41 protein-coding genes and 4 pseudogenes are annotated in these 45488 nt (G+C 37.0%); 20 read left to right on the forward strand and 25 right to left on the reverse strand.

Annotation, left to right across the window (positions count from 1 at the left end; translation table 11 throughout):
• Positions 1 to 423 precede the first annotated feature (423 nt).
• Complete coding sequence (locus ACFSAV_RS05870) at positions 424 to 1059, forward strand: TfoX/Sxy family DNA transformation protein (RefSeq protein ID WP_101776362.1); 636 nt, start codon at positions 424 to 426, stop codon at positions 1057 to 1059.
• Between the two features lie 77 nt (positions 1060 to 1136).
• Here the strand turns inward: ACFSAV_RS05870 and tnpA are convergent.
• The 11 genes and pseudogenes from tnpA to yrfG all read right to left on the reverse strand — a co-directional run bounded on the left by tnpA (position 1137) and on the right by yrfG (position 11234).
• Positions 1137 to 1576 (reverse strand): annotated as a pseudogene (gene tnpA / locus ACFSAV_RS05875) (IS200/IS605 family transposase).
• 167 nt (positions 1577 to 1743) lie between these two features.
• Positions 1744 to 2328 carry a Fe-S biogenesis protein NfuA gene (gene nfuA / locus ACFSAV_RS05880; protein WP_379097337.1) on the reverse strand — a complete coding sequence of 195 codons (585 nt, stop codon included), beginning with the start codon at positions 2326 to 2328 and terminating at the stop codon, positions 1744 to 1746.
• Between the two features lie 97 nt (positions 2329 to 2425).
• Positions 2426 to 3112, reverse strand: coding sequence for an amidophosphoribosyltransferase (locus ACFSAV_RS05885; RefSeq protein ID WP_379097340.1), 687 nt, complete (start codon positions 3110 to 3112; stop codon positions 2426 to 2428).
• 110 nt (positions 3113 to 3222) lie between these two features.
• A complete protein-coding gene (locus ACFSAV_RS05890) occupies positions 3223 to 4035 on the reverse strand; it encodes a Cof-type HAD-IIB family hydrolase (protein ID WP_379097343.1) in 813 nt (270 codons plus the stop codon).
• A gap of 147 nt (positions 4036 to 4182) precedes the next feature.
• Positions 4183 to 5637 carry a decarboxylating NADP(+)-dependent phosphogluconate dehydrogenase gene (gene gnd / locus ACFSAV_RS05895; protein ID WP_379097345.1) on the reverse strand — a complete coding sequence of 485 codons (1455 nt, stop codon included), beginning with the start codon at positions 5635 to 5637 and terminating at the stop codon, positions 4183 to 4185.
• A gap of 254 nt (positions 5638 to 5891) precedes the next feature.
• A complete protein-coding gene (pgl, locus tag ACFSAV_RS05900) occupies positions 5892 to 6590 on the reverse strand; it encodes a 6-phosphogluconolactonase (protein ID WP_101776367.1) in 699 nt (232 codons plus the stop codon).
• 61 nt (positions 6591 to 6651) lie between these two features.
• Entirely contained in the window at positions 6652 to 8142 is a 1491-nt protein-coding gene (gene zwf / locus ACFSAV_RS05905; RefSeq protein WP_379097349.1) for a glucose-6-phosphate dehydrogenase, read from the reverse strand.
• Between the two features lie 72 nt (positions 8143 to 8214).
• On the reverse strand, positions 8215 to 9039 hold the full coding sequence (gene cysQ / locus ACFSAV_RS05910; RefSeq protein WP_379097352.1) for a 3'(2'),5'-bisphosphate nucleotidase CysQ: 825 nt from the start codon (positions 9037 to 9039) through the stop codon (positions 8215 to 8217).
• Between the two features lie 154 nt (positions 9040 to 9193).
• Positions 9194 to 10060 carry an Hsp33 family molecular chaperone HslO gene (hslO, locus tag ACFSAV_RS05915; RefSeq protein WP_379097355.1) on the reverse strand — a complete coding sequence of 289 codons (867 nt, stop codon included), beginning with the start codon at positions 10058 to 10060 and terminating at the stop codon, positions 9194 to 9196.
• Positions 10061 to 10154: 94 nt separating this feature from the next.
• Positions 10155 to 10568 (reverse strand): ribosome-associated heat shock protein Hsp15, encoded by a 414-nt coding sequence (hslR, locus tag ACFSAV_RS05920; protein ID WP_379097358.1) that lies wholly within the window; start codon positions 10566 to 10568, stop codon positions 10155 to 10157.
• Between the two features lie 9 nt (positions 10569 to 10577).
• Positions 10578 to 11234 (reverse strand): GMP/IMP nucleotidase, encoded by a 657-nt coding sequence (gene yrfG / locus ACFSAV_RS05925; protein ID WP_379097361.1) that lies wholly within the window; start codon positions 11232 to 11234, stop codon positions 10578 to 10580.
• Between the two features lie 88 nt (positions 11235 to 11322).
• Here yrfG and nudE point away from each other — a divergent pair, with 88 nt between their 5' ends.
• The 3 genes from nudE (at position 11323) to pckA (ending at position 14572) form a co-directional block, all read left to right on the forward strand.
• Positions 11323 to 11880, forward strand: a complete 558-nt coding sequence (nudE, locus tag ACFSAV_RS05930; RefSeq protein WP_379097364.1) for an ADP compounds hydrolase NudE — start codon at positions 11323 to 11325, stop codon at positions 11878 to 11880.
• A 174-nt stretch (positions 11881 to 12054) separates the two neighbouring features.
• Positions 12055 to 12768, forward strand: a complete 714-nt coding sequence (locus ACFSAV_RS05935) for an outer membrane beta-barrel protein (RefSeq protein WP_379097367.1) — start codon at positions 12055 to 12057, stop codon at positions 12766 to 12768.
• A gap of 187 nt (positions 12769 to 12955) precedes the next feature.
• The gene (gene pckA / locus ACFSAV_RS05940) at positions 12956 to 14572 is read left to right on the forward strand and encodes a phosphoenolpyruvate carboxykinase (ATP) (RefSeq protein WP_101776375.1); all 1617 of its coding nucleotides are present in this window, start codon (positions 12956 to 12958) and stop codon (positions 14570 to 14572) included.
• Between the two features lie 170 nt (positions 14573 to 14742).
• On the opposite strand, the gene ACFSAV_RS05945 is transcribed toward pckA, so the two are convergent.
• Positions 14743 to 16188 carry an NAD-dependent succinate-semialdehyde dehydrogenase gene (locus ACFSAV_RS05945; RefSeq protein WP_379097370.1) on the reverse strand — a complete coding sequence of 482 codons (1446 nt, stop codon included), beginning with the start codon at positions 16186 to 16188 and terminating at the stop codon, positions 14743 to 14745.
• 190 nt (positions 16189 to 16378) lie between these two features.
• Between ACFSAV_RS05945 and hpaC the strand changes: the two genes are divergently transcribed.
• Positions 16379 to 16888: a 4-hydroxyphenylacetate 3-monooxygenase, reductase component gene (gene hpaC, locus ACFSAV_RS05950; protein ID WP_379097373.1), complete on the forward strand. Its 510-nt coding sequence runs from the start codon at positions 16379 to 16381 to the stop codon at positions 16886 to 16888.
• 102 nt (positions 16889 to 16990) lie between these two features.
• Here hpaC and ftsX read toward each other — a convergent pair whose 3' ends face one another.
• The 3 genes from ftsX to ftsY form a co-directional block, all read right to left on the reverse strand.
• Positions 16991 to 17926, reverse strand: a complete 936-nt coding sequence (gene ftsX / locus ACFSAV_RS05955; RefSeq protein ID WP_379097376.1) for a permease-like cell division protein FtsX — start codon at positions 17924 to 17926, stop codon at positions 16991 to 16993.
• Positions 17927 to 17937: 11 nt separating this feature from the next.
• Positions 17938 to 18588 (reverse strand): cell division ATP-binding protein FtsE, encoded by a 651-nt coding sequence (gene ftsE / locus ACFSAV_RS05960; protein WP_379097379.1) that lies wholly within the window; start codon positions 18586 to 18588, stop codon positions 17938 to 17940.
• 75 nt (positions 18589 to 18663) lie between these two features.
• Positions 18664 to 20094 carry a signal recognition particle-docking protein FtsY gene (ftsY, locus tag ACFSAV_RS05965; RefSeq protein ID WP_379097382.1) on the reverse strand — a complete coding sequence of 477 codons (1431 nt, stop codon included), beginning with the start codon at positions 20092 to 20094 and terminating at the stop codon, positions 18664 to 18666.
• Between the two features lie 184 nt (positions 20095 to 20278).
• Between ftsY and ACFSAV_RS05970 the strand changes: the two genes are divergently transcribed.
• The 9 genes from ACFSAV_RS05970 to ACFSAV_RS06010 all read left to right on the forward strand — a co-directional run bounded on the left by ACFSAV_RS05970 (position 20279) and on the right by ACFSAV_RS06010 (position 30193).
• Complete coding sequence (locus tag ACFSAV_RS05970) at positions 20279 to 21271, forward strand: hypothetical protein (RefSeq protein ID WP_379097385.1); 993 nt, start codon at positions 20279 to 20281, stop codon at positions 21269 to 21271.
• A 273-nt stretch (positions 21272 to 21544) separates the two neighbouring features.
• Positions 21545 to 22525, forward strand: coding sequence for a hypothetical protein (locus ACFSAV_RS05975; protein WP_379097387.1), 981 nt, complete (start codon positions 21545 to 21547; stop codon positions 22523 to 22525).
• Between the two features lie 209 nt (positions 22526 to 22734).
• Entirely contained in the window at positions 22735 to 23100 is a 366-nt protein-coding gene (locus ACFSAV_RS05980) for a hypothetical protein (protein ID WP_379097390.1), read from the forward strand.
• Positions 23036 to 23665, forward strand: coding sequence for a hypothetical protein (locus tag ACFSAV_RS05985; RefSeq protein ID WP_379097393.1), 630 nt, complete (start codon positions 23036 to 23038; stop codon positions 23663 to 23665). Before ACFSAV_RS05980 ends, ACFSAV_RS05985 begins: the two co-directional genes overlap by 65 nt.
• A 216-nt stretch (positions 23666 to 23881) precedes the next feature.
• Positions 23882 to 24799: a hypothetical protein gene (locus ACFSAV_RS05990; RefSeq protein ID WP_379097396.1), complete on the forward strand. Its 918-nt coding sequence runs from the start codon at positions 23882 to 23884 to the stop codon at positions 24797 to 24799.
• Between the two features lie 313 nt (positions 24800 to 25112).
• Positions 25113 to 26096, forward strand: coding sequence for a hypothetical protein (locus ACFSAV_RS05995; protein WP_379097399.1), 984 nt, complete (start codon positions 25113 to 25115; stop codon positions 26094 to 26096).
• Positions 26097 to 26822: 726 nt separating this feature from the next.
• Complete coding sequence (locus tag ACFSAV_RS06000) at positions 26823 to 28013, forward strand: hypothetical protein (RefSeq protein ID WP_379097402.1); 1191 nt, start codon at positions 26823 to 26825, stop codon at positions 28011 to 28013.
• A 54-nt stretch (positions 28014 to 28067) separates the two neighbouring features.
• Positions 28068 to 28670 carry a 16S rRNA (guanine(966)-N(2))-methyltransferase RsmD gene (gene rsmD, locus ACFSAV_RS06005; protein WP_379097405.1) on the forward strand — a complete coding sequence of 201 codons (603 nt, stop codon included), beginning with the start codon at positions 28068 to 28070 and terminating at the stop codon, positions 28668 to 28670.
• Between the two features lie 11 nt (positions 28671 to 28681).
• Positions 28682 to 30193 (forward strand): surface lipoprotein assembly modifier, encoded by a 1512-nt coding sequence (locus ACFSAV_RS06010; RefSeq protein WP_379097408.1) that lies wholly within the window; start codon positions 28682 to 28684, stop codon positions 30191 to 30193.
• A 121-nt stretch (positions 30194 to 30314) separates the two neighbouring features.
• On the opposite strand, the pseudogene ACFSAV_RS06015 reads toward ACFSAV_RS06010, so the two are convergent.
• Positions 30315 to 30548, reverse strand: a pseudogene (locus tag ACFSAV_RS06015) (HigA family addiction module antitoxin); the annotation flags it as partial.
• 238 nt (positions 30549 to 30786) lie between these two features.
• Between ACFSAV_RS06015 and trmL the strand changes: the two are divergent.
• Complete coding sequence (gene trmL, locus ACFSAV_RS06020; RefSeq protein ID WP_101776384.1) at positions 30787 to 31263, forward strand: tRNA (uridine(34)/cytosine(34)/5-carboxymethylaminomethyluridine(34)-2'-O)-methyltransferase TrmL; 477 nt, start codon at positions 30787 to 30789, stop codon at positions 31261 to 31263.
• Positions 31264 to 31321: 58 nt separating this feature from the next.
• Here the strand turns inward: trmL and ACFSAV_RS06025 are convergent, their stop codons facing one another.
• Complete coding sequence (locus ACFSAV_RS06025) at positions 31322 to 32191, reverse strand: VirK/YbjX family protein (RefSeq protein ID WP_379097411.1); 870 nt, start codon at positions 32189 to 32191, stop codon at positions 31322 to 31324.
• 110 nt (positions 32192 to 32301) lie between these two features.
• On the opposite strand from ACFSAV_RS06025, the gene yihA reads away from it, so the two are divergent.
• On the forward strand, positions 32302 to 32919 hold the full coding sequence (yihA, locus tag ACFSAV_RS06030; protein ID WP_379097414.1) for a ribosome biogenesis GTP-binding protein YihA/YsxC: 618 nt from the start codon (positions 32302 to 32304) through the stop codon (positions 32917 to 32919).
• Positions 32920 to 33027: 108 nt separating this feature from the next.
• The gene (locus tag ACFSAV_RS06035) at positions 33028 to 34560 is read left to right on the forward strand and encodes a YifB family Mg chelatase-like AAA ATPase (protein WP_379097417.1); all 1533 of its coding nucleotides are present in this window, start codon (positions 33028 to 33030) and stop codon (positions 34558 to 34560) included.
• A 90-nt stretch (positions 34561 to 34650) separates the two neighbouring features.
• Here ACFSAV_RS06035 and ACFSAV_RS06040 read toward each other — a convergent pair whose 3' ends face one another.
• Both ACFSAV_RS06040 and envC read right to left on the reverse strand, forming a co-directional pair.
• Entirely contained in the window at positions 34651 to 35490 is an 840-nt protein-coding gene (locus ACFSAV_RS06040; protein ID WP_379097420.1) for a divergent polysaccharide deacetylase family protein, read from the reverse strand.
• Positions 35487 to 36716, reverse strand: coding sequence for a murein hydrolase activator EnvC (gene envC, locus ACFSAV_RS06045; RefSeq protein ID WP_379097423.1), 1230 nt, complete (start codon positions 36714 to 36716; stop codon positions 35487 to 35489). Before envC ends, ACFSAV_RS06040 begins: the two co-directional genes overlap by 4 nt.
• A gap of 183 nt (positions 36717 to 36899) precedes the next feature.
• Between envC and ACFSAV_RS06050 the strand changes: the two genes are divergently transcribed.
• On the forward strand, positions 36900 to 37583 hold the full coding sequence (locus tag ACFSAV_RS06050; RefSeq protein WP_046339903.1) for a 2,3-diphosphoglycerate-dependent phosphoglycerate mutase: 684 nt from the start codon (positions 36900 to 36902) through the stop codon (positions 37581 to 37583).
• A gap of 96 nt (positions 37584 to 37679) precedes the next feature.
• Here the strand turns inward: ACFSAV_RS06050 and carB are convergent, their stop codons facing one another.
• The 6 genes and pseudogenes from carB to carA all read right to left on the reverse strand — a co-directional run bounded on the left by carB (position 37680) and on the right by carA (position 43781).
• Positions 37680 to 40895, reverse strand: a complete 3216-nt coding sequence (gene carB, locus ACFSAV_RS06055) for a carbamoyl-phosphate synthase large subunit (RefSeq protein WP_379097426.1) — start codon at positions 40893 to 40895, stop codon at positions 37680 to 37682.
• 170 nt (positions 40896 to 41065) lie between these two features.
• A pseudogene (locus ACFSAV_RS06060) lies at positions 41066 to 41395 on the reverse strand (DJ-1/PfpI family protein); the annotation flags it as partial.
• 18 nt (positions 41396 to 41413) lie between these two features.
• A complete protein-coding gene (locus ACFSAV_RS06065) occupies positions 41414 to 41662 on the reverse strand; it encodes a type 1 glutamine amidotransferase family protein (protein WP_379097429.1) in 249 nt (82 codons plus the stop codon).
• Between the two features lie 55 nt (positions 41663 to 41717).
• Positions 41718 to 42170 carry a hypothetical protein gene (locus tag ACFSAV_RS06070; RefSeq protein WP_101776392.1) on the reverse strand — a complete coding sequence of 151 codons (453 nt, stop codon included), beginning with the start codon at positions 42168 to 42170 and terminating at the stop codon, positions 41718 to 41720.
• A gap of 91 nt (positions 42171 to 42261) precedes the next feature.
• Positions 42262 to 42519: pseudogene (locus ACFSAV_RS06075) on the reverse strand (PhzF family phenazine biosynthesis protein); the annotation flags it as partial.
• Positions 42520 to 42644: 125 nt separating this feature from the next.
• On the reverse strand, positions 42645 to 43781 hold the full coding sequence (gene carA, locus ACFSAV_RS06080; RefSeq protein WP_379097433.1) for a glutamine-hydrolyzing carbamoyl-phosphate synthase small subunit: 1137 nt from the start codon (positions 43779 to 43781) through the stop codon (positions 42645 to 42647).
• A gap of 346 nt (positions 43782 to 44127) precedes the next feature.
• Between carA and ACFSAV_RS06085 the strand changes: the two genes are divergently transcribed.
• Both ACFSAV_RS06085 and ACFSAV_RS06090 read left to right on the forward strand, forming a co-directional pair.
• Complete coding sequence (locus ACFSAV_RS06085) at positions 44128 to 44868, forward strand: MlaA family lipoprotein (RefSeq protein WP_379097436.1); 741 nt, start codon at positions 44128 to 44130, stop codon at positions 44866 to 44868.
• 12 nt (positions 44869 to 44880) lie between these two features.
• Positions 44881 to 45375: a YfbU family protein gene (locus ACFSAV_RS06090; protein ID WP_101776395.1), complete on the forward strand. Its 495-nt coding sequence runs from the start codon at positions 44881 to 44883 to the stop codon at positions 45373 to 45375.
• The last annotated feature ends 113 nt before the right edge of the window (positions 45376 to 45488 follow it).

Consider the following 45488-nt stretch of genomic DNA (forward strand, 5'->3'; position numbering starts at 1 on the left):
CTTTATAAAACCACTTGTCATGCCTGACTTGCGGACGTGCATTATAGGCATTTATTTATCTCAAGCAAGTCCTTTTTTACTAAATAACCTCAAATTAAATTTAATTGCTATTTTTTTAGACAATATAATTAAATCTTTATTATGTGTTCAATAAGCCTAATCTATTTAACAGTGGTATAAGCAACATCAATATTCTTTCGACTTAATTAACTAATTAACCACAACTCATTAATTACAAATGCTCAAACCTTGTCCAAAAACCAATAAAAATTTACTATTTTTTCGATCTAAATCACAAAATTTTCAATAATTTATAATATTTTTTCTAAATAAAATGAAGATATGTTATAACTTGCCGCGCTCGAGGTTATGAGCTTATAAACACGCAATTGTCAGTAGTATAACTATAAGGAAGAGTTAATTATGACGAAAACAGAAAAAGAAACATTAAAAATTCGGGAAACCTTAAGCGAGCTTATTGGAGAAGTCACCGCAAAAAGCCTCTTTGCGAGTTATGGATTATTCCACCAGAAAATAATGTTTGGTTTATATCAAAATAACGTGTTCTATTTGAAGGCTGAAGGGAAACTAGCCTTATTTTTAGAATCAAAGGGAGCGGCTAGTTACCTTGCCAAACAACCTCCTTCAACACTCAATATTTCTAGTTATTACCGTCTTCCAAAAGAAATCACTTCAAACAAAGATCTCTATAAACAAATTCTAGAACAATCCCTTCAACAAATTAGGAGTCAAAAACTAGCTGAAGCGCTAGCAAAGAAAAACCGTATTAAAGAACTCCCTAATCTTTCTATTAAACACGAAAGAATGCTAGAAAAAGTAGCCGTTTATAATGTTGATATGTTTCAAACATTAGGCGCTAAAAATGCCTATATTCGGCTCAAAAAGAAAGGAATTACTGCAGATATCGGCATATTTTGGGCATTCTATGCAGCATTAGAAAATAAAAATATTAATTTAATTACAGCAACAGAAAAACAAAATGTATTAGCTCGCTTAAATTTAGCTTTGGCAGAAGCAGGGTTAAGGCAAGTGAAGTAAAAATCCACCTTTATACAAGGAGGCTAATTGACGCCCCATAGGGGCGTTTCTAAATTCTGACTCTCAGAATCTGAATTTTACATAGCAGATAATTTTAGCTGCTTATCTTCCAATTCGTGTTTCTCTTGATATTTCACATATCTCCTTAATCATTTCTGCATTAACACCTACGGTCTCTATGCAGTCATTTCTCGCCCCAAAATGCTTACCACACAATTTATATTTTCTTAAATACGGAAATTTATTGAACAATCTTATACACATTCTACCTTTTAAATGCCTTATTACTTTCGAGACCGACAATTTTGGCGGGATTTTTACTAACAAGTTAGCATGATCTACTTGGACGTTCAATTCTACTATTTCTATTTTTAATTGCTCACATAATATCCTTAGCTGAACATAGACGTCTCTATCTACTTTATCTTTATAAAATCCTGAAACGACATTTCAGTGTTCAAACTAAATGATATTGACAATGCCAAATGACATGCGATGATTTCTTAAGTCGACTCATAGTTTGTCTTTATGTTGGTTATAGGGATAGCTTTCGAAGGATTTTCGATGAGTCGGTTTATTTAGACAAAGTCTTTAAAGACGATAGCCACTTTCATAAAAGGTAGCTTTTAGTTAACAATAAAAATACGGGCTGTTTAATATAAACAGCCCGTATTGATTTTAAGATTAATAATAAGAATGCTCACCACGTTGATGTTCAGTGATATCTTTAGCACCTTTTAATTCATTTGGGAATAAACTTAATAATTGTTTCTCGATACCATCTTTTAACGTGACATCGACCATCGAGCAACCGTTACAACCACCACCAAATTGTAAAATAGCATAACCATCATCTGTAATTTCAATTAAAGTGATACGTCCACCATGGCTTGCAAGCTGAGGATTGATTTGCGTTTGAATAACATATTCAACACGTTCAATTAAGGGGGCGTCATCTGCTACTTTACGCATTTTTGCATTTGGTGCTTTTAAAGTTAATTGTGCCCCCAGCTCTTCTGTCACATAATCAATTTCAGCATCTTCTAAAAAAGGCAAACTAATTTCATCAATAAATGCAGAAAATGAAGCATATTTCATTTCCGTATCTGTTGCTTCTACTGCATTTGGTGGGCAATAAGAAACACCACATTCCGCATTTGGCGAACCTGGGTTAACGACGAAAATTCGAATATTGGTTCCTTCCTCTTGCTGATCAAGTAAGCGACGAAAATGCGCTTGGGCAGCTTCAGAAATCATAATTTGTTGCATAAATTATCCTAAAAAATGTGAATACTTGAGTAAGATTGTCAAGAATGATACTCCTAGATTGTTTTTTTTTCCACCTTTTACAGCAATAAATCTTTACTTACGTTTTTGCAAGTCCCCAGACTTGGATCTGCTCAATACCCGCTTGGCGTAAGACCTTAACAATCTCATTTAATGTTGAACCTGTCGTAATCACATCATCAAGTAGAGCAACGGATTTATAAGCATGCTGTTGATATTTAGGATTAATCCGAAAAGCATTACGTAAGTTTTTACGACGTTCGTTAGCACTTAACCCACGCTGAGTATGAGTATGTTTTACACGTTGTAATAAATATTCGTCACAAGGAATTTGTAACCAGTTAGCGATACACCGAGCCATTAAACTAGATTGATTATAACCACGTTGCCAATGACGAAAACGATATAAAGGCACAGGCAAGATCACTTCTGGTAAAACAAGCGCATGTGTTCGTCGTGCATCATGCACTGCGAGTAATAAAAGGCGCGCTAAAGTGCGGTCTAAAAAGAACGCATTTTGAAATTTGAAACGGTGAATTAAAGACGATAGGAGATCAACATAACGCCCAATAATTACTATGCGATCCCAACTCGTCTTATCGTGTAAACAGTGACCACAATATAAGGCATTCTGCGTTAACTCCATGCCACAATGTCCACAATAAGCAAAACGTCTAATTTGTTTATTACAACGACAACACAATCCATGCTGTGCAATCGCTAATTTTTGTTGACAATGAACACAGCGAAAACTAAGCCAATTCATGTTATTCCCTTATTTTAATGTATGTCATGTATTCAAGATTAAAATAAAGGAAAATTTGATGCAGGATTAACTGACTTTTTTACGAATAGGATCGCAAAACTAAATTTTATTTAATCAATCAGTCTTGCTGCTTTTAAGAAAGAATAGATACCCTCTTCTTCAATATGTAATGTCACATGATCTGCGGCAACTTTGACTTGTTGATGAGCATTCCCCATTGCAACACCCACACCAGCCATAGTGAGCATTTCAATATCATTCAGACCATCACCAAAAGCCATAACATTTTGCATAGTAAAACCCAAATGCTGAATAGCAGTCGCAATACCACTCGCTTTTGAAATATGCTCATCGAATAAATCAACAGAATGCTCATGCCAACGAACTGCCTGCAAACCTTTTAGCACACCAGAACGATTAACTAATTCATCTTCAGGCTGATCATAAAAAGCTAGGATTTGGAAAACATCATGCTGTTTAAAATAATCTTTATTGACATAATAATATCCTTTTAAAGGATCTAATGCACTACGGACTTTATCTGTAATTGCAGAAACACAAGTATCTGTTGGTGAAATTTGCGCATATTCAATTTGATGTTGGGTAAAAAAATTGGCTAGTTGTTGAATCTTTTGTTTTGAAAGTGGATTCCTTTCTAAGGTTGTGCCTTGATAGCTTACATATTGACCATTCATCGTCACGAATAAATCCATTTGTGTTTGCTGAATTAATTGTTTAATTTTAGGTGGGAAATTGCTTGGTGTGCGTCCAGTTGCAATAGCGGGGATAATCCCATTTGCTTTTAATTTTTGAATAGCTGAAACCGTCGTTTCAGGTAAATAATCTTTATCTTTTACTAATAAGGTTTCATCAATATCAAAAAATACGATTTTAATTTGCTCACGATAATTAGGAATTGTCATAACAGACCTTTCATTGAGATTTAATGGTGCACAGATTGTAGCACTATTTTGTCTATTTCAGCGAAAATAACATCAATTTTGACCGCACTTTTAATCAAAAAGCCACTGGCTGAAATCAACAAGTGGCTTTTTATAAAGTAGTGTTAACTAAACATCATAAGTCGTTGATGCTGTATCACCGCCACGACCAGTCCAATTAGTGTGGAAAAATTCACCACGTGGTTTATCAGTACGCTCATAAGTATGCGCACCAAAATAATCACGTTGTGCTTGTAACAGGTTCGCTGGTAAACGCGCACTAGTGTAGCTATCTAAGAAAGTGATCGCTGATGCCATACAAGGCATTGGAATGCCAACTTCAATTGATTTTGCCACTACTTGACGCCATTCGCCTAAACTATCCTCTAAAATACCTTTAAAGTAAGCATCTGAACCTAAGAAAATTAAATCTGGATCTGCCTCATAAGCATCTCGAATATTACCTAAGAAACGGCTGCGAATGATACAACCTTCACGCCATAAGAGTGCAGTATTACCATAGTTAATATTCCAACCAAAATTTTCCGACGCTTCACGGATTAGCATGAAACCTTGTGCATAAGAAATAATTTTAGACGCTAACAAAGCCTTGCGTACTGCTTCAATCCATCCTTTCTTATTACCTTCGACTTTACCCACTGTTTTATTAAATAATTGAGAAGCTTCTACACGTTGATCTTTAAATGAAGACACGCAACGAGCAAACACGGATTCGGTGATTAATGTTAATGGAATACCAAAATCTAATGCATTGATACCTGTCCATTTACCTGTCCCTTTCTGACCCGCCGTATCTAAAATTTTGTCTACTAAACGTGTACCATCTTCATCTTTATAGCCTAAGATATCTGCAGTAATATCAATTAAATAACTATCTAATTCTGTGTTACGCCATTCATTGAAGGTTGCTTGCAGCTCATCATCGGATAACCCAACACCTTCTTTTAAGAATTGATATGCTTCGCAAATCAATTGCATATCACCATATTCAATACCATTGTGTACCATTTTTACAAAATGACCTGCACCATCACGTCCAACCCAATCGCAGCAAGCTTCACCTTTATCAGTTTTCGCCGAAATTGCTTGTAAAATAGGTTTAACATGTTCCCATGCTGACTCATCACCACCTGGCATAATAGAAGGTCCGAAACGTGCGCCTTCTTCACCACCAGATACACCCGTACCAATAAAGCGAATCCCTTTTTCACGTAAATATGCCACACGGCGATTGGTGTCTGGGTAGTTGGTATTGCCACCATCAATGATGATATCACCTGCTTCTAAATGTGGTAATAATGCGTCAATGAACTGATCTACTACATCACCTGCACGTACCATCAGCATAACTTTGCGTGGTTTTTCCAATTTGCTCGCTAAGTCTTCCAACGAGTAAGCGCCAATAATATTGGTCCCTTTCGCCGCACCTTGTAAAAACTCGTCTACCTTTGATGTGGTACGGTTGTATGCTACCACTTTAAAACCATGGTCATTCATATTCAGAATTAAATTCTGCCCCATTACCGCTAAACCGATAACGCCGATGTCGCCTTTTACTGACATATTTTGCTCCTGTGTTAACTTTTATTCATTGTTATAGATATGTATGCGTCTAAATTTGCTGAAACAGACAATTCAGTCTAATTCTTTCAATTTATTATTCCAATCACCCATATCTTTACATGTTGCTCTATATTCTATTTAAAATACATTGAGTATTCGTGCCAATTATCAGGAACTCATGACATTTCTTACTCAGCTCCCGCACGACTTCTTATGTGCTCTTATTCAAAACTTTTCAAAAACTGACCGCACTTTTACAACAACTGTGCCGCATCCTTATCCAAATACCACTCCGTCACCCCATTTTTCGCTTTAATCTTGGCGGCTGGGTAAGGTAAATCTTTAGCATCTGTAGTCTGAATTTCTTTCAGAATTTCTGCCTTGCTGCTGCCTGTCACCAAGTAAGTCACACGTTTTGCTTGTTCAATGAGTTTTGCCGTTTTTGAAATACGCAGTTGCCCCGTTTCTGGATGTTGTGCAATAACCGCCAAATTTGGATCATCAAAATTGGTTTGCTGTGGAAATAAGGAGGCGGTGTGTCCATCTGTTCCCATACCTAAAATAATCCAATCAAAAACTTGCTCTGGAACGACCGTACTTAACTCTTGCACAAAGCGTTTAAGTTCTGTTTCTACGGGTGCTTCACCACGAATGCGGTGAATGTTTTGTGCTGGAATTTGAATATGATCGAACAATAACTTTTGTACTTCACCATAATTACTTTCTGGATCAGTTGGCACCACCATACGATCATCGCCCCACCAAAAATGTAAATTTTGCCACTGAATTTCGTTGTTATAAGGCGCTTGTGCTAAAGTTTTGAACAATAATTTTGGTGTCGAACCCCCAGATAACGAAATATGCACAGGACGACCTTCAAGACTGTACGCTAAAAATTCTTGTGCAATGTTTTCCACTGCATGTTGGGCATTATCAAAAATAACGGTATTCATGTTGTATCCTAAGTAGTTTTGATTTATCCCCTCTCAATGAGAAAGGGGGATTATTCAACAATTACACTTTCTTTTTCATTAATCCGCTTGGTTTACGCCAAACCCGACCTGTTTTAGCTATTAATTTATCGGCTTCTGTCGGTCCCCAAGTGCCGGATTCATACTCATACAAACGTCCATTTTTCGCTTTGTATTCCAAAATTGGCTCCACAAATTTCCAGCACGCATGTACTGCGTCAGTACGTGCAAATAAGGTCGCATCACCTTTCATTGAATCTAATAATAAGCGCTCATAAGCGGTTAATAAACTTGGCGAAGCAAGATCAGCATAACGGAAATCCATCGACACTTCTTTTGCCTCAAAGCCTGCACCTGGCTTTTTCAAGCCGAAACGCATAGAAATCCCTTCATCTGGCTGGATACGAATAATCAGTTTATTTTCTGGCGCTTTTTGGCTAAAGACAGGGTGCGGCGTCGTTTTAAAATGAATCACAATTTCTGTCACTCGTGCAGGTAAACGTTTACCAGTACGCACATAGAATGGTACGCCAGCCCAACGCCAGTTATCAATTTCACAACGCACGGCCATATAGGTTTCGGTATTTGAATCAGCAGGTACACCTCTTTCCTGCAAATAACCTTTGACTTCCTCGCCGCCTACAATACCAGCAGCATATTGTCCTAACACCAAGTTATTTTTGAGATCATCATCACTTAATGGATGTAAACAGTGTAATACTTTCGCGACTTCATCACGCATTGAATCGGCGTTGATAATCGCAGGTGGCTCCATCGCAACCATCGCAAGGACTTGTAATAAATGATTTTGGAACATATCACGCATTGCACCAGAACCATCATAATAACCACCGCGCTCTTCTACCCCAATGGATTCTGCGCCAGTGATTTCAATATAATCAATAAAATTACGATTCCACAGTGGCTCAAATAACCCATTTGAAAAACGCAGTACAAGCAAGTTTTGTACTGTTTCTTTCCCAAGATAATGGTCAATACGATAAATTTGGTGCTCATCAAAGAAACGGTGAATTTGGATATCCAACTCTTTTGCTGTACGAATATCATAACCAAATGGTTTTTCGACAATGAGACGCTTCCAACCAAATTCTTCGGTATTTAAACCATGTGCGGCTAAACATTCTGGAATAATGCCATATAAACTTGGTGGCGTAGATAAATAATACAGTGTATTACCACAAGTTTGATATTTATCATGTAATTCATCTAAACGTGGAATTAATTTGCCATAGTCTGCGGCATCTGAAGTATTAATGGACTGATAATAAAGGTGTTGGCAGAATTGCTCTAACGTTTCACCATTCGCGCCTTCGCTTTTCATTAACGCTTGGCGCATTTTTTCACGGAAACTTTCGTCATCTAAATCCGTTCTTGCCACACCTAATACTGAGAAATGTTCAGTCAAACGACCGATTTTATATAAGTTATACAGTGCGGGAATGAGCTTACGATAAGTTAAATCCCCTGATGCACCAAAAATAACGATACAATTGTTATCTGCTTCGATTTTCATTTTTATCCTGAAATTGTTTTGTTAAAAAATTGATCTAATATGTAACATATTATAACAAATTACCAATAGCTCTTATGTACTAAATTGGAAGATTTTATGCCAATCAAATGTTGAATTTGCCACCATCACAAAATTGGGATTAGTAAAATGCGCTTTTTGATTATAAGTTAACGGTTGGAAGTCAAAATCAAATACTTGTCCACCGATCTCCGCCAATAAAGCTTCTGCTGGTGCAGTATCCCATTCGCCCGTCGAACCAAAGCGTACATAGCAATCACAAGTACCATCCGCGACTAAACCACTTTTTAAGCCACATGAGCCATAAATCAAAAATTCATATTGATAATTTGGATTCAAAATCGACCGCACTTTTTGTTGCGCCCCTATCGAACCAACACCAATTTTAATCACACGATCGTGTGGTACTAATTGTGCTGCCAGCGGCTTGATTTCACTGCCGACTTTTTTATAAGCGCCAACCCCCTGCATCCCATAATAAGTAGTATTCAACATCGGCACATGAATAATCCCCAATACTGGGCGCGTATCTTGTACTAATGTAATCAGTACTGCAAAATGATCCGTGCGATTAATAAATTGTTGAGTACCATCAAGGGGATCGATTAACCAATACTCTTGCCATTGTGAACGCACCTCAAACGGTACCTTACAATTCTCTTCTGACAAAATAGGTACATCTGGCGTTAATGCAGTGAGCTGTTCAATTAAAAATTGGCTCAAAAATAAATCCGCCGCAGTCACTGGCGTATCATCTAATTTTGTCTGCACATCTAACAAATTTTGTCCAACATCATGATAAAATGCAGTTAAATACTTTCCGGCTTGTTCAGCAATCTGTCGTGTTTTTTCTAATAATTGAGGGGAAAGTGTCAACATAAAACATTCCTTTTGATGAGTAATAAATCCTCTGAGCAAGTACTGCTTAACTCATGACTTAAAAATAGAAAAACAGGCTATCAAATATCTTGATAGCCTGCAACTTAATCAATACTGAATGGACTTGTTTTCTCCTTAGAAGATTCCGTTCAGTTTAATTCATCACTTTTAACTGATTAATCGCGTCTTTATTAAACACATAATGGGTACCACAGCATTCACATTGCATATCAATTGCACCATTATGTTCTGCTAATACTTCATCCAGCTCTTCACCAGAAATCAATAACAACGCGGCACCAGAACGTTCTTGTGAGCAACCACAAAAAAAGCTGACTGGTTGTGCTGGAAAAAGTTCAACAGTTTCTTCGTGGTATAAGCGATACAATAATTCTTCTGCACTTAAACCAAATAGTTCTTCCTCTTTGATAGTTGCCGTTAAGGTTGCAAGGTGGTCAAAATCTTGTGGTGAACCAGAACCATCGGGCATAATCTGTAACAACATCCCTGCAGCAACGGGCTGCCCAGCATATTCACCAGTACGAATAAATAGCTGTGTTTGTAATTGTTCTGAACGTACGAAGTAATCTTCTAAACATTCTGTAATCGTTGGCTTATCCAGCGCAATCACGCCTTGATAGCGTTCTCCCTCTGTCGGTGCAATCGTGATGACTAACACGCCGTTACCGACTAATTGCACCAAACTCATTTCATCATCAACTTCAGCTTGTAAGCGAGCCAACGCGCGTATTTGCTGCTTATCATTACCATTAACTAAAGCTAATTTTAATGGACCATCGCCCTGTACCTGAACAGTAATATCCCCTTTAAATTTTAACGTTGCCGTTAATAAACTGGTCGCTACCATCATTTCACCCAATAAATTTTGGATCACTTGTGGATATTGATGCGTATTCAATGTATCAGTGAACGTTTGATTTAAACGAACCCATTCGCCACGTACTGCGCGATGTTGGAATAAATAGCGATAAAGTTTGTCATTGTCAGTTTGATATGTCATTGGATTTCCTTTTTAACCCGCTTACGATAAACGAGTTATTAATATGTGTATAAGCTTATTTGCTCAGGTATCTATATAGTATTGATTGACACAATTACAAGTGATCTTGCTGTTTAAACTTCAACAAGTCACGACGTTCTTTCTTATTTGGGCGGCGATCAGGATGGGGCATAGTCAATGTATTAATTTTGCGCGCAATTGCCATTTTGGCGCGTTGTTCCACACTTTTTTCCGTTTCTTTATACAGCAACTGTGCTTCTGGCGCACCACGACGTTGACTGGAAAGTGCGATGACTTCTACCTCTTTTTCTTCATTCCCTTGACGTAACTTAATGATCCCACCTACTTCAACACTCTTATTGGGTTTAGTGCGCTGCCCATTATAGTGTACCTTACCACCATCAATCATTTCTTTTGCAATCGTGCGGGTTTTGTAAAAACGCGCTGCCCAGAGCCACTTATCCAAACGTACATCTTCTTGCTCTTGCTGTTTCTTCTCTTTTGCCATATTGCCCTGTTACTCCACTAAAGTGCGGTAGTTTTTTACCGAAAAATGTCGCTCAAACTGTTTATGTGGCAAGGTACTATCTGGATTTTCCACTCCAATCGTATAAGCGATCCCAAACTGTTTGGCACTGTCTAATACCTGTTCAGTATCATCAATAAATAGCGTACGAGTTGGGTCAAAATAGTGCTGTTGTTGTAACTTCTGCCATAAGGTTTGTTCAATTTTAGGTGCACCAAATTGATGACTAGACAGTAGCAGATCAAAGTGCGGTGCAAAATTGCAAAATTTTAACTTCATTTCTAAACTAAATGAGTTACTGTCCGTTAATAACATCACTTGTTTGTTCATCCGTCGTAACGCTTGCAAAAAGGGCGCTACATCAGAACGCACTTTTAATGTCGGTCCATGAGATTGATATAACTCGCGTAATGGCAAACTTAATTGATCAGCCCAAAAATCTAAACAATACCAATCTTTACTATGTTCAATCGCATCATAACGCTGTTTCAACGATTGGCGACTTTGTTCAGCACAAATCCCCCATTTTTCGGCATAAGCCTGCGGCACAAGCTGTTTCCAAAAGTAATGATCAAAATAAAGATCAATCAAGGTCCCATCTAAATCTAAAATCACGGTTTCAATTTGTTGCCAATTCATCGCTAACATCATGCTGCCTTTTCTTTTTGTCACAAGCGGTTTATGGTATCGTTATTCCCTAATTTTGTAAAATTGAGCCGCTTTGCATGAGGTAAATATGCCCCAAAAACCCCAAATTCTGGCAATTTCTGTTGCCGCTAAATCACGTCTTTTTGAAATTCAAGCTGTAGATCTTAAATTTGCCAATGGTGTTCAGCGCACTTATGAACGTTTTAAACCAAGTAGCCAATGTGCTGTGATGGTATTACCCATAGAGCAAGATACGCTATTAATGGTGCGTGAATATGCAGTAGGTACCGAGCGCTACGAACTCGGTTTTCCGAAAGGCTTAATGGATCCCAATGAAACCCCTGAACAAAGCGCTAACCGTGAATTAAAAGAAGAAATTGGTTTAGGGGCAAAACAGCTTATCCATTTACGCACGGTGAATACCTCACCAAGCCATATGAACAACCCAATGCATATCTTTGTCGCTTATGATTTTTACCCTTGTAAATTGGAAGGTGACGAACCCGAACCGCTAGAATTAGTCCGTGTCCCACTCAACCAACTTGAACAATTATTACAAAATCCTGATTTTTGTGAAGCACGTAACCTGGTCGCATTATATTGCTTACGAGACTTTCTCAAAAAATATAATGTTGCAAAAATTTAATATATTGATCTTATTAAAAATAATGAAAACCTCTTATTTTTCAAAATCAAAGTAATTGCAAATCAGATCTTATTTCAAATCAAAATAGTATTAAAAAACACGCTTTAATAGATTGTTTTTCTAACAATCATAAGTATAATTTTCAGCCGGTTATATACAAAAATGGAGTTTAAAATGAAAAAAATCATGTTAGGAATGCTTGTATTCGCAACAAGTAATGCAATGGCATTAGCTAATAATTTGAATTTATATGGTAAGGTTGGGGCTGATTTTGTTTCTAAATTTGAATCAATTTCACCGAGTATTTATCTATTTAGTGCACCATCAAAAAATACTGTCTCACCAAACCTCTTTTTAGAACTGACTTATAATGTTACGCCCGAAATTGAATTTGGTGTGGGATCAGGCTATATCCGCCGTAAATCATATAATTATGTGCAATATGGAAAAACGCCTCAAAATTTTTCCGGACAAATTCATGAGTTGGATATAAAAGAGTATTCTAAAGTGAACAGATATTCATCTATTCCTCTCTATTTAATCGGAAAGTACAATTTTAATATCCAACCTAATCTTGCTTTTTATATAAAAGGTGATTTAGGTTATTCCTTTAATAAACTCAAAGCCACTACTCACCACTATAAGACAGATGTTGATATATTAGGTAATGGACAATATAGTAAAGACGCGAATAGCTACATGCAAACTTCTGTTACAAATGGACATTATTATGGTATTGGAATTGGTACTGAATACAAAAATCTATTAGCTGAAATAGCTTATCACCATACCTCAGCGAGATTAAAATACCATACGTTTGCACTCAGACTTCAAAACGTTTCTTATGATAATGATGCTGTTCGTTTTTCTATAGGTTATAAATTCTAATCATCTTGTTCTAACGCAAAAACCGTTCTGTAATAGAACGGTTTTTTCTTTGATATAAATCATAGAATAATAAAAATTTTCAGTAATTTTTCAAAATTTTGATCAACCTAACAGTTTTTAGGTAGAAAGTTGATTAGAATGTTTCCATTATTTTTTAACTTTAAAACTTAACTCTATGAGGTGATGTATGACAGACTTAAACAAAGTAATCAGCGAACTTGGTGCACTTGGTATCCATGACGTAAAAGAAATTGTTTATAACCCAACTTATGAGCAACTTTTTGAGGAAGAAACCAAACCAGGTTTAGAAGGTTACGAAAAAGGTATCGTAACGCAATCAGGTGCAGTTGCGGTTGATACAGGTATCTTTACTGGTCGTTCGCCAAAAGATAAATATATCGTGCTTGATGATAAAACTAAAGATACAGTTTGGTGGACAAGCGATGCGGCGAAAAACGATAACAAACCAATGACACAAGACACTTGGACAAGCTTAAAAGGTTTAGTAACAGAACAGCTTTCTGGCAAACGTCTATTTGTTATCGACGCCTTCTGTGGTGCAAACGCAGACACACGTTTATCAGTACGTATCGTGACAGAAGTTGCATGGCAAGCCCACTTCGTGAAAAACATGTTCATTCGCCCAACTGAAGCAGAATTAGTCGGCTTCAAACCAGATTTCGTAGTAATGAATGGTTCAAAAGTTACTAACCCGAACTGGAAAGAGCAAGGCTTAAATTCTGAAAACTTCGTTGCATTCAACTTAACTGAAGGTATTCAATTAATCGGTGGTACTTGGTACGGCGGTGAAATGAAAAAAGGTATGTTCTCAATGATGAACTACTTCTTACCATTAAAAGGCATCGCATCAATGCACTGTTCAGCCAACGTGGGTGAAAAAGGCGATGTCGCTGTCTTCTTCGGTTTATCAGGTACAGGTAAAACCACACTTTCAACGGATCCAAAACGTCAATTAATCGGTGACGATGAGCATGGTTGGGACGATGATGGCGTATTCAACTATGAAGGTGGTTGCTATGCGAAAACAATTAAACTTTCGCCAGAAAACGAACCAGATATCTATAAAGCCATCAAACGTGATGCCTTATTAGAAAACGTAGTGGTACGTGCAGATGGTTCTGTTGATTATGATGACGGTTCAAAAACAGAAAATACTCGTGTTTCTTACCCAATCTATCATATCGATAATATCGTCACACCAGTATCAAAAGCAGGTCATGCGAAAAAAGTGATTTTCTTAACTGCTGACGCATTCGGCGTATTACCACCAGTGTCTAAGTTGACACCAGAACAAACCAAATACTACTTCTTATCTGGTTTCACAGCGAAATTAGCAGGTACTGAGCGTGGTATCACAGAACCAACACCAACTTTCTCAGCGTGTTTTGGTGCAGCATTCTTATCACTTCACCCAACACAATATGCTGAAGTGTTAGTAAAACGTATGGAAGCGGCAGGTGCTGAAGCCTACTTAGTGAACACAGGTTGGAACGGTACAGGTAAACGTATTTCAATCAAAGATACTCGCGGTATCATCGATGCTATCTTAGATGGTTCAATCGAAAAAGCAGAAATGGGTAAATTACCAATCTTTGATTTAGCGATCCCAACTGCATTACCAGGTGTTGACCCTGCTATCTTAGATCCACGTGATACTTATGCAGATAAAGCACAATGGCAAGCAAAAGCAGAAGATCTCGCAGGTCGTTTCGTGAAAAACTTCGAAAAATACACCACTAACGATGAAGGTAAAGCATTAGTGGCAGCAGGTCCAAAAGCGTAATCAAACGCCTTAATATTTAAATGACTAAACAGCTCGGTGTAAATCGAGCTGTTTTTTTGTATTAAAACTTTCTAAAAAGTGACCGCACTTGAGTTAAAAGTGCGGTCACTTTTTTCAATATTTTCTCACAAACAAGCCCTCACTTGTTCTTTCTAACTGTCACAGTTCAATCACACCTTCAAACAAAGGTACTTCATCTCCAAAAATTCTTCAATACCGTAGCGTGAACCTTCACGTCCTAGACCCGACTCTTTTACCCCGCCAAAAGGGGCCATTTCGTTGCTAATTAAGCCTTCGTTAATACCCACAATGCCGTATTCTAAGGCTTCGGCAACACGCCAGATACGAGAAAGATCTTGGGTGTAAACGTAAGAAGCTAACCCAAACTCAGTGTCATTTGCCATGTTTATCACTTGTTCTTCTGTGTCAAATTTGAATATAGGTGCCAACGGAGCGAAGGTTTCATCTTTTGCCACCAACATAGATTGCGTGACATCACGTAATACCGTTGGCTCAAAGAAGGTACCACCTAAAGCATGTGTTTTACCACCGATCACTAAACTTGCGCCTTTCGTAGTAGCATCAGCAATGTGTTGTTGAATTTTTTTGACCGCACTTTCACTGATCAAAGGTCCAATGTTCACGCCTGCTTCATTTGCACTACCCACTTTAAAAGCCGCTACTTTAGTACTGAATTTTTCGATAAAGCGTTCGTAAATACCAGTTTGCACATAAATATGATTAGTACATACACAGGTTTGTCCACTATTACGGAATTTTGAAGCCAAAATCCCTTCAATCGCGTTATCAAGATCAGCATCATCAAATACAAGAGATGGCGCATTACCACCCAATTCAAGTGAAAGTTTTTTCACGGTACTTGCCGATTGTGCCATTAAGATTTTGCCCACTCGAGTTGAACCTGTGAAGGTCACTTTACGTACAATAGGATTTTCAGTGAGCTCTTTACCCACCTCAATCGCATTAGTTGAGGTAATTACATTAAACAATCCAGCTGGAATACCCGCTTGATGTGCTAATTCCGCTAAGGCTAAGGCAGACAGGGGTGTTTCCTGTGCAGGTTTTAACACAATGGCGCAACCTGCTGCAAAGGCAGGAGCCGCTTTGCGGGTAATCATCGCATTCGGGAAGTTCCAAGGCGTAATCGCAGCTACTACGCCAATCCCTTGTTTAATCACTAATAAGCGATGATTTTCTTTATCTTGTGGCAACACATCACCGTAAATCCGTTTTGCCTCCTCCGCAAACCATTCGATAAAACTGGCACCATATAAAATCTCGCCACGACTTTCAGTGATCGGTTTACCTTGTTCTAAACTGAGCAATTGGGCTAGCTCCTCGTGATTCTCAATGACTAAGTCGTACCAGCGTCGCAATACACTTGCACGCTCTTTAGGTGTCACTTTTTGCCACTGTTTTTGTGCTTTTGCCGCACATTCAATCGCATACTTTGTCTCGCTTACCGTTAAGTCAGGTAACTCACAAATCACCTCATTTGTTGCAGGATTGGTGACGGGAAACGTGCTGTTATTTTTCGCCTCCACATATTCGCCATTAATATAAGCTTTAGTTTTAAGTAGAGAAAATTGTTGCATAATGCCTCCCAACAAGCAGTTCATTACCGTAACCTGTTTATGGTCTTGGACAACATTATACATTTTAACAAGTGGAATGACCTCTTCTCATTGCGCTTTTCTTACTATTGCCTAACTCAATACGCTATAATTTTGCTAAGGATGTTTACAAAATCGACTCATTAAGCATCAAAAATTAAGGAAAATTACTATGCTTACTCTTACGCCAATTCAACAAAATTTCCGTAATTCCATGGCAAAACTAGCTGCTGGAGTGAATATCATCACCACTAACGGCGCAGCTGGAAAATGTGGAATCACTGCAACTGCGGTGTGTTCGGTGACAGATACACCACCCACTGTGATGATCTGTATTAATAAAAACAGTGAAATGAATCCTGTTTTTCAAGCCAATAAACGCCTTTGTATCAATGTGCTCAATGCTGAACAAATTGAATTAGCGCAGCATTTTGCTGGCTTTAAAGATAGTGATATGGATGAGCGTTTTGAATGGGATGTGTGGCAACGCAAAGAGGATCCAAACGCGCCACCAAGTTTAAACAATGCATTAGCGAACTTAACAGGTACCATTGTTGATATCCGTGATATTGGCACGCATTCTATGTTCTTAGTGGAACTAGAGGATATTCAAGTTAGTGAAAAAGGACAAGCATTAGTCTATTTTTCACGCTATTTCCATCAAGTAGGCGACAAAGAATAGCCTACTTGTCTGAATAAAAAAGCGACGATGCAATGATCTCAACATGTCGCTAAAACCAACCGCACTTAATGCTGCTATCTAACTAAAGTGCTGTCACTTTTTTTAATTTTTTCGTTCTAACATATTGATATGACGCGTTGCAGCAATCCAAGCACCGACATACCCTACTAATGTACAAATAATGAGCAAGAACAAAAATTCTGCCAAATTAACGCCGTTTAATTCAAAGGTGACAGCAAAAATATCAGTGACATATTTAACAGCATTCGTGAAATAACCAATCACTACGCTACTAAATAAGCAGGCAAATACCCCGCCTAACACTGCGTAAATCATGCCTGTATAAAGAAATGGACGTAAAATAAATTGATCTGTCGCACCTAATAATTTCATCACTTCAATATTAGTTTGGCTGCTGTAAACGTCAGAACGAATACTATTACCAATCACTAAAAATACAGCTAACGTCATCAATACAGCACAAAAAATAGCAACATGTGCAGCTAACCAAGTCAATGCCGTTAATTTTTCTAGCCAATCATTATCTAAACGTACTTCCTGCACGCCTTTGATCTTGTCTAAATTTTGGCGCAGCTCATTACGCTTTTGTGACTGGTTATATTCTTGCGACGGCTTAATGATCACTACCGCAGGTAACGGATTATCATCTAATATATCCAATTCATTATTAAAGCCAGACCAATCACGAAACGCATTTAAACTTTCTTGGCGCGAAATGTAATTTAATGACTCAACACCTGTTTGCTGACGAATTTTTTCTACCACTAAATTAGCATCTTCTTCAGTTAAGGTCTTATGTAAGTAAACTGTTAACTCACTTTCAGGATAAAATTGAGTTGTTGCTTGATGAATATTTTTCCACAATAAATAACTTACTGTAGGAATAGTTAAAGACACACTAATCACTAAAATAGTCAATAACGTACCAAAACGACGTTTAAGCAAATCTGCCCATACTGCACGCAACACATAATGTATTTGCACCCAAAATGGTGCTTGAACACGACGAGAACTCATCACGACTTTCCTCAACGTAAATAACCTTGTTCAAGAACAAGGCAAGGTTTTGGTTTTTGTTGAATAATATTCAAATCATGAGTTGCAATTAATACCGTCATTCCCATTTGATTTAATTCTTCAAACAAACTAAAAATTTCAAAAGACAAGGCATTATCAAGATTGCCTGTCGGTTCATCTGCTAATAATAATTGTGGTTTATGAACAATCGCACGCGCAATATCTACACGTTGTTGCTCACCACCAGATAAATGTACGGGTAAATGATTAGCTCGATCACGTAAACCAACTCGATCGAGTGAAGCAAGAGCACGAGTTTCCGCTTCTTTTGGATGCATACCCGCAATAATGAGGGGTAATGCTACATTATCAACAATAGAACGATCGCCTAATAAACGATAATCCTGATGTACCATGCCAATTTGGCGACGTAAGAAAGGGATTTCATAAGCAGAAAGACGAGTAATGTCATGACCATTAAACCAAATTTGCCCGCCATTTGCGCGCTCCATCCCCATAATTAATTTCAGCAATGTACTTTTACCTGCACCAGAATGTCCCACAACATAAGTCATACTTCCCACAGGTAAATGAAAACTGATATTTTGTAAAGCAGGTTTACCACCTAGATAGGCTTTACTCACATTTGAAAATCTAATCATTTTTTCATCTACTTCTAATGTGTTATTCACATCAAGATTTGCACTTGCAAAACTGACTTTCCTAAAATAAAACGATTAATCTTCGTGTACAAACAATGCTTCAATAAATTCATCAGCATTAAATTCACGTAAATCTTCAATTTTTTCACCCACACCAATATAACGAATTGGCAAATTAAATTGATCAGCAATAGCAAAAATGACCCCACCTTTTGCTGTGCCATCTAATTTAGTGAGACTAATACCAGTTAATCCCACCGCTTCATGGAACAATTTCGCTTGACTCATTGCATTTTGTCCGGTACCAGCATCAAGAGTTAACATAATTTCATGTGGTGCAGTTTCATCATATTTTTTCATGACACGCACAATCTTTTTCAATTCATCCATTAAGTTGTTTTTATTCTGTAAACGTCCTGCCGTATCCGCAATTAACACATCAATATTACGCGCTGCAGCTGATTGCATTGCATCAAAAATCACTGAGGCAGAATCTGATCCCGTGCTCTGTGCGATTACAGGGATATTGTTGCGCTCACCCCAAATTTGTAACTGCTCTACTGCTGCTGCACGAAACGTATCGCCTGCGGCTAACATGACAGATTTGCCTTGCTGTTGGAATTTACGTGCTAATTTACCTATTGTTGTGGTTTTGCCTACACCATTGACGCCAACCATTAAGATCACATAAGGCGTTTTACTTTGATCAACTATTAAAGGCTGTGTCACTGGTTTTAAAATTTCTGCCATTTCCACTTTTAACTGCTGATACAATAATTCTGCATCTTGCAACTGCTTACGGCTCGCATGCTGCGTTAAATTCTGAATAATTTTAGTCGTTGTAGGTACGCCTAAATCTGCTACCAAGAGCTGTTCTTCTAATTCTTCAAATAGCTCATCATCAATTTTTTTACCTAAAAACAAGCTACAGAAACCCGCACCAATATTTTGTTTAGTTTTTAATAACCCTTTGACTAAGCGGCTAAAAAATCCACCTTCGCTTGGTTTCTCTTGCTCCTCTACAGGATGTTCACATTTTGGCTCTTCTACACAAGGCTCGCTCACTTGCTCAAACTGTGTTTCGCTGTCACTTTCAGTAATCAATGGCGGCGTTTCTGCTTGAATAGGCTGTTCCGCAATAATAGACTCAACAACATCAACGGATTCAATATCTGCTAATGTAACATCGGCATCAAGTGCTGGCACATCTGTGCTGGTTTGTGCAACCACTTCCGCAATAACGTATCTCGATATGCTTGCTTCTGACGATATTTCTCTGTCTTCTGATGGTAAAATTTCGTCAAAACGCACCGCACTTTTCGCTTCACTCTCTTGCGCTCTCGCTTCCTCTTGCATTAATTCCGTGCAAGATGACGTTTCTGTTTCAACTGGTTTGACCTGCGTTTGCTGTGACGATGCTTGTGTTGTGTGATCTTCCGCCTGAGCTTTTTTCTTACCTAAGCCCAACCAAGACCAAAAGCCGCTCTTTTTATTTTCTGTTGACATAACTCTCTCTTAAAATAGTAATTCGATTTCTTCATTATAAAGGCAAAAATTATTCGTTAGTTTACCATTGAATAAATCTACAATAAAAAATTTCCACAAATTTAACTAAAAAAGCGTAAAATTGTTCAGTCTTTGACAAAGGATAGGACTTTATGAAATTAAGACTCACAAAAGGAATGAGAAAATGCAGAAATCTATTTTTACTTTAGCTATTGTTAGCCTCTCAACGTTATTAGTTGCTTGCGGTGGCGGAGGTGGTGGTGGCGGTAATTCAGGCAACCCATCACAGCCAATTCAACCTGCGCCAAAGCCTGCACCAGATCCAGCCCCACAGCCAAAGCCGCCTGTTCCTAACCCGCAGCCAGATCATCCTGCCGACCCAAACCCAATGCCAGATCCAATGGATAAGCCAAAACCACCTGAAACAATGCCAAAAACAAATGAATGGCGTGGTGGATGTGAATCCTCTTCTCAAGATATTTGTAGTGCTGAAACAACTAATCAAGTTAAAGTATATACTTTAAAGACAGTTGAAGATTCAAAGGTAGCTCATCATGAAGTAACAACAGAAACTGCAGAAACGCTCACATTAACATTAGGAGCTGGCGAATCTAAAAAAGTTTATCCTTCAACAGATTCTGGTTCTAATTATAGTTTTACTTTATTAAGCTCAAATAATACTAATGGTGACGTTTATTACGGCTATCGACAACGTGCCAATAGTAACACTAATGGTAAACATTATGATTTTGTTTATGGTTATCGCGCTGAATTAGCTAACAATAATATCCCTGAAAATTACACTGCCAATTATAATAAAAGTGGTGGGTTTATATATTCGCCATTTAGCTTCTCTAACACAGCTAATAATAATATTAAGTACACAGGTGATGTACAACTAAGCTATAAAAATGGCAAAGTTAAAGGAAAAATCTGGGGTGGTCAAGCGTATGAAACAATATTTCTTATTTCAGGTAATGGTACAAATTTAACACTTGAATCAACAAACGCTGTACCTAACCCTATCGATCCAAATCAAAAAGGCTCAATTAATGTGCATTTTATTGATTCCACAAAAGGGGCTAACGATCATAAATACCTAGTTGGCACTGGTAAAAGCCAAAATGGTACAGACAAAACAGGGTGGGTTGGCGTACTGTTCGCAGAAAAACAGTAATCTTATCAACATTTCGTTTTATATAGGGCGGAGCAATGCATCTGCCCTAAAAATCACTCTCCAAAATTAATTCAATATCAAAAGTAACCTAGTGATTGCATTTCTCAAATAACGTCTTCTCTTATTTTGATTACAGAATGTTAAATGCTCAATTGGCATACAAATATTAAATCTCTGTAAATCACATGTACAAATAAAAAACAGCATGTAAAATAATCCCCTCTTTACATAAGGGCATTTATTTATCATGTTTACGTCGTCAAGGAATCTAATATGAAACAATCCCTACTCAAAATTAGTTTAACTGTAGCACTTTGTTCTTTGCTGATCGCTTGTGGTGGTGGAGGTGGTGGTAACGGTAGTAATTCAAGTAACCAAGCACAACCAATTCAACCGGCACCGAATACCGTTCCAGAATCACCAAAACAAAATGAACAAGCTGGCAATCCTGACAGTCAACCACAGAATCCGCCTAAAATTGATGTACCAAAGCAGTCAGAACAAGATCAGCCAAAAACAACTGAATGGCGTGGACAATGCTACTCTGCTAGTTTTTGTACTCACATGAATGAACCGAGTAGTGCAGTCACTGTTTATAAACTCACACTCAAACCGAATGCTACACCAAATAACAGCACACAAGATAGATTTGAATCGCGCGAAGAAAAAATTTCATTAATCCCTGGTATTAATGGCAATAGTACAACTGAATATCACTTTACCTTACTTGGCACAGCAAATAATGAGATAGGCTATTATGGCTATCGCCATACAATAGGAAATAGCCCAGATAAAACACAAGTGGAAGTCCTTTATGCAATCAATTCTGAGTTTAAAAGCAAAGATCAAAAACCAGCTACTCTGAAAGCATATTACAAAAAAGATAGAGGTTTTATTTATAGCTCGATAGATTCTTCAAACAGTAATATTAAAAATTATGGTGATGTAAATTTAGTCTACTATGAGGGCAAACTTTCAGGTTCAATTTATCGCTCATATACAGACAGTGTGCCTAATGTAAATAAAGATAAAATCTTTGATATTAAAAACGCTATTATTACGCCAACTGGTGATCTGCAAGGCACAATAAGATCAGATGATAAAGCTGTCCTGGATTATGAGTTTGCTAATTCCCAAAAAGGCGAAGAAAATCATCAATATTTATTTGGCTCAGCGAAAGGTGAATCATGGTCCGGTATTCTTTTCGCAGAAAAACAGCAAGAAAAACCAGCAGCTAAACCTTCAAATAAATAAATATTCTCGTTTTTATATTATAAAGGCGTAAATTACGCCTTTATTTTGACTATTGTCCAGCTTCATTAAAAAACAAAATCTGATTTAAAGACCACTCTATTTTCCTACATTATTCTGTAAATATCTGTACAAATAAAAAACAATAGGTAAAATAGCCTTACTTTATATAAGGAAATTGCTCACATTTAAAATATTTAAGGAACAAGAATATGAAAAAATCCCTTCTTAAAATAAGTTTAGCTGTAACCCTTTCCTCTCTGTTAATCGCTTGCGGTGGCGGAGGCGGTGGTGGCAGTAATTCAGGCAACCCATCACAGCCAATTCAACCTGCGCCAAAGCCTGAACAACCTCAACCACCTTCTCAGCCACAGCCTCCAGCAGATCCTACCCCTCCACCAAAACCAATGCCTCTACCTCCTGCTGAGCCTAAAGCCAATTGGAAAACAGATTGTACAGCATCTTATACCGCTGCTTGTAATGAAAATGGAAACAAAAATGCAGTAAAAGTATATGACATTACAACAACTGAAGATCGTACAAATAGTGGAAAAAGATATTACTACAGAAACAGCTAAAGAGATCAATTTAACATCTGGTGAAAATATAGGTGATGGATATAAGTTTCAATTATTAAATGATGATAACATGTATTATGGCTATCGCCTGCGTGCAGCTCCGAATAAAGAAGGAAGTTACTATGAGCTTATTTATGCAACCAATGCTGATTTAGTTACAAATATACCAAACAACTATACTGCAATTTATAAGAAAAATAACGGTTTTATTTATTCTCCATATAGCCTTAATTCATCAAATAACAACCAGAAAAAAGAAGGTAATGTAGAATTATATTACAACAATGGTAATGTGACAGGCATAGTCTACGAACCAACTAATCAGACTAATAAAATCTTTGAGATAACAGGGCAAAATAATCAATTAACAATTACATCTACAGAAAATATTAGTGATTCAGGTACACTTATTTCTCCTCGCCAAAAAGCAGCTATGACAGTGCAATTTGTTGATTCATCCAAAGGCGCAAGTGATCGTAAATATATTATTGGTACAACAAAATCTACACCTGGGGGAAATGAAGTCGGCTTTTCAGCTCTTTTATTCGCAGAAAAACAAAATTAATAATCACAGAAAAATGGGGAGATATATAACTATCTCCCTACTTTTTTCCCACAAATAAAAAGTAATATTTTTATTTACCATTCTACCCATCCTCTTCAAAAAATAATTGTAATTAAATTTCTGTAAATTAAATGTACAAATAACAAACAATAGGTAAAATAGCCATATTTTATATAAGGAAATTTGCTCACGTTTAAAATATTTAAGGAACAGAATATGAAAAAATCCCTTCTTAAAATAAGTTTAGCTGTAACCCTTTCCTCTCTGTTAATCGCTTGCGGTGGCGGAGGCGGTGGTGGCAGTAATTCAGGCAATCCATCACAGCCAATTCAACCTGCGCCAAAGCCTGCACCAGATCCAGCCCCTCAGCCAAAGCCGCCTGCTCCTAACCCGCAGCCAGATCCTCCAATACCTAAACCACAACCGAATGACCCAATGCCTCATCCAAGAGAGCCTGAAACACCACCGAAAGCAAATGAATGGAGTGGTAGTTGTGAATCATCCTCCTCAGATTTTTGTAATACTGAACTGAGTAATAAAGTTAAAGTATATACTTTAAAAACAGTTGAAAACTCAGCATTTCCTCATGATGTTACAACAGAAACAGAACAAATTATCACATTAACTTTAGATAATAATGAAACTAAAAAAGTTTATTCCCCTAGCGAAGGCACTGATTCCGCTTATAACTTCATTTTATTAAGCTCGAATAATACTCATGGTGATGTTTATTATGGTTATCGACAACGTGCAAACAATAATAAAAATGGTCGACACTATGATTTTATTTATGCTTATCGTTCTGAGTTAGCGGCTAACATCCCAGACAACTATACTGCTTATTATGAAAAAAGTAATGGTTTTATATATTCACCATTAAATCTTGCCAGTACATCTGATAATAATTTGCTATTTAAAGGGAATGTCAAATTAACTTACAACAATGGAAAAGTAACTGGCTGGGTTGAAGGAAATAAACAAGCTGAACCAATCTTCCAAATTTCTGGAAGTGGTACTAATCTCATTATTGAATCGACAGCCCATGTCCCACACCCTATTTCACCTAATCAGAAAGGAGAAATCAATGTACATTTATTGACTCAACAAAAGGCGCCAATGACTATAAATATCTAGTTGGTACTGGTAAAAGCCAAAATGGTGCGGATAAAACTGGTTGGGTAGGTGTCCTCTTTGCTGAGAAACAAAGTAAATAAAAATATCAATAAAGATAAAGATGGTAGTAAACTTCTTTATCTTTTTTATATTCCTTAGACAAATTTCTATTCTATTTAAAATTAGTAACCATATTTAGCCATCCTTAATCTTACATATCATTTAAATTCACTAAATCAACTTAAATATCTGTAAATTATGTGTACAAATAAACAACTGTGTGTAAAATGACCGCACCTTACATAAGGATATTGATTATTAAAAGGAACAAAATATGAAAAAATCACTTATTAAAATGAGTTTAGCTGCCACCCTTTCCGCTCTGTTAATCGCTTGCGGAGGTGGCGGTGGTGGCGGTGGCGGTAACTCCGGCAACCAAGCACAACCTATTCAACCTGCACCACAGCCAGCACCAGAACCGCCAAAAAAAGACAACCAGGCAGGAAATGCGGATAATCAACCACAAAATCCACCATCAAAAAATGATCCAAAACAACCTGAGCGCGATCAATTGGAAGCAGGGCAATGGAAAGGACAATGTTATTCAGCGACTTTTTGTACTAAATCCAATGAAGCAAGCAATATGGTTACTGTTTATGAATTAACTTTAAAACAGAATGCTATACCTGGCAGTAGTACACCAGACAGGTTAGAAGTAAAAGAGCAAAAAATTAATTTAGTACTAGGTAATAACGAAAGTAATGAATATCAATTCACATTATTAGGTGAAGAAAATAACTACGTCGGCTATTATGGTTATCGCAATAATATTGGTACTAGCCAAGATGTAAGACAAATTGAAGTACTTTATGCAATAAATTCGGAGTTTAAAAGTAAAGAGCAAAAACCATCAACATTAAAAGCATATTATAGAAAAAACAGAGGATTTATCTATAGTCCTACAGCCTCATCAAACAGTAGCATTAAAAGTTACGGTGATGTAGATTTAGTCTATTATGATGGTCAACTTTCAGGTTCAATTTATCGCTCATATAATAGTGCAGGTTCAAAAGATAAAATTTTTGATATTAAAACGAATAATAATACTACGACTATTACACCTATTACACCTATTGATGATCTCCAAGGTACTATAAAAGCAAATGACAAAGCCGTCCTTAATTATGAATTTGCTAACTCAGTAAAAAATGAAGAAAATCACCAATATTTATTCGGCTCCGCAAAAGGTGATTCATGGTCTGGCATTCTTTTTGGTGAAAAACAACAGGAAAGACCAGCGGATAAACCTAAACCGTAAATAAATCCTAGCCCATTTCATACCAGCAAAGGCGTTTTATATACGCCTTTGTTTTTTACTGTAAACAAAAAACAGCCTTTCACTAACAAATACCACCAAAAACTGCTAAATTAGATAAAATCTCATTTTTTCTTACACAGTCCGATACTCTTTATTAAAAAATTGATAAATATTAAATAAATTTCAATAAAAAGTATTAAATTCTATATGTACAAATCGAAAAATTAGTGTAAAATGGCCGCCCTTTTATAAGGAGATAACTGATATGTATTTTTAATACAATAACAGTAAAAGGACTTACAAGATGAATCAGACCCATTTAAAGATAGGTTTGATCGTTAAATTGCTAGTGTCTTTATAATAAAGACACTAGCAATATGTTTATAAAGCAAGCATTCAAGAATAAAAACAAGTTAACTTTATACAGCAAAATCATAAGCTCTTATTTTGGCTAAATTAAATAAATCTTTTATCCCACTTCGTTAAATTTATACTTAAAAAATAAAGCATTCCAATACATTTTGTGATAATTCTACATAATCGAAAAAATCACGTTATTCGTTATACCATTTCATAATATAAATACATAAAAATCTATCATCTTCGCTCACTAATATTTAATCAAACAGTTAAGCCCGACCTATACAAATTAAAAAAGCAATGTAAAATGCCCTCCCTCATTTAAGGAAATCACGAGATTTTATTTAAAATAAAAGGAACTTTATAATGGAAAAATCTATACTCAAAGTAAGCCTATTAGTCGGGCTATCTACATTATTTACGGCTTGTAGCGGAAGTAACGGCAGCGAATCACCATCATCAAAAACCCCCTCAACTCAATCAATACCTCAAAATTCACAACAACCTGAAAATGGAAAAAAGCAAACACATTCCAACAATTCGGACACTAACAAAGAGCAAATAACCCCGCCTCAATCAAATAACAACGATAAAAACGCCACAAATGACTTATCCAATAATCAAGAAAATCCTGAACAATCGCCCCATGCTAAAAAAGAAAGTTCAAATCAAAATAATTCAAATGGTGTAGAAAAAACACCTCAAAATAACTTAACTGAAAAACAAAATTCAGAAAAAACAAACATTAATAGTAATAAACAACATGATCTGATCCATAATAATCAAATAGAAAAAGAACTCTCTTCTAAACCAAACGAACCTATAAATAGAAAAAATAATGAAACACAGCCTCAGCATATGCAATGGAATGGACAATGTCTCTCAGCTACTTTCTGTACCTATATTAATGAACCTAGTGATGCTATAACAGTTTACGATTTAAATTTAAAAGAAAATGCAACTCCTCAAAATACAACAATAGATAAATTGGAAAAACAAGAAAAAAAGATTACCTTGAAACTAGGAAGTGGAAATAAAAATAATGAATATGAATTTACTTTATTAGGTGAGCAAAATAATCAAGTAGGATACTATGGTTATAGAAATACTGTAAGTAATAAACCTGATTCTAGACAAGTTGAAGTTCTCTATGCAATAAATAATAAATTTAAAAGCCAAGATCAAAAACCAAAATTTACTGCTAATTATAAAAAATCAAAAGGATTCATCTATACTTCGATAACTGAAAATAGTAATATTAAAAATTACGGTGATGTAGATTTAGCCTATAATAATGGTAAACTTTCCGGTTCAATTTATCATTTAAACAGTAAAGAAAAAATTTTCTCTATCACAACAAATAATCAAAATACGACTATTATTACACCAGTCAATGACCTACAAGTTACTATAAAGAAAGATGATAAAGCAGAACTCACTTATGTTTTCGTTGACTCAGGTAAAAATAAAGGAGAGCACAAATATCTTTTAGGTGCGGCAAAAGGTGAAACTTGGACAGGTGTTCTGGCTGCAGAAAAACAAAATAATACTCATTAAACTCAACATAACAAGGTAAAATAAGAGCGTTTATAATACGCTCTATTTAACCAAATGAAAAAAACAATACAAAAATCCACCTCACTTAAAGGTGAAGTACGCATTATTGCAGGCTTATGGCGTGGACGAAAGCTACCAGTACTTCATGCTGAAGGCTTACGACCCACTGGTGATCGCGTTAAAGAAACGTTATTTAATTGGTTGATGCCTTATATTGTTGATACTTACTGTTTAGATTGCTTTGCGGGCAGTGGCTCACTTGGTTTTGAAGCATTATCGCGCCAAGCCAAACAAGTGACTTTTCTAGAACTAGATAAAGCGGTTGCCGCACAATTGCACAAAAATTTGCAAGCCTTAAAATGCACAACTGAGCAAGCAAAAGTGATCAATCAAAACAGCTTACAATTTTTAAAATCTGCGCAAAATACACCGCACTTTGATGTAGTTTTTGTCGATCCACCTTTTCATTTTGGTTTGGCACAACAAACCATTGATTTACTCACTCAACATAATTGGCTCAAACCTAATGCCTTAATTTATGTGGAAACTGAGAAAAACCAATCAATTGTTGTGCCAACGCATTGGCAAATCTTGAAAGAAAAAATCACTGGACAAGTTTGCTACCGACTTTATTATTCTCATACAACTTCAAACTAGCTTATGGACTTATGGATAAGAAAAAACACTTTTTAACTCTTCTTACGACTATGGCATTATGCGGATTCAGTATTTCCCCTACCGTTTTAGCTGAACAAGTGGTCACTGTTGATAACCATCGCCCTGATGAACATTTTCATAAAACGCCACAAATACAACCACAATCCCATTTGCCAGCCAAATCTAAACAAGATCAGGCACAAGCGCAGCATCTTTCACTGACCGCTGAACAACTACTACAACGCCCTGATTTATTATTACGCGCGCTCATCCCTGTTTTAAGAAATAATGACATGCGTGGTGTTGAACTGCTGTTGCCCATTTATGAAAAATTACCTGAAAAAGATCCTTTTTTATTAAAATGGGCAAAAGCAATTGTGGCTAAAAAACAAGGAGATCTGACAGAATCTATTCGCCTTTATCGTGAATTAATTGCCGAACAGCCCGCTCTCCAACCAGCACGTTTACAATTAGCAATTGCATTGATGCATAATCGTGAGTATGAAGCAGCTGAAGGACAATTCAATCGCTTACGTGCAGAAAATCTACCACCACAGTTAATACAAATTATTGATGGTTACATTAATGCAATCCATGAACAAGATAGCTGGAGTTTTTATAGCGGTGCAAACTATTTACGCGAAAGTAATGTAAATAACGCACCGAAAAAAGGCACTAAGGCAGATGGCTTCACTCCGTCGAGTGAGCCAGAAAGTGCAGAAGGTGTAAGTTATTTCTTTGGTACGAATAAAACTTGGTCACTCAAAAATGGTTTTTTTGCTGAATTTAATACTGACATCAACGGCAAATATTACTGGAATAATCATAAATATGATGAGTTTTCACTACGTGCGGGTTTAGGCGGTGGTTATCGTAATGCCAAAGCTGAAATCAAATTGATTCCTTATATGGAGCAATTTTGGTATGTAGGTGGAGAAAATGCAGATAAAAATGCTAAAACCTTACACCGGTACTCCAAAACTGGTGGCGTATCGTTAGATTTCAGCTACTGGCTAAACCAAAATTGGAAAATATCGACCGCGCTGGAATATGGTGAACAGCGTTATCCAAGCCCTGAACGTAAAAAATCAAACGGGAATTTATATTCCTTATCAAACACGATAATGTACTTCCCAAATAGTCAACAATATTGGTTCGCAGGCGCTGATTTTTATCGCAAAAATGCGAATTGGAAAGCAAATGCCTTTGATCGTCGTGGTATCCGCTTAGGTTGGGGACAAGAATGGCCTAAAGGGATTTCAACACGTTTACAGTTAAACTATGCTAAACGTACATATCATATGCCCTCGGCACCTCAAAATGCTATTTTTGCACCAAGTTTCTTTAAAATCGCACAGAAAAACCATGAATATGGTATGAACTTTACAGTTTGGCATCGTAGTATTCACTGGTTAGGTATTACACCTAAAATTACTTGGTCATATCAAAAAACAGACAGTAATAATCCATTCGCACGCTACGATCGTAACCGTGTATATTTAAGTGTAAGTAAAAATTTCTAAGCAAATAAAAATGCCCGACTTTGCTATTGGGCATTTTCTTTTTAGAAGCTAAAACTTAAGCTATTTTTTCTAAAACGCTACTTGTACTCATTAGTGAAATATTATTTAAACTTTCTTAAAATCATACATTATTATCCAATTCCCACAAATCAAGCTTCATTTGTAAATTCAACCAAAACTCAGAACTCGTATTAAACAATTTAGCCAACTCAAATGCCATGTCTAAAGATAATTTTGTATTGTTATTAACTATCGCGCTTGCTGTATTTCTCTGCACATCCAACAAGATCGCTAAATCAGCAATTTTTAAATTTAATAGTATTAAATATTCTGCTAATAAAATATCACCTACAGTTGATGGTTTCTCTTTACTTTATTCATCATTAATCCTCTACTCTATCTTCTAATCATATTTTATATTCATGTTTATCTAATCTAATTTCTGATATTTTTTGTCTACAACGTTCTTTAAATCGAAATATTAAACGGTATTTTCCATTGATTATTATCGAATAAAGATTATTCCTACCACATTCAGCCATCACCAAAACTATGCTAAAATTCCCTCTACTTTTTCTCAATCATGATTAATTATGTTAGATATTGTTTTATACGAACCTGAGATTCCACAAAATACTGGCAATATTATTCGGTTATGTGCAAATACGGGGTTTCGTTTACATTTAATTGAACCATTAGGTTTTACTTGGGATGATAAGAAATTGCGCCGATCGGGCTTGGATTATCATGAATTTGCCGAAATAAAACGACATAAAACTTTTGACGCATTTTTACAAACAGAACAGCCTAAACGCCTATTTGCATTGACCACGAAAGGCACGCCTGCTCACAGCCAAGTACAATTTGAATTAGGTGATTATTTAATGTTTGGTCCTGAAAGCCGCGGCATTCCTATGGCTATCCTCGATAGCTTACCTACACAGCAAAAAATTCGGATTCCAATGACAGAAAATAGCCGCAGCATGAATTTATCCAATTCTGTTGCTGTTGCCGTTTATGAAGCTTGGCGTCAACTAAGTTATCTAGGTGCTACTAATGTTATACGCTAAAGCAAAACTTTAAAAAAATAGACCGTACTTTACAAATTGGTCGCCTTAGGCGACCTGACTATTGTTGCAAAATGCGATTCATTGAATCTTGTAATTGCTCTAACATCGCATAGCGCTTACGATACATCGAACGCTTATTACTCGGAATACTCTCCATCTCTTTGATATTGAATTGTACTGGCAATTCCCAGTAATCTTTTAACACACCTGCTGATTCAGCAAAAATCGCATCATAATCCACCACATAACGTTTACTTTGTACTAAACGCGATTTGTTTTGATACTTATGTGGAATACCTAATAATTTTTGATAACCAAAGGCGTTAGTTAATGCTTTCATTGCTTCCACCATCAAGTATGCTGGACGTAAACCATGACATTTTTTAGTCAGTTGTTTCACAATGTCTTTTGAACCATCAAAATTTGGACCTTGAATCACAGCAATTAATAACGCTTGTTCAACTTTACCAAAAGTTAAAAGATAGATTAGTTCTTGCGTCGGTCTATAACGTAATTCTAGCGCCCAAAAACCTTCCATCGCTTGGTATTGATTAAGATTCAAATAAAGCTCAAAATCCTCTATAACTTCACCAAAACAAATCGGTTGTTGCCACAATTGAGGTAAGCCAAGTGTGGTCAATTTTGCTGGAATAAAATGTAAGTTATCACAAATACTAGCAAAACGTTGTTGTGTATTAAAACGTTTATCTAAGAAACGATGAGCAAGCGGATAGCTAAAACTCGCTTTCTTATTAAGCAAATCAACTAAATTTGGATGAGTATTAATAAATTGTTCAAAACGTTTAATATAAGTAAAGTGCAATAATGAACGTAGCTGAAAACGAAAACGTTTTAGACGATAGGATTTTTTGCCTCGATCAGGATATAACGCATGTGGACTTGGCCATTGATATAATTGGTTTGCCATAAAATTCAAATAAGTCAGATTAAAGATGGACCATTTTCGCACAATTTGCTGATCTTTTCATTTTTTTATCTGTATTTATCAGGTATCCTAAGCGCCACAAAGGAGCGTTTATGTCTGACATCAAATTGAATTATCACAAAACTCATTTTCTCACCAGTGCCCCAAATATTCGTGCTTTACCAGAAGATACTGGCATTGAAATTGCTTTTGCTGGTCGCTCAAATGCAGGAAAATCAACAGCGTTAAATGCCTTAACGAATCAAAAAAGTTTAGCACGTACCTCAAAAACACCGGGACGAACTCAATTAATTAACTTATTTGAAGTTGAGCCACAATGTAAGCTAGTAGACTTACCGGGTTATGGTTATGCAGCTGTCCCTGAACAAATGAAGATTCAATGGCAAAAAGCGCTCGGTGAATATTTACAAAAACGGGCATGTTTAGCAGGTCTAGTGGTGTTAATGGATATTCGCCATCCACTCAAAGATCTCGATCAGCAAATGATTGAATGGGCAGTTTCTGCCAATTTACCAGTACTCTTATTGCTGACTAAAGCAGATAAATTAAGTCAAAGTGCCAGAAGTAAACAAGTCAAAATGGTCCGTGAAGCGATTTTACCTTTCCAAGGTGATATCCAAGTAGATGCTTTTTCTGCTTTAAATAAAATTGGTATTGATCGCCTTGCAACAAAATTAGATAGCTGGTTTACACCACTTTTTGCTGAATAATAATTTGTTTCTGCGATCTAAATCGTAAAAAAATGTGAAATTCATGAAAAATGAAGCGCACTTTTTTATTCTCTGCAAGTTTTCTTTTTCTAACTTGTGGAGTCAAGGATGTCTCTTGCTATTGTATATAGTCGCGCCTCTATTGGTATACAAGCCCCTTTAGTGACAATTGAAGTGCATTTTAGTAATGGCAAACCGCAATTTAATTTAGTCGGTTTACCAGAAAAAACAGTGAAAGAAGCACAAGATCGGGTACGTAGTGCACTATTAAATGCCCAATTCAAATATCCCGCCAAACGCATTACCGTTAACCTCGCACCAGCAGACTTGCCCAAAGAAGGCGGGCGTTTTGATCTACCTATCGCACTTGGTATGCTCGCAGCAGCAGGACAAATTGAAACACAAAAACTACAACAATTTGAGTTTGTTGGTGAGTTAGCACTTACTGGTGAACTACGTGGTGTACAAGGTGTCATTCCAGCCATTCTTGCCGCTCAAAAAGCAAAACGGAAGCTAATTATAGCAAGCCAAAATGCGAACGAAGCAAGCCTAGTTTCAAATCAACAAACTTATTTCGCCAATAATTTATTAGATGTTGTGAACTTCCTAAATGAACGTATCAATTTGCCTTTAGCTTCGACATTAACAACACAAAGTGCGGTTGGTTTTTCACAAAAAAATCCGCTGGATTTAACCGATATTATTGGTCAACAACATGCCAAACGCGCTTTAACCATTGCTGCGGCAGGACAACATAATTTACTCTTTCTAGGTCCTCCAGGTACAGGAAAAACAATGCTAGCAAGTCGCTTAACAATGTTGCTACCTGATATGACAGACCAAGAAGCGATTGAAACTGCCGCAGTAACTAGCCTAGTGCATAATGAATTAAACTTTCATAATTGGAAACAACGCCCTTTTCGCACTCCTCATCATAGCGCATCTATTCCTGCTTTGGTCGGCGGTGGAACTATCCCTAAACCGGGTGAAATTTCACTCGCACACAATGGCGTTCTTTTTCTCGATGAGTTACCCGAATTTGACCGCAAAGTCTTAGATGCGCTACGTCAACCATTAGAAAGTGGCAATATTATCATTTCACGAGCTAATGCCAAAATTGAGTTTCCTGCACGTTTTCAATTAGTTGCTGCAATGAACCCTAGCCCAACAGGGCATTATCAAGGCCCTCATAATCGTGCGACTCCGCAACAAGTTATGCGCTATTTAAACCGCCTTTCTGGTCCATTTTTGGATCGTTTTGACTTATCTATCGAAGTACCATTATTACCACAAGGTGCATTACAAAATAACCATAGTGAACGAGGTGAAAGTAGCGTACAAGTGCGTGAGAAAGTATTAAAAGTACGTGAGATTCAACTTAGTCGAGCAGGCAAAATCAATGCATATTTAACCAGTAAAGAAATTGAGCGAGATTGTAAACTCGATAATAAAGATGCGTTGTTTTTAGAAAATGCGCTAGCTAAATTAGGCTTATCAGTACGCGCCTATCACCGCATTTTAAAAGTAGCACGCACAATTGCTGATCTCAATAATGAAACACAAATTAATCAAAATCATTTAGCTGAAGCGCTCAGCTATCGAGCAATGGACAGGTTATTACAAAAGTTATCCCAGTTGTAAAATGTGCCTATCTATTAAGCAACCTAGCTTATCAGCGCTTAATCATAATGTTTTATACAAAACATTAATAAAATCGACCGCACTTTTACCTTACTGTGGTACTCCTCTTAGCATTGGTACAAATTGATAAGGTGATGTTGATGTGGGTGCTGGAATGTCATTAAACAATAAAATAAAAGGTTTTATTGGTACTACTTTTTCATTGCGCCATAAACTCCCAATACCGACTAATTGCACATCGGCTGGTAAATTTTTCAATCCAGCTTGTAAAACAGCAACTGTATTTTTACGCGGATGTCCGATAGCAATTGCAGCACCATGTTTTTGTGCATAATGAACGGCACGCTGAAATTGATGTTGAACATCAGCATATTCATTACTATCATCAAGGAAAATATGGCGTTCAAGGGAAGTTATACCTTGTTCCTTTGCTATTTTGTGCGCAACACTACGCCCAATAGTACGACTATCTAAAAAGAACAAATGTTGTTCTCGTAAAGCTATCATCAGTTTTGTCATCAAATCTACATCAGAAGTTGCAGCGCTTCCCATATGGTTATTCATACCAATTGCATAAGAAACAATGTCTTTCGCTGTTTTTACACGCTGCTTAACTTCCGTTTCAGTTAAGCCTAAAGTTAAACCGCCTGCTTCTATTTTTTGCTGATTTAATGGCTGCATTGGCATATGAATCAATACATCTCGCCCTTGTTGCTGTGCTTGTAAATTACGTTGCTGTGCATGAGGTGCAGAAGGGATAATTGCGACAGAAACCGCTTTCGGCATTGCATAGACTTGCGCATCTTCTTTTTGATGGTAGCCTATATCATCAATCACAATTGCAAGCTTCGCTGCTTGTACTGGAGCAGCAAACAAAATTCCAGCAAAAACGACCGCACTTTTAAGCCCAGCTAAGATCAACTTACTCATTTCAACCAACCTACTGGATTGACTGCCACGCCTTTACGGCGAATTTCAAAATATAACCCTGATTGTGATTGTCCCCCACTGGTTCCGACTTCGGCAATCTTCTGTCCCGCTTTAACAAATTGCCCTTCTTTTACTGTGACCGATTGATTATAACCATATAAACTTAAATCATTTTCACCATGCTTTACAATCACCATCAAACCATAGCCTTGTAACCAACTAGCTAAAATGACGCGTCCATCAGCAATTGCTTTCACTGTCGTACCAGCAGCTGCGCTAATTACCATTCCTTTCCAGCGCAATTCACCCATTTGTATTGAACCAAAACTATTTAAAATCTTGCCGACTACAGGATAAACATATTGTTTATTGGGTTTACCCAACCCACTTGCACTTACCATCAATTGCTTTTCTTGTGCTGTTGGTTTATAAGGCTTCTGTGTTTTCTTTTCTTCTGCTTGTTTTTTCTGTGCATAGGCCTCACGCTCACGTTGCTCTTGCTGGCGAGCCGCTTGTTCAGCACGTTGAATCTCTTGGCGTAACGCATTTTCATTAGCACGCAATGTTTCTAAACGTGTTTCATCACGTGATAAATTACGATTCAATTGATTTAAAGTTGATTGGCGTTCTTGCTGAACTTTTTGTAATTCTTGTTGCTGCTTTTTTTGTATTGATAATTGCGTTTGCTGTGCTTTTTGCTGCTCAATGATTAATTCTTTATCTTTCGCTAATTGCGTCTGAGTTGCTTTTAATTCATCAATAAGAGCGACACGCACTTGGTTTATATGCGCATAATATTGCTTCATCCGATCCGCATTTTTCGCCTCATCAGAAAGCATTCGCTCTAATGTTGATGGATTCGCACCAGAGCGATAAGCAGAATCCAGTTGTTTCGCAAGCTTCTGTTTTTGCTCTTTTTCTTGTTGTTCTAAACGCCTAATTTGTTTATCCGTTTCATTAATTTGCTTACGGATTTCTTTTAAATCTATTTCAGTTTGGCGCAATTGACCAATCACATTATTAATCTGATTTTCTTGCGTTTTTAATGTCGACTGAAGCTTTTGCTGCTCTTTTTTTTGCTCTGCAATTTTTTGTTCTTGTTGTTTAATTTGTTTTTGAATTTGCGACAAATCATTTGCTTGTACTGAAATAGCAACACATAAGCAACCACCAAAAAGTACGGTTAAGATTTTACGCATTTTATACTTATCCAATAAAAACCACATTGCTAAACTTTCCTTTAATCAATTTCCATTTAACTATACCATTATTTAGCCAACCGCTCTAAAGCTAATTTTCCCTTAAATTTTTGCGACAGATCAGAAAATCAAAGTATTTTCCTTTCAAAGGCACAGCTTTTTTGCTATAACTTGCGATATTATTTTTCATTAACATTGAGGAGATTTTCTATGGAATTGGTCTTTATTCGTCACGGTTTCAGTGAGTGGAATGCAAAAAACTTATTCACTGGTTGGCGCGATGTCAACTTAACTGAACGCGGTATCGAGGAAGCAAAGTCAGCAGGTAAAAAATTACTTGAAGCAGGCTTTGAATTTGATATTGCGTTTACATCTGTGTTAACTCGTGCAATCAAAACTTGTAATATCGTGCTAGAAGAATCTAACCAACTTTGGATTCCACAAGTGAAAAACTGGCGTTTAAATGAGCGTCACTACGGTGCATTACAAGGTTTAGATAAAAAGGCTACTGCAGAACAATACGGTGATGAACAAGTTCATATTTGGCGTCGTTCTTACGATATTTCTCCTCCAGATTTAGATCCTCAAGATCCACATTCTGCCCATAATGACCGTCGTTATGCACATTTACCAAGCGATGTAGTGCCAGATGCTGAAAACTTAAAAATCACACTTGAGCGTGTATTACCATTCTGGGAAGATCAAATTGCACCAGCATTACTTTCGGGCAAACGCGTTCTTGTAACAGCGCACGGTAACTCATTACGTGCATTAGCAAAACATATTGAAGGTATTTCCGATGCTGACATTATGGATTTAGAAATCCCAACAGGTCAGCCATTAGTGTACAAATTAGATGACAATTTAAAAGTAGTTGAAAAATACTATCTTTAATTACTAAAACGAAGAGATAAAAAATCGGGACTGTTGTCCCGATTTTTGTGCTTATTTGTTTTAAAGTGCGGTCACTTTTATTGTACTTTTAATCTACTAAAATGCATTACTTAAACTACGATGTAAATCTTGGACAGAATACACTTCCGAATCCTCTGAATATCCTACACTTTCAACCAGTGCTTCTGCTTCAGCAAGGGTGGTTTGTAAAAAGACTTTTTGCTGTAATGCACTACGACGAATAGCATGACCATCCGTGACAGTTTCCGCTAAACCACTTACTGTATTTATCACCATCGCAATCTCACTATTTTTAATGGCATCAACAATATTTGGGCGACCCTCTCGTACTTTGTTAATGATTTGCACAAAAACACCATTTTCACGCAAGAATTTCGCGGTACCTAAAGTTGCACATAAACCATAGCCTGCTTCTTGTAATTTACGCGCAATTGATAATAAACGCGGCTTATCTGCATCATTTACTGACAAGAACACTTTTCCTGTTTTTGGAATACGCTCATTTGCACCTAACTGTGCTTTCAAAAATGCTTCAGCAAACGTTTTACCAACACCCATCACTTCACCTGTTGAGCGCATTTCAGGTCCTAATACTGTATCAACGCCTGGGAACTTGATGAAGGGGAATACTGCCTCTTTTACCGAATAAAAGTGTGGGATAATTTCACCCTGAATACCTTGTTGCTTCAAGCTGATGCCTGCCATGACACGTGCCGCAATTTTTGCTAGGGGGCGACCTGTCGCTTTACTGACAAATGGCACTGTACGGCTTGCACGAGGATTCACTTCAAGCACATAAATAACACTATCTTGTACTGCAAATTGGACATTCATTAAACCTTTCACGCCCAAAGCAAAAGCCATTTCAGTCGTTTGACGACGAATTTCATCTTGTACTGTCTGGCTTAATGAATGAGGTGGTAATGAGCACGCAGAATCACCACTGTGAATGCCCGCTTGCTCAATATGTTGCATAATACCGCCAATAACGACATCTTCACCATCACAAATACAATCCACATCTACTTCGATTGCATTGTTTAAGAAATGGTCTAGAAGAATCGGGCTATCATTAGATACTGATACAGCTTCACGCATATAACGCTCTAACTCTGTTACGTTATACACAATTTGCATTGCTCGCCCACCTAGCACATAAGATGGACGGACCACTAATGGATAGCCCACTTCTTCCGCTAATTTCACTGCTTCTTCTGCATTGCGTGCAGTACGGTTAATTGGCTGCTTTAAGTTTAATTTGTGCAAAACTTGTTGGAAACGTTCTCGGTCTTCTGCTGCATCAATGCTATCTGCTGATGTACCGATAATGTTTACCCCATTGGCATGTAAATCATTAGCCAGTTTCAATGGAGTTTGACCGCCATAATGTAAAATCACACCATAAGGCTGCTCTACATGAATAATTTCCAGTACATCTTCGAGCGTTAATGGCTCAAAATAAAGACGATCTGATGTATCAAAATCCGTCGACACCGTTTCTGGGTTACAATTCACCATAATAGTTTCAAAGCCACTTTCACGTAAAGCAAGGGAAGCATGCACACAACAATAATCAAACTCAATCCCTTGCCCAATTCGGTTTGGCCCACCACCTAAGATCATGATTTTCTTTTTATCTGATGGACGGCTTTCACATTCTTCTTCATAGGTAGAATAAAGATATGCGGTATCAGAAGTAAATTCACCGGCACAAGTATCGACTCGCTTATAAACAGGATGTAAATTTAACGAAATACGTTTATTTCTGACCGCACTTTCTGTTGATTTAGTCAGTTGCGCAATACGTTTATCAGAAAAACCCTTGCGTTTTAAACGACGAAGTTCGACATAATCCAGTTCAGCTAAACTGCGTTTTTCAAGTGCTAATTCTTCTAATACCAAATCTTGAATTTGGATTAAAAACCAAGGATCAATTTTGCTGTAATGCTGCACTTCATCTAAGCTAAAACCTGCACCAAAGGCATCGGCGACATATAAAATACGGATCGGTCCGGGATTACCTAATTCTTGACGAATTTTCTCCGGCTCTTCAGACATGAGATTAAAACCGCAAATCCCTGTTTCTAAACCTCGTAACGCTTTTTGCAATGATTCTTGGAAAGTACGTCCCATCGCCATCACTTCACCCACCGATTTCATTTGCGTCGTTAAACGATCATCCGCTTGCGGGAATTTCTCAAAAGCAAAACGTGGCACTTTAGTCACCACATAGTCAATCGACGGTTCAAAGGAAGCAGGAATTAAACCACCAGTAATATCATTACGTAATTCATTTAAAGTATAGCCAACTGCTAATTTCGCTGCCACTTTGGCAATCGGAAACCCAGTGGCCTTTGAAGCAAGCGCAGAAGAACGACTGACTCGAGGGTTCATTTCAATCACGATCATTTCCCCATTTTCTGGGTTAATTGCAAATTGGACGTTTGAACCCCCTGTATCAACGCCAATCTCACGCAATACTGCAAGGCTGGCATTACGCATAATTTGATATTCTTTATCCGTCAACGTTTGTGCTGGCGCAACGGTAATTGAATCGCCCGTGTGTACTCCCATCGGATCGAAATTTTCAATCGAACACACGATAATACAGTTATCCGCTTTATCTCGCACCACTTCCATTTCATATTCTTTCCAACCTAACACCGATTGTTCGATCAATAATTCATGTGTAGGTGATGCATCAAAACCACGCTCACAAATTGCCATAAACTCATCTTTATTATAAGCGATACCACCACCTGAACCGCCCATCGTAAAAGATGGACGAATCAAGGTTGGAAAACCGACTTCTGCTTGCGCTGCCCACGCCTCTTCAAAGGTATGACAAACAAAGGATTTTGGTGTGCTTAAACCAATTTTTTCCATTGCTTCTTTAAAGCGTCCACGGTCTTCCGCTTTATCAATAGCATCTTCTGTCGCACCGATCAGTTCCACATTGTATTTTTTCAACACACCGTTTTTGGATAAATCCAATGCGCAATTTAATGCAGTTTGTCCCCCCATCGTAGGTAAAATCGCATCTGGTCGTTCTTTTTCGATGATTTTCTCAACCGTTCGCCACTCAATCGGCTCAATATAGGTCACATCCGCCATATTCGGATCTGTCATAATTGTTGCTGGATTGGAATTGACTAATACCACTTTATAGCCTTCTTCACGCAATGCTTTACACGCCTGTGCACCGGAATAGTCAAACTCACACGCCTGACCAATTACAATTGGACCCGCGCCGATGATTAATATCGTATTTATATCTGTACGTTTTGGCATTTTTGTTCTCTCTCTGTAAAACGATTAAAAATTTAACCGCACTTTTATTTTGTTTATCTTGAAATAGTATAAATGCTAAATATTTATCCTATCTATCGGACTCCAATCCATCTGTATCATTTACTTTTTATCTTTCATCAGTATAAACACTGACATAATTAACTATTTGCTCAATAACCATATAATGGTGCGAATTCATCTTTCTCTGGATCATCATTCCAAACATATTCTGTCTGATTTGCTATTTGCTGAGCTAATGCTTCACTGTAATGATCACGTATAAAACCTAATGTCATATCCATCCCAGCAGAAATACCCGATGAAGTATAAAATTTGTTATCTTTTACCCAACGAGCAACTGTCTTCCACTTCACATCAGGATTAACCTGACGGACCCATTCAAACGCTAGTTTATTGGAAGTTGCATATTTTCCGTTAAGTTGTTTCGTCGCAGCAAGCAAGGCTGAACCAGTACAAACACTAAGACAAAACCTAGCGTCTTTGACTAATTGGGTTAACTAAGTTAAAAATGACGTATCTCCAACTAATTGGCGTGTACCTTGCCCACCGGGAATCAGCAATATACTTTTTTCCAGCAAACATGTGATAGAAACCGTATCTGTTTTAAAACCTTGATAACTTTTAATAAGCCCACCTTGCTTGGAAATATAATGAAGCTGAACATTTGGAATACGAAATAAAAACTCAACAGGCCCCATTAAATCTAACGTTTCATAGTCATCAAATAATAAGCAATAAATATTCATTTTTTCTTAACAAGACCTCTTCGTTATTCCACAATTCTTATCTATACCATCAATTTTAAGGATAAAATTCTGTAAGTGCCTTGACTAAGTTTTTTTCATTCATTTCTGATTGCTTTTCCGCACTGATATAAACTTTAGCAAAACCTTTATTCTCCTTTGTACCCAAAACATAAATTGCATAGCGTGATCCATTGTTAAAATCACAAGTGGCATAAGGAATATTTTGATAAGTTTTATATTGAAGCTGGCAATCTTTTTTACGATATTGTGTTTCCTTGGCATACCAATCTTTGACAAATTGACTGGCATAGCTTTCTGGAATATTTAAGCGGTCAACAATGATCATATGACCAGAACGATCATAAGGTACATATTGATACAAACCTGAGTTAGCAGATAATTCAGCTACGGCTAATTGATAATTCTTACCTTGAAACACTTTATCATTGGAGTTAACACATGCAGTTAAGCCCAATATTCCAATCATTAACATGAATTTTGCTTTCATTTAGTTCTCCTTTAATTATTCATATTTAATAAACATCACCAGCATCAGTTTCTAACAGATAATGATGAGACAAATTCAGTTGTTGATATCATACAAATGCAGCGTCAATTGTAGAATGACCAGCGAAAGACAATTCATGATCGAGAGTAGAAATACGCAATTTTTGCACCGCACTTTGATGACAAGCCCGCTGTACAAATACGACTCCAGACAAATTAAATTGACGTACAATGAGTTACATTTGCGCATCAGTTAAACCATCTGCTTGTGAAAAAACTGCCAATGGATTGCTACCAAAATGGCTTTCAGCAAATACATTGACTAGCTGATATGTATAGGGTATTAACATCATTAAGCCTCATATGCTAAACGCAAAGTGCGGTCACTATTTGATAAATTTTGCATAGATCTCTACTATCTAATTTTCTATGCAAATTTCACTATATTTCTATTGATAATACAGTAAGCTAAGAATTAACTCTGACTTAACTTTGCTTTACGCATTTCATTAATAAATTTATCAAATAAATAAGCCACATCATTCGGACCTGGGCTTGCCTCTGGATGACCTTGGAATGAAAAGGCAGATTGATTGTTTAACTCAATGCCTTGTACTGAGTGATCAAATAAAGAACGATGTGTCACACGCACATTACTTGGTAAGCTTGCCTCATCCACTTCAAAACCATGATTTTGACTCGTAATAAATACTTTTTGTGAATCTAGATCTTGTACAGGATGGTTTGCACCGTGATGACCGAATGGCATTTTCTTGGTTTTTCCACCTGCTGCTAAACCGAGTAATTGATGACCTAGGCAAATGCCAAAAATCGGTTTTTTACTGATTAATAATTTTTGAATAGCAGTAATCGCATAATCACAAGGTTCAGGATCACCAGGACCGTTAGAAAGAAAAATACCATCAGGGTTTAGCGCAATCACTTCTTTTGCACTTGTTTGGGCTGGTACTACGGTAATTTTGCAACCGCGCTCAGCAAGCATTCTTAAAATATTGTGTTTTACACCAAAATCATAAGCCACAATGTGAAATTCCGGTTGGGTCTGTTCAACAAAACCTTTACCTAATTGCCATTCACCTGATGTCCAAACAAATGTTTCCTCGCTCGTCACTGCTTGAGCTAAATCTTTACCTGTCATCGAACCAAAACTTTTCGCTAGTTCGAGGGCCTTTGCGATATCAACTTCACCAGTCATGATACAACCTGCTTGCGCACCTTTATCACGTAAAAGACGAGTTAAACGACGCGTATCAATATCCGCAATAGCCACAACATTATTATGTTGTAAGTAATCACTTAGGCTCATTTCAGCACGGAAATTACTGTGTAACAAAGGAAGATCACGAATAATTAAACCAGCAGCATAAACATGATTAGATTCACAATCTTCCTGATTAGTGCCAGTATTACCGATATGAGGATAAGTTAATGTAACGATTTGTTTGAAATAAGAAGGGTCAGTGAGGATTTCTTGATAGCCGGTCATTGAGGTATTAAACACAACTTCACCAATAGTATAACCTTGCACACCAATTGAGCTGCCATGGAAAACACTACCATCTGCCAATACCAAAATTGCTGGTTCAGACATAAATTACTCCTAATTTGTTTTGGTTGAACACTTACGAATGTTCATTAACCACAATCTAGTAAAATTCACGAAAAATCGACCGCACTTTACGGCATTGTGAAAACTAAATCGTGTCTGGAAATTAACTTAATCTAAAGAAATAGCTTCCTGAAAGTTAAACTTCGCAATTCTAATGGACAATACGCAACTATTCAAGTAATTTTGCAAACGTTTAAATGCATATTTATTTACAAATAATGCATAAAAATACAATTAATTGCAAGTTTATTATGTGTATACAAATTGTTTTGTAGTTATGAGTTAACTTGATAGAATGAGATGTCTTTTAATCTTAAAGTGAGTGGATATGAAAAATACCAAATTTCTCGCGACAATTTTCTTGGCATCTGCTGTATTAAACGGATGTGCAACAATTGATTCGCAAACTGGCGAACGTAAAGATCCATTAGAAGGCTTCAACCGCACCATGTGGGATTTTAACTACAAAGTAGTTGATCCTTACCTGCTGAAACCAGTGGCAACAGGCTGGAAAGAATATGTGCCAACACCAGTAAAATCAGGTTTAACCAATGTTACAAATAATTTAGATGAACCTGCCAGTTTTGTGAATCGTTTACTATCAGGCGATTTCAAAAAAGCAATGGTGCATTTTAACCGATTCTGGATTAACACAGTATTTGGGCTAGGTGGTTTAATTGATGTAGCAAGTTACAGCGATCCATTAAAAATCGAAAATAATAGCCGCTTTGGTGATACATTAGGCCGATATGGTGTAGAAACAGGTTCTTATGTCATGCTACCGCTTTATGGCCCTGCAACGCCACGCCAGGATATTGGTAATCTGGCAGACACAACTTATCCAATGCTCTCCTTACTAGGTCCTTGGGGATTAGTGAAGTGGGGAATTCAAAGTATTGATAGCCGTGCAAATGCGTTAGATAAAGAAGCACTTTTAGAACAATCGCAAGATCCTTATATCACTTTCCGCGAAGCTTACTTCCAAAATTTAGAATACCGAGTAAAAGACGGGAAAGTCAACGCACCAGAGCAAGATCTATCACAAGATATTTTAAATGAAATTGACTAACAGGAATATATTATGGAAATGACCTCAACCCAACGTCTAATTTTAGCAAACCAATACAAATTAATGGGTTTATTAGATAGCCAAAACGCCTCAAAATACCAACGCTTAGAAGCAATCGTCAAAGGTGGTTTTGCATTAGAATTAAAAGAACTCGATAAAGAATTCTCTAATTTATCAGAAAATGAATGTCAAATGGTATTAGATACGCTAGAAATGTACCATGCATTACAAGTGTCTTACAATAATTTAAGCGATAAATCAGCACTCACGCCACATCGTTTACAATTTGCTGGCTACTGTGCTGTACGTGAGAAAAAATACCTTAATTACCTTCGTTTTATTACAGGTATTGAAGGAAAATACCAAGAGTTCATGCGTTGTGAACACGGTTGTGATTCTCAAGTACCAATGTGGGACAAATACACACGTATGCTAGACACATGGCGCAAATGTCCACATGGTTATCATTTAAGTATGACCGAAATCCAAAACATCTTAAATTCATAATGCCTTAATGATTGGTTTTGTTTATAAATATGTAATAAAAAAATGGTCCCTCTTTAGGGGACCATTATTGTAAGAACTAAAGCCAATACTACATCATCTTCCGTTTTTTTAAT

Source organism: Pasteurella oralis, from assembly GCF_042681465.1.
GTDB lineage: Bacteria > Pseudomonadota > Gammaproteobacteria > Enterobacterales > Pasteurellaceae > Pasteurella > Pasteurella oralis.

Excerpts from the sequence above, each read along its gene's own strand:
- ACFSAV_RS05870 (WP_101776362.1), top strand. The coding sequence starts at position 424 with ATGACGAAAACAGAAAAAGAAACATTAAAAATTCGGGAAACCTTAAGC.
- nfuA (WP_379097337.1), bottom strand. The coding sequence starts at position 2,328 with ATGCAACAAATTATGATTTCTGAAGCTGCCCAAGCGCATTTTCGTCGC.
- ACFSAV_RS05885 (WP_379097340.1), bottom strand. The coding sequence starts at position 3,112 with ATGAATTGGCTTAGTTTTCGCTGTGTTCATTGTCAACAAAAATTAGCG.
- ACFSAV_RS05890 (WP_379097343.1), bottom strand. The coding sequence starts at position 4,035 with ATGACAATTCCTAATTATCGTGAGCAAATTAAAATCGTATTTTTTGAT.
- gnd (WP_379097345.1), bottom strand. The coding sequence starts at position 5,637 with ATGTCAGTAAAAGGCGACATCGGCGTTATCGGTTTAGCGGTAATGGGG.
- pgl (WP_101776367.1), bottom strand. The coding sequence starts at position 6,590 with ATGAATACCGTTATTTTTGATAATGCCCAACATGCAGTGGAAAACATT.
- zwf (WP_379097349.1), bottom strand. The coding sequence starts at position 8,142 with ATGAAAATCGAAGCAGATAACAATTGTATCGTTATTTTTGGTGCATCA.
- cysQ (WP_379097352.1), bottom strand. The coding sequence starts at position 9,039 with ATGTTGACACTTTCCCCTCAATTATTAGAAAAAACACGACAGATTGCT.
- hslO (WP_379097355.1), bottom strand. The coding sequence starts at position 10,060 with ATGACATATCAAACTGACAATGACAAACTTTATCGCTATTTATTCCAA.
- hslR (WP_379097358.1), bottom strand. The coding sequence starts at position 10,568 with ATGGCAAAAGAGAAGAAACAGCAAGAGCAAGAAGATGTACGTTTGGAT.
- yrfG (WP_379097361.1), bottom strand. The coding sequence starts at position 11,234 with ATGTTAGCGATGAATTGGCAACAAATTGAAACCGTGATTTTAGATTTA.
- nudE (WP_379097364.1), top strand. The coding sequence starts at position 11,323 with ATGCCCCAAAAACCCCAAATTCTGGCAATTTCTGTTGCCGCTAAATCA.
- ACFSAV_RS05935 (WP_379097367.1), top strand. The coding sequence starts at position 12,055 with ATGAAAAAAATCATGTTAGGAATGCTTGTATTCGCAACAAGTAATGCA.
- pckA (WP_101776375.1), top strand. The coding sequence starts at position 12,956 with ATGACAGACTTAAACAAAGTAATCAGCGAACTTGGTGCACTTGGTATC.
- ACFSAV_RS05945 (WP_379097370.1), bottom strand. The coding sequence starts at position 16,188 with ATGCAACAATTTTCTCTACTTAAAACTAAAGCTTATATTAATGGCGAA.
- hpaC (WP_379097373.1), top strand. The coding sequence starts at position 16,379 with ATGCTTACTCTTACGCCAATTCAACAAAATTTCCGTAATTCCATGGCA.
- ftsX (WP_379097376.1), bottom strand. The coding sequence starts at position 17,926 with ATGAGTTCTCGTCGTGTTCAAGCACCATTTTGGGTGCAAATACATTAT.
- ftsE (WP_379097379.1), bottom strand. The coding sequence starts at position 18,588 with ATGATTAGATTTTCAAATGTGAGTAAAGCCTATCTAGGTGGTAAACCT.
- ftsY (WP_379097382.1), bottom strand. The coding sequence starts at position 20,094 with ATGTCAACAGAAAATAAAAAGAGCGGCTTTTGGTCTTGGTTGGGCTTA.
- ACFSAV_RS05970 (WP_379097385.1), top strand. The coding sequence starts at position 20,279 with ATGCAGAAATCTATTTTTACTTTAGCTATTGTTAGCCTCTCAACGTTA.
- ACFSAV_RS05975 (WP_379097387.1), top strand. The coding sequence starts at position 21,545 with ATGAAACAATCCCTACTCAAAATTAGTTTAACTGTAGCACTTTGTTCT.
- ACFSAV_RS05980 (WP_379097390.1), top strand. The coding sequence starts at position 22,735 with ATGAAAAAATCCCTTCTTAAAATAAGTTTAGCTGTAACCCTTTCCTCT.
- ACFSAV_RS05985 (WP_379097393.1), top strand. The coding sequence starts at position 23,036 with ATGACATTACAACAACTGAAGATCGTACAAATAGTGGAAAAAGATATT.
- ACFSAV_RS05990 (WP_379097396.1), top strand. The coding sequence starts at position 23,882 with ATGAAAAAATCCCTTCTTAAAATAAGTTTAGCTGTAACCCTTTCCTCT.
- ACFSAV_RS05995 (WP_379097399.1), top strand. The coding sequence starts at position 25,113 with ATGAAAAAATCACTTATTAAAATGAGTTTAGCTGCCACCCTTTCCGCT.
- ACFSAV_RS06000 (WP_379097402.1), top strand. The coding sequence starts at position 26,823 with ATGGAAAAATCTATACTCAAAGTAAGCCTATTAGTCGGGCTATCTACA.
- rsmD (WP_379097405.1), top strand. The coding sequence starts at position 28,068 with ATGAAAAAAACAATACAAAAATCCACCTCACTTAAAGGTGAAGTACGC.
- ACFSAV_RS06010 (WP_379097408.1), top strand. The coding sequence starts at position 28,682 with ATGGATAAGAAAAAACACTTTTTAACTCTTCTTACGACTATGGCATTA.
- trmL (WP_101776384.1), top strand. The coding sequence starts at position 30,787 with ATGTTAGATATTGTTTTATACGAACCTGAGATTCCACAAAATACTGGC.
- ACFSAV_RS06025 (WP_379097411.1), bottom strand. The coding sequence starts at position 32,191 with ATGGCAAACCAATTATATCAATGGCCAAGTCCACATGCGTTATATCCT.
- yihA (WP_379097414.1), top strand. The coding sequence starts at position 32,302 with ATGTCTGACATCAAATTGAATTATCACAAAACTCATTTTCTCACCAGT.
- ACFSAV_RS06035 (WP_379097417.1), top strand. The coding sequence starts at position 33,028 with ATGTCTCTTGCTATTGTATATAGTCGCGCCTCTATTGGTATACAAGCC.
- ACFSAV_RS06040 (WP_379097420.1), bottom strand. The coding sequence starts at position 35,490 with ATGAGTAAGTTGATCTTAGCTGGGCTTAAAAGTGCGGTCGTTTTTGCT.
- envC (WP_379097423.1), bottom strand. The coding sequence starts at position 36,716 with ATGTGGTTTTTATTGGATAAGTATAAAATGCGTAAAATCTTAACCGTA.
- ACFSAV_RS06050 (WP_046339903.1), top strand. The coding sequence starts at position 36,900 with ATGGAATTGGTCTTTATTCGTCACGGTTTCAGTGAGTGGAATGCAAAA.
- carB (WP_379097426.1), bottom strand. The coding sequence starts at position 40,895 with ATGCCAAAACGTACAGATATAAATACGATATTAATCATCGGCGCGGGT.
- ACFSAV_RS06065 (WP_379097429.1), bottom strand. The coding sequence starts at position 41,662 with ATGAATATTTATTGCTTATTATTTGATGACTATGAAACGTTAGATTTA.
- ACFSAV_RS06070 (WP_101776392.1), bottom strand. The coding sequence starts at position 42,170 with ATGAAAGCAAAATTCATGTTAATGATTGGAATATTGGGCTTAACTGCA.
- carA (WP_379097433.1), bottom strand. The coding sequence starts at position 43,781 with ATGTCTGAACCAGCAATTTTGGTATTGGCAGATGGTAGTGTTTTCCAT.
- ACFSAV_RS06085 (WP_379097436.1), top strand. The coding sequence starts at position 44,128 with ATGAAAAATACCAAATTTCTCGCGACAATTTTCTTGGCATCTGCTGTA.
- ACFSAV_RS06090 (WP_101776395.1), top strand. The coding sequence starts at position 44,881 with ATGGAAATGACCTCAACCCAACGTCTAATTTTAGCAAACCAATACAAA.